Source organism: Pseudarthrobacter linnaei (assembly GCF_055412825.1).
Genome location: NZ_JBVAYX010000008.1, coordinates 115,343 through 165,388, shown reverse-complemented (window position 1 = coordinate 165,388; position 50,046 = coordinate 115,343). Strand labels below are relative to the sequence as shown.

The following is a 50,046-nucleotide window of genomic DNA, read 5'->3' as shown; positions in this document are numbered from 1 at the left end:
AAAACCGGTCCGAGTGTCCACGATGACCTGAGACACACTGTCCACGATGTCTTGAGACAGAAATGTCCATTAAGTCATGAGACTCAACAGTCCCCAACCTTCAGGGTTGGCCGCCACAAGTGATAGGGCAACCCCGGGGGCGGCCCGCAGTACACTGGCACGACAGCCGTCCCTTGTTGTTTGTTAGGAAACCGTGCAGGCAATCAACGACTTCATCCTGGCCGCAGCGGGGCAACCCTGGGTCCTCATCCTTGTCTTCGTGTGCTGTGTGATCGACGGCTTCTTCCCGCCCATCCCCAGCGAGTCAGTGGTCGTCGGGCTCGCCGCGGTCGCCGCCACCGCCGACATCCCCAACCCGGTGCTCCTGGCCGCGACCGCCGCCGCCGGGGCGTTCCTGGGCGACAACATCGCCTACCTGATCGGCCGCGGCACCGGAACCCGGCGCTGGGCCTGGATGCGCGGCCAACGCATGCAGCGGGCCTTCCGCTGGGCCGGCACCGAGCTGCGGAAACGGCCGGCCTCACTGATTCTCGTGGCGCGCTTCGTGCCGATCGGCCGGGTCGCGGTCAACCTGACCGCGGGCGCCACCCACTTCCCGCAGTCACGCTTTGTGGGGATGACGGTGCTCTCCGCGGTGCTGTGGGGGGCGTACTCCGTGGCGATCGGCCTTTTCTTTGGCCAGTGGTTCGAAGAGAACCACCTGCTCGGCGTCATCGTCGCCGTCATCTGCGCGATCGGCCTGGGCATCCTGGTGGACCTCGCCATCAGCAGGCTGCGCGGCCGGCTCCCCGAGGACGCCGAACACCCGGTCCCGCCCCCGGAGCACTCCTGAAGCCGGGCGCCCTTGGATACAGCAGATTTATTTGGATGGAACGTAGCGCATCCTTGCCGGCCATGGGACACTAAAGAGCGCTTTTCGTCACTTTCCTAGGAGCAAAGCCCGCGTGGAATTCATCAATGAGGCTATTCTCCATGCCGCGGGACAATGGTGGATTTACCCGATCCTCACGATCTTCTGTTTCATCGACGGTTTCGTTCCGATTCTGCCCAGTGAAACCCTGATCGTGGCCTTGGGTGCACTGTCTGTCACGTCCGGCCAGCCGAACATGTGGTTCGTCATGGCCGCCGCCGCCGTCGGGGCAATTGCCGGTGACAACATGGCCTACCTGCTGGGCCGCCACATCGGCGTCGAGCGCTTCCGTTGGATGCGCAAACCCAAGGTCCACCGTGCCCTGACCTGGGCGCGCTATGAGCTCGACAAACGCGGTGCCATGCTGATATTCACGGCCCGGTACATTCCGGTGGGACGCGTGGCCGTCAACTGGATTGCCGGCACCACCGCGTACCCGCGGCGCCGCTTCGTCATCCTCGACATCTTCGCCTCCATCACCTGGGTCGCGTATTCGGCCGGCGTCGGCATCATCGCCGGCAACTGGGTTCACGAACACCCGCTTCTCGGGGTCGGCATCGCCATCGCGTTCGCCATCGTGCTCGGCATCGTGATCGACCACCTGCTGACCTGGCTGCACCGCTGGCGCGACACCAAGGGCGCCGCAGCGGCAGCCAGCCGGGCCGCCACCATGTCGGCCGAAGCGAAGGCCGCGCACACCACGACCGCGCAGTCCCAGTCAGCCGCCGGGCCCGCGCAGTCCCAGTCCGCCGCCAGTTCCGCCGCGCCCGCGCCCCGTCAGGCCTCCGGCACGTCGCCGGTGCCCGCACAGGTGGCGGCACCGGCCGACGTCGAGGCCTGATTCCGCCGTCCGGAGCGGCCGCCGGCTGACCGGCTGGTGTTGCCGGGCCTCCAACCCTAAGGTTGGAACGTGACTGAGATAATTCTTGACGCTGCCCCTGACCTCGACTTCGACCTGAAGGGCCTCCCCAAGGTTTCCCTTCACGACCACCTGGACGGCGGACTCCGTCCGGCCACCATCATTGAACTTGCCGAGGCCGCGGGACACACCCTGCCTTCCACCGACCCCGTCGCCCTGGGGGAGTGGTTCCGTGAATCCGCTGACTCCGGCTCGCTGGTCCGCTACCTCGAGACCTTCGACCACACGATCGCCGTGATGCAGACCAAGGAAGGCCTCTTCCGCGTGGCCAGGGAGTTCGTCGAAGACCTGGCCGACGACGGCGTGGTCTACGGCGAAGTGCGCTGGGCGCCCGAACAGCACCTCCAGCAGGGCCTGAGCCTGGACGAAGCCGTCGAGGCCGTGCAGGCGGGCCTCGAGGCCGGCGTCGACGCCGTCGCCGAGACGGGCCGCGATATCCAGGTCGGCCAGCTGATCACGGCCATGCGGCACGCCGACCGCGGCCAGGAAATCGCCGAACTGGCCGTCCGCCACCGCGACAACGGCGCCGTCGGCTTCGACATTGCCGGTGCCGAAGACGGCTTCCTGCCGTCCCGGTTCAGGGACGCCTTCACCTACCTGGCCCAGCACAACTTCCCGGCCACGGTCCACGCCGGGGAAGCTGCCGGACTCGAAAGCATCCAGTCCGCCCTGGTCGACGGACGCGCCCTGCGCCTAGGCCACGGCGTCCGGATCGCCGAGGACATCACGGTGGAATTCGATGCGGACGAAGACGCCGACAGCGATGAGGCCACCGACAACATCGGCATGGTCACCCTGGGCGAGCTCGCCAGCTGGGTCCGCGACCGCGGCATCGCCCTGGAAATCTGCCCCTCCTCCAACCTGCAGACCGGCGCCGTCTCCGGCTTCGGTGAAGGCATCGAGAGCCACCCGCTGGACATGCTCTACCAGCTGGGCTTCAACGTCACCATCAACACCGACAACCGGCTGATGAGCGGCGTGACCCTCACGGACGAGTTCGAACTGCTGGTCGAGACATTCGACTACGACCTCGACGACCTGCTGGAGCTGACGCTGAACGCTGCCGAGGCCGCCTTCCTGCCGCTGGAGGAGAAGGAAGCCCTCGTCGAATACATCAACGAGGCCTACGCCGACCTTGGCTAACCAGGACCCCCAGGCGGTGGGCGCGCTGGACGGGGGGCCCGCGGCAGCCGGGGTCCCCGGCCGGGCTTGCGAGGTCGGGGAGCTGGTGGGGACGATAGCCGAGCTGCGCACCCACTGCCCATGGATGGGGGCCCTCACCCATGAGTCCCTCGTGGAGTACCTCCTCGAGGAGGCCTTTGAGGTGGCGGAGACCATCGAGACGGCCGGCAGCGACGCCGAGCTGAAGGCCGAGCTCGGCGACGTCCTGCTCCAGGTGGTCCTGCACGCCCGGCTCGCCCAGGAGCGCGGCGCCTTCGACCTCCACGACGTCGCGCGCGGCCTGAGGGCCAAAATGATCCGGCGCAACCCGCATGTGTTCCGCCCTGACGGTTCACTGCAGGAGTCCTTCCCGGCGACGGTGGAGGAAATCGTCCAGACGTGGGACGCCGTCAAACGCTCCGAGCAGGTCCTGCATTCCGGGCCCGCTGACTCCGGCTCCGAACCCTCCCGCGCTGATTCTTCCCGGCTGGGGGCCCTCGGGGGCGTCCCCGCCGCCCTTCCGGCGCTGGCCCGGGCCCAAAAGCTCCTCGACCGCGCCGAACGGGCTGGCCTCCCGGCCGTCACCGGGCCGGTCGACGTCCCCTCCTCGGAAGAGGACCTCGGGGAGCTGCTCTTCGCCATCGCCGCCGCTGCCCGGGACCGGGGGCTCGACGCCGAGCGGGCGCTCCGCGGCGCGAACCGCCGCTTCCAGGAAGGCCCGACCGCGCCGTCGACCCCGTAATCCGCCACAATGACGTCCGGGGACTGGATAGGTTTCTGTAACTTATCCCACTCTCGACTAGGCTGGGTAGCGACGAGGACGTCGGTCTTTCAGCTTGATTCCCAGCTTGATTTCCCATCAGATTCCCAGCAGACCGCTTCACCCAAAGGAGCCTATCCATGGCGCTTATCGATGCCATCCACGCCCGCGAGATCCTCGATTCCCGTGGCAACCCCACCGTAGAAGTTGAAGTCCTGCTCTCGGACGGCCAGATCGGCCGCGCAGCAGTTCCCTCCGGAGCCTCCACCGGCGAGCACGAAGCCGTTGAACTCCGCGACGGCGACAAGGGCCGTTACCTCGGCAAGGGCGTCCAGAAGGCCGTCGACGCGGTCATCGACCAGATCGCCCCGGCCCTGGTCGGTTTCGACGCCACCGACCAGCGCAGCATCGACCAGTCGATGATCGACCTGGACGGCACCGCCAACAAGAGCAAGCTCGGCGCCAACGCCATCCTGGGTGTGTCCCTGGCCGTCGCCAACGCCGCCGCGGCCTCCGCCGACCTGCCGCTTTACAAGTACCTCGGCGGACCAAACGCCCACGTGCTGCCCGTGCCGCTGATGAACATCCTCAACGGCGGATCTCACGCCGACTCCGACGTCGACATCCAGGAATTCATGGTTGTCCCGCTGGGAGCCGAGACGTTCTCCGAAGGCCTGCGCTGGGGCGTCGAGGTCTACCATGCGCTCAAGGCGGTCCTGCAGGCCAAGGGCCTGTCCACCGGCCTGGGCGACGAAGGCGGCTTCGCGCCGAACCTTCCGTCCAACCGTGCGGCACTGGACCTTATCCAGGAAGCCATCCGGAACGCCGGCTACACCCCGGGCCAGGACATCGCCCTCGCCCTGGACGTTGCCTCCTCCGAGTTCTTCAAGGACGGCGCCTACCAGTTCGAAGGCAAGTCCCTCAGCTCCACCGAGATGAGCGCTTACTACGCCGAGCTCGTGGCCGACTACCCGCTGGTGTCCATCGAGGACCCGCTGGACGAGAACGACTGGGAGGGCTGGAAGACCCTCACCGACGCCATCGGCGACAAGGTCCAGATCGTCGGCGACGATCTCTTCGTCACGAACCCGGAGCGGCTGCAGACCGGCATCGATTCGCAGACCGCCAACTCGCTGCTGGTAAAGGTCAACCAGATCGGTTCCCTGACCGAGACCCTGGATGCCGTCTCCCTCGCCCAGCGCGCCGGTTACACCACCATCACCTCGCACCGCTCCGGCGAAACCGAGGACACCACGATCGCTGACATCGCCGTTGCCACCAACGCCGGCCAGATCAAGACCGGTGCCCCGGCCCGTTCCGAGCGCGTCGCCAAGTACAACCAGTTGCTGCGCATCGAAGAGGAGCTCGACGACGCCGCACGCTACGCCGGCCGGAGCGCCTTCCCGCGTTTCAAGGGCTAGTAACCGCACGAACTGCGAACCGGTGGCTATGGTTGAAAGACCATGGCCACCGGTCCCTTTATGGCCCGTCTTTGTTGGCACCGTTAGTGGCGCCGCGCAGCCGGGCCCAGGTCGGTGCCCGGTCCAGGCCACGGGATCAGCACTGAACGCCGCAAGCCAGCCGGGGGAGAACCTGGCATTACAGGAGTGACATGGCTACCCGCCGCCCCAAGGTTCCCCGGGCCACGCCGGCGGCCCCGAAGTCTCCGGACACCGGCGACGGCGGCGACGTCATCCAGGCTGATTTCGGCGGTTCCCGCGGCGCCCAGACCCACCCTGCCGGCAACGCCGCCCCCGGCCCGCGGACTCCCGGCAGGGCAGTAGGCCAGCACAGCGGCAAGGCCGGCTCCGCCCGGCCGGGCGGATCTGCGTCCGCAGCCGCTCCCAAGAACGCCTCATTAGGCTCCGGCTCCGCCCGGCCGGCCGGATCTGCGTCCGCTCCGAAGAACGCAGAATCAGGCGCCGGCACGCACGGCACGGCCAAGCACGGCACGGCCAAACCCTCCAAGGCCGGCACCGCACCAACGGCAGAGAACCTCGACCCGGTCCCCGCCAAGGCCTTCTCCGGCCGCATGCTGGCGCTGTTCGTCGTCATGATTGCCATCACCATCATGCTGGCGCCCACGGTCAAGATTTTCTTCGAAAAACGGGCCGAAATCGCCGCGCTCCAGGCGGACATTTCCAACAAACAGGCCCAGCAGGACGAGCTGAGGCGCCAGGTCTCCCGGTGGCAGGATCCGAACTACGTGAAACAACAGGCCCGGGACCGCATTAACATGGTTATGCCCGGCGAGACGGGCTACTGGGTCTTCGGCAGCGATCTTCCTGCCGGTTCCACCAGTGGCGCGGCCGGTGCAGGATCAGCACAAGACCCGGCCGAGCTGCCCTGGGTTGACTCCCTTTGGGACTCCATCCGGCGCTCGGCAACAGACTAGCAGCGGCGCCCGCCGCAGGATTGTCCGCCGGACAAGCCAGACAGGGCAGGAAGGTGCCCCCACCGTGGACCAGAACCGAGTGGACGAGACCCCCGCGGCAGTGAACCCGAGCGCAGACAAACCGAAGACCCCGGAACCGGCCCGCTCCCTGGCGGAATCCCGCCGGCCCTCGCCGCACGACCTGGATGTCCTGAGCCGGCAACTGGGGCGGCCGGTGCGTGACGTCGTGGAAATCCCGGCCCGCTGCGTCTGCGGCAACCCGCTGGTGGCGGCCACCTCGCCGCGGCTGAGCAACGGCACACCCTTCCCCACCACCTTTTACCTCACGCACCCCGTCATCACCTCCGCGGTGTCCCGGCTCGAGGCGGCCGGCCTGATGAACGAGATGAACTTGCGGCTCGGCGGGGACGAGGCCCTGGCAGCGGACTACCGCGGCGCCCATGATGCCTACCTGGCGTCCCGCGCGGAGATCGGGGCCAGGTCCGGGATCGGCGCCGTGCCGGAAATCGACGGCATCTCGGCCGGCGGAATGCCCACCCGCGTCAAGTGCCTGCACGTCCTGGTGGGGCATTCACTCGCCGCCGGACCGGGTGTGAACCCGCTCGGCGACGAAGCCCTCGCAGCCATCAGCGAATGGTGGACCACAGACCGCTGTTACTGCGACGGCGCCTGGGACACCGGCGGCGAGACCCCCTCGCAGGACCTCAGCAGGCACGGGCCGCAGGGGCTTCCGGAGATTGTTGGCCGGCCGGCCCCGGTCCGGAAGCCGCACGCCGGCACCACCGGCACCACCTCCGCCGGCACCACTGGCACCGGCGCCACCGGCACCGCCTCCGCCGGCACCACCAGTTCTGCCGAAACCACAGGCTCCGACGGCACCAGCGGGGCCGGCCAGTGACCCGCGTGGCCGCCGTGGACTGCGGCACCAACTCGATCCGCCTGCTCATCGCTGACCTGGACACGGACGGCGCGGCGCCCGGGTTGAAAGACGTGGTGCGCGAGATGCGCGTCGTCCGGCTCGGCCAGGGCGTGGACGCCACCGGCGAGCTCGCCCCGGAGGCCCTGGACCGGACCTTCGCCGCCACGGCGGACTACGCCCGGCAGATCCAGGGCCACGGGGCCACCAAGGTGCGATTCGTCGCGACCTCCGCCACCCGCGACGCCAACAACCGGCAGATCTTCGTGGACGGGATCCGCGAACTCCTCGGCGTCGAACCCGAGGTCATCACCGGGGACGAGGAAGCCGCCCTGTCCTTCGCCGGCGCCAGCAGCGTCCTTCCCTCCCGTGGCGCGGACCCCGTGCTCGTGGTGGACCTTGGCGGAGGCAGCACGGAGTTCGTGCTCGGCAACGCCGAGGGCGTCATCGCCGCCAAATCCGTCGACATGGGCTGTGTCCGAATGACCGAACGCCACCTGCGCAGCGACCCGCCCACGGCGGAGCAGATTGCCGCTGCGGAGGCCGACGTCGACGCTGCCCTTGAGGTGGCGGCCCGGACGGTCCCGCTGGACCGCAGCGCCGCCGTCGTCGGGGTGGCCGGTTCCATCACCACCATCACGGCCCACGCGCTGGCGCTGCCGGAGTACTCCGCTGCGGCAATCCACGGCACTGAACTGCCGCTCGACGCGGTGCGCCGCGCCTGCACGGAACTGCTGGAGATGACCCACGCCGAACGTGCCGCCCTGCCCTACATGCACCCGGGCCGGGTGGACGTGATCGGAGCGGGCGCCCTCGTCTGGCGGCGCGTCCTGGAACGGCTGGCCGGGGCCACCGAGGGCAGGGTCGCGTCGGCCGTCACCAGCGAACACGATATTCTTGACGGAATTGCCTTGAGCATCCGCTAAGCCGCGGGCCGGCTGGGCGGGGTGTCCGCCGGACGCCCCGCCGGCCGGCGCCCGATCCGCACATCCCCGCACACGTCCCTCCCGGCGTTCCCCCAGCGCCACCACAGCCCCAGCGACACCGAAGCCACAGCGCCACCAGCTGTCCCGCCGATAGGACCCTAATGACCAGAGCAACAGCCCGGCGCCGCCGGACCGCCTCCGCGTTGGTGGCCTTGGCCCTGGCGGGCAGCACTCTGACGGCCGCCCTGACCGCGGCCCCCGCCGCGCACGCCGACGCATGGCGCGACAAGGAATACTGGCTCGCCGAATCCGGCATCACCAAGGCCTGGGAGGTCTCCAGGGGCGCCAACGTCAAGGTCGCCGTGATCGACAGCGGCGTGGACGGCAAGCACCCTGACCTGGCCGGCGTGCTGGCCGGCGGCGTCGACGTCTCCGGGGCCGGAAGCCCGGACGGGCAAAAGAGCATCGGCGCGAAGCCCGAGCACGGGACCCTGGTCGCCACCATGCTGGCAGGCCGCGGCCACCAGCCCGCTGATTCCACGGCCACGGCCAGCCCCAGTGCAGGCCCGTCCGCCGCGCCGGATGGAGTCCCGCCGGATGGAATCGTCGGGGTGGCCCCCGAAGCGCAGTTGCTGTCCGTCTCCACCTGGCTCGGCTCCGCGAACCCCGGCGGTAAGAGCGACCAGGACCAGATACCCCAGGCCGTCCGCTGGGCTGTCGACAACGGGGCCCGTGTCATCAACATCTCGCTGGGCAGCACCGCGCCGGAATGGCCGCAAAGCTGGGACGCCGCCTTCCTGTACGCCGAGCAGAAGGACGTCGTGATCGTCGCCGCCGCGGGCAACCGCGGGGGAGGCAACGTCCAGGTCGGGGCCCCGGCCACCATCCCCGGCGTGCTGACCGTCGCCGGGCTGGACCGTAAGGGAACCGCCAGCATCGATTCCTCATCCCAGGGCATTAGCATCGGCGTCGCAGCCCCGGCGGAGAACCTGATCGGCGGCCTGCCCGGCGGCGGCTACGCGGAATGGGCCGGCACCTCGGGCGCCACGCCCGTCGTGGCCGGCGTAGCGGCCCTGATCCGCTCCAAATGGCCGGAAATGTCGGCCAACCAGGTCATCAACCGGATCGTCAGCACCGCGAAGGACGCCGGCGCCAAGGGGAAGGACCCGCTGTACGGGTTCGGGATTCTCGACGCCGAGGCGGCACTGAAGGCCGACGTCCCGGAAACCCGGGTCAATCCGCTGGGCTCGATCTCCGACTGGATCCGGGTCCACCGGCGGGGCAACCTGGCCACCGCGCCGGCGGCGTCCACGGCGGTCCCGTCCAGCGCGGCCCCCACCCTTCCGGAGGCCACCGTCCCGGTCGCGGAGCCCCCGTCCGAGCTGGACAGCGCCGTGCCGGCCCTGGTGGTACTGGGCTTCGGCGGGCTGTTCCTATGCATCGTGGCCGCCGCCGTCTTCCAGCTCCGGCGCGCCGTACGGCCGGCCCCACCGGCCGGCCCTGGGGGCCCCGGGAGCCCGGCAGGGTCGGACACCGGAGCGCTGGATTCTGCGGATTCCAGCGGGAAACCGTAGTTAGTGAAGTTTTTCACAAACTACGGTATTCTTGGGGGATGGCATCCTCCCCTCATCTCCAGGACCGTCCCAGGGTACTCGTCGTCGGCGGCGGCTACGTCGGCCTGTACGTAGCCCTCAAACTGCAGAAGAAGATCGCGAAGGCCGGTGGCATCGTCACCGTCGTTGATCCTCTGCCCTACATGACCTACCAGCCCTTCCTCCCCGAAGTTGCCGGCGGCAACATCGAGGCACGCCACGCCGTCGTCTCGCACCGCCAGCACCTCAAGCAGACCGAGCTCATCCAGGGCCGCGTCACCTCGATCGACCACGCCAACCGCACCGCCGTGGTGGCCCCGGCCGACGGCGGCGAGAACTTCGAGGTCCCGTACTTCGACGTCGTCGTGGCCGCAGGCGCCATCACCCGCACCTTCCCGATCAAGGGCCTCGCGGACAAGGGCATCGGACTCAAGACCATCGAGGAAGCCGTTGCCCTGCGCAACAAGGTCCTCGACCGGATCGAAGCCGGCTCGCTCATGACGGATCCGGCCGAACGCGCCCGCGCCCTGACCTTCGTTGTTGTCGGCGGCGGCTTCGCCGGCATCGAGTGCATCACCGAAATGGAAGATCTCGCCCGCGCCGCTGTCAAGAACAACCCCCGCATCAAGCAGGAGGAAGTCCGCTTTGTCCTGGTAGAGGCCATGGGACGCATCATGCCCGAGGTGACCGCCAGCCAGGCTGAGTGGGTCGTCGAGCACCTGCGCAGCCGCGGCATCGAGGTCCTGCTCAACACCTCGCTGGACAGCGCCGAAGGCTCCCTGAAGCTCATCAACCTCCCGGACAAGACCGCGGCCCAGGAATTCCAGGCCGACACCCTGGTCTGGACTGCCGGCGTGCAGGCGAACCCGATGGTCCGCTCCACCGATTTCCCGCTTGAGCCGCGCGGCCGCGTCCGTGTCCTCGCGGACCTGCGCATCGCCGGCGACGAAGGCATCATCGACAACGCCTGGTCTGCCGGCGACGTTGCGGCGGTCCCGGACCTCACGGGCAGCGGCCTCCCGGACGGCACCTGCGTCCCGAACGCCCAGCACGCGCTGCGCCAGGCCAAGCTCCTCGCCAAGAACCTGTGGGCCTCCCGCTGGGACAAGCCGCTCAAGGACTACAAGCACAAAAACCTGGGCGCCGTGGCCGGCTTCGGCGAGTGGAAGGGTGTAGCCAACATCAACCTGCTGGGCCGCATCGGCCTCAAGGGCCCGCTGGCCTGGCTGGCACACCGCGGCTACCACGGCCTGGCCATGCCGACCGTGGAACGTAAGATCCGGGTCATCTTCGGCTGGATCTTGGCCTTCTTTATGGGCCGCGACACCACCCAGCTGATCGACCTGGACAACCCGCGCGGCGCTTTCGTTGCTGCAGCAGCGCCGGCTCCCAGGCCGGCCGCGGCACCCGCCGCCCCCGCTGTGGAGAAGCCGACGACAGAAGCGCGCAAGACTGTAAACAAGGAAGCTGTTTCGGCCGACTCCAAGTAGCCTGCAGCAGCCTTCGGCGGCGGCCGTTCCCTTGCGGGGGAGCGGCCGCCGTCGTCGTTAACCCAAACGCCGTCCCCGGCAGCCTGCCGCGGCCTGGCCGGGCCCGCCCCTAGACTGGGCTCCATGACCGCTGAAAAGGACCTCCACACCCTGCTGGCCACCATGCACCCGGAAATCCGGGACGGCGAGTTCGTCTATGTTCTCTGGCCGCACGGCCGTCCCCTCGCCGGGGCGATTGCGGCCGCCGTGCGTGAAGCGGAAGGCCTGACGGTAGTCCTGCCGCGGGTCGAAGCCGACAGCCTAGGACTGTCCTACGACTACGTCGGCGCCTGGATCACCCTCCAAGTGCATTCCTCGCTCGAGGCCATTGGCCTCACAGCCGCGGTCAGCGCCGCCCTGGCCGAGGCCAAAATCAGCTGCAATGTGCTGGCCGGCTTCCACCACGACCATCTCCTGGTCCCGGTCGCGGACGCTGACCGGGCGCTGGAGGTGCTTCACGAACTGGTTGAGGCAAGCGGCGAGCAGGGGCCTGCTCCCGAGCTGGTGCTGCGCAGCGAACAGCCCGCGGACCGGCCCGCCATCCTTGCCCTCACCGCCGCTGCCTTTGCCGTCTCGCCGGTCACAGGCCTGCCCGTCGAGGGCGAGCCCGAAGAGGTGCAGCTCCTGTCGGCGCTCTTCGACTGCGAAGAGTACCTGCCGGAGTTCAGCGTCGTCGCGGAGCTCGACGGCGGGATCGTCGGCCATGTGATCAGCACCCGCGGCTGGGTGGGGGAGCTGGAGCTCCTGGGCCTGGGCCCGGTCGGCGTGGTCCCGCGGCTGCAGCGCCACGGCATCGGCACCAAGCTCATGGAGGAAACGATTCTCCGGGCCAACGCCGCGGGGGAGCGGGGCATCGCGCTGCTGGGCGACCCGGCCTTCTACTCGCGCTTCGGCTTCGTGACGTCGACGTCCCTCGGAGTGGACGCCCCCGACCCGGCCTGGGGCGCGCATTTCCAGCTGCTGCCGCTAGCCGTCTGGCCGGGCGGCGTCAGCGGGACATTCCGCTTCGCCAAGCCGTTCGACATCGCATAGCCAGGGCCGGGACGGGATACCATGGACCGGGCGCCCCAGTAGCCCAATTGGCAGAGGCAGCGGACTTAAAATCCGCGTGTTGTGGGTTCGAGTCCCACCTGGGGCACGCGGGTGGCGCCCGCCGATTCGGCCGGCAGATTTCCTCTATGCAACGAGTGTTATAAGGATGTGACCGTAGTCACTTTGGATCGGGCCGGAATTGCACTAGCTTGAAGTTAAATCAGGAACACCTGATCTTTCGCATCAAAGGCCGTTCGCACCTTTAGATCGAGGAGATTGTAAATGACTTCACTCCCCCAGGTGGCGCCCCGCATCGCTAAGCTCACAGCGCTTAGCATCGGCGTCGCCCTTCTGGCCACGGCTTGTGGTGGCGCGTCCACCCCGACGTCGACCGGAACCGGATCCGCTTCCGCAAACGCCGCAGGCATCGCGTGCCCGGCCCCCAGCGCTGGAGCTGGAGCCGGCACCTCGGCCGCGACCAACACCGGCGCGGTCCCCGCTTCCAAGGGCACCACCGACACCGCCCTGAAGATCGGCTCGCTCCTGCCGACCACCGGGTCGCTGGCCTTCCTCGGCCCGCCCGAAATCGCGGGTGTCAACGTTGGCATCAAGGAAATCAACGATGCCGGCGGCGTCCTGGGCAAGCCTGTAGAGGTCATCCACCGCGACTCCGGCGACACCAAGACCGATATCGCTACGCAGTCCACCACGGCGTTGCTGGGCCAGGGCGTCGGGGCCATCATCGGTGCCGCCTCCTCCGGCGTTTCCAAGACCGTGATCAACCAGATCACCGGCGCAGGCGTCGTCCAGTTCTCCCCGGCCAACACCTCGCCGGACTTCACCGACTGGGACGACAAGGGCCTCTACTGGCGTACCGCCCCCTCGGACGTGCTTCAGGGCAAGGTCCTCGGCAACTACATGGCGACCTGTGGCGCCCAGACCGTTGGCATGATCGTCCTGAACGACGCTTATGGAACCGGCCTGGCCAAGAACGTGAAGTCCGCGTTCGAGGCAGCAGGCGGCAAGGTCGTTGCAGAGGAACTCTTCAACGAAGGCGATTCCCAGTTCAGCAGCCAGGTCGACAAGGTCATCGCCGCGAAGCCGGACGCGATCGCGCTGATCACCTTTGACCAGGCCAAGAGCATCGTTCCGCTGATGACGGGCAAGGGCATCAAGCCAACCCAGCTCTTCCTCGTTGACGGCAACATGTCCGACTACAGCAAGGACTTCCAGGCAGGCACCCTGAAGGGCGCCCAGGGCACCATCCCGGGCACCTTCGCCAAGGATGACTTCAAGAAGAAGCTCCTGGCCATCGATCCCGCGCTGAAGGATTACAGCTACGCAGGCGAGTCCTACGACGCCGTGAACCTGATCGCACTGGCCTCCGAAGCCGCCAAGAGCACCAAGGGCGTCGACATCGCGGCTCAGCTCAAGGCAGTCTCTGAGGTCGGCGAGAAGTGCAGCGACTTCCCGTCCTGCGTCACCCTGCTCCGCAACGGCAAGGACATCGACTACGACGGCCAGTCCGGCCCCGTAACGTTCTCCGCAGCCGGTGACCCGACGGAAGCCTACGTCGGCATCTACGAGTTCCAGGATGACAACACCTACAAGGCATCCAAGGAAGAGTTCGGCAAGCTGTAAGCTCGCCCTTCCCTAGCCACCAAGAAACCCCCGTCCCTCCGGACGGGGGTTTCTCGCGTGTGGGGGCGGCCGGGGCCCACGCGTCACGCGCGGCAGGCTTTTGGGCGGCGGCAAGGTGCCCGACGGCGGGAATCCGGCCCTGCGTCCCGGCGGCCCCGCCAAAACTGTGTGCTGTGTGACGCCGCTGCCGCCGGCTCGGAGAGTCGGCTGCCTGGCCGGCACCGGGCGCCGCGTGACGCCGCTGCCCGCCGGCGGGGAGAGTCGGCTGCCTGGCCGACACCGGGCGCCGCGTGGCGCCGTCGTCGGCCTGCGGGGGAGGGAGGTCCGCGGCCGGGGACCACGCGTCACGCACGGCAGGCTTTTGGGCGGCGGCAAGTTGCCCGACGGCGGGAATCCGGCCCTGCGTGCCGGCGGCCCCGCCAGAACCGTGCGCTGCGTGACGCCGTTGCTGGCCTGCTGAGGGCCCGGGCGTGGACTACCGGTATGGGAGGCACCGCAGGCGCGCAGAAAGGCCGCCACCGGCTGGTGACGGCCTTTCTGCTGTTGCGGTGTTGCCGGGGAACTATTCGACGGTGTCGGCGAGGGTGCCCAGGTACAGCTGGATGACCTTGGGATCCTTCATGAGCTCCCGGCCGGTGCCGGTGTACGCGTCCTTTCCCTGGTCCAGGACATAGCCGCGGTCACAGATCTGCAGGCAGCGACGGGCATTCTGCTCCACCATGATGACCGACACGCCTGCGCGGTTGATCTCGTGGACCCGGAGGAAGGTCTCGTCCTGCTTGACCGGGGAAAGGCCCGCGGAGGGCTCATCGAGCAGCAGCACGGCCGGGTCCATCATGAGGGCCCGCCCCATCGCCACCATCTGGCGTTCGCCGCCCGAGAGCGAGCCCGCGCGCTGGGCACGACGCTTGCCAAGTTCCGGGAACAGGCCCGTGACGAAGTCGAAGCGCTCGGCGAAGTCCTTGGGCCGTTGGAACATGCCCATCTGGAGGTTCTCCTCGATGGTCAGCGCCGCGAACACGTTGTTGTTCTGCGGCACAAAGCCGATGCCTTTGCTGACGAGCTTGTTCGCCTTAAGCCCAGTGATGTCCTGGCCCCGGACCACCACGGAACCCGAGTGGACCTTGACCAGACCGAACATCGCCTTCAGCAGCGTCGACTTGCCGGCGCCGTTGGGGCCGATGATGCCGATCAGTTCGCCCTTGCGGGCCTCGATGCTACAGCCGTTGAGGATGTTGACGCCGGGGATGTAGCCGGCCACCAGGTCGGTGACCTTGACGACCGAATCTTCATCGTGCACGGCTTTTGCGGCCGGAGCCGCGCTGGTGGCGCTCATTGTGTGTCCTTCGCTGTGCTGGGCGGCTGCTCGCCGCGGGTCGGCTCCTCGGCGCTGCGCCGGCCGTGCGTCGGACTGTCGCCGTCCGCGCCCGCCGGCTTATCCGTTTCGGAGGCGACGACGTCGAGGGAGATGATCCCGGCGTTTTCGGTGCCGACAATCGATTCCTCGTCGGCGACCAGTTCGGCGGCCAGCTCCTTGATGCCTTCCGAGTCACCGAGGTCCACGTCGTGGTGGGCGCCGAGGTAGGCGTCAATCACGGCAGGATTCTTCATGACCTCGGCGGGCGGGCCCTCGGCGACGATCTTGCCCTCGGCCATGACCACCACCCAGTCGGCGATGTGCCGGACCATGTGCATGTCGTGTTCGACGAACAGCACGGTCATGCCCTCGGCCTTGAGGTTTTTGATGTGGTCCAGCAGCGACTGCGTCAGGGCCGGGTTGACGCCGGCCATCGGCTCGTCGAGCATGACCAGCTTGGGCTGGACCATGAGCGAGCGGGCCATTTCGAGCAGTTTCCGCTGGCCGCCCGAGAGGGACGCCGCGTAGTCGTCCTTCTTGGCGTCCAGCTTGAACTTCGCCAGCAGGACGTTGGCTTCCTCGGTGATCTTCTTTTCCTGGCCGCCCCAGATGCCCTTGAAGAGGGCCTTGGAGAGCCGCTCGCCGGACTGCTGGGAGGCCCCGAGGCGCATGTTCTCCATCACGGTGAGCTTGCCCATGACCTTGGTCAGCTGGAAGGTGCGGACCATGCCCATCCGGGCCACCTTGTACGAGGACACCCCGGCCAAACTGTTGCCTTCGAACTGCCACTTGCCCGAGTTGGGCGTGTCAAAGCCCGTGAGCAGGTTGAACAGGGTGGTCTTGCCGGCGCCGTTGGGGCCGATCAGCGCGGTGATCTTGTGCCGCGGGATCTCAAGGTACTCGACGTCGACGGCGTTGATGCCGCCGAAGCTGCGGGTGACGTTTTCCGCCACCACGATCGGATCGCGCTTCTTGCAGCCGGGCGCAGTCTCCCCGGCAGCAATCGGACGCGTGTCCGTCATGTAGTCAATTTCTTCCGATGTACGGGGTTCTTCGCTCTGCATGCTCATGCGAACGCCAGCTCCTTCTTATTGCCGAGGACACCCTGGGGCCTGAAGATCATCAGCAGCATCAGCGCGACACCGACCAGGATGTAACGCAACTGGCCGGCCTGGACCGTGTTCAGCCAGGTGACGGCGCCGGATTCGATGAGGCCGTAGAGGATGCCCTGTGTGAGGGACAGCACGACCCAGAAGATCATGGCGCCGACGACCGGCCCCAGCACCGTGCCCAGACCGCCGAGCAGCAGGCAGGTGTAGAGGAAGAACGTCAGCTCGGTGCCGTAGTTCGCCGGCTGGACCGCGCCGCGGGGGAGAGTGAAGATCATGCCCGCTAGGGCGCCGAGCACACCACCGATGATCAGGGCCTGCATCTTGTAGGCGTACACGTTCTTGCCGAGTGAGCGGACGGCGTTTTCGTCCTCGCGGATGCCCTTGAGGACACGCCCCCACGGGCTGCGCATCAGCAGCCACACCAGGAGGCAGCAGACCGCGACCAGGGCCCAGGCGACGACGCGGATGAAGAAGTCGCGGTTGTTCATGCCCATGTAGGAGCCTTCGGGGAACGGGTTCATTGCGTAGAACCCGCCTTCGAAAGCCGCCAGGCCGTTGGCCGAACCGGTGACCGCGGTCAGCTGGTTGGTGGTAACGATGTAGCGCACGATTTCCGCCGCCGCGATCGTCACGATAGCCAGATAGTCGGCCCGCAACCGGAGGGTGGGGATGCCCAGCAGCAACGCAAAGATGGCCGAGCAGACCACGGCGATCAGCAGTCCGACGAAGAACGGAACGCCGAACGTCAGGGTGGAGATGGCGAAGCCGTAGGCCCCCACCGCCATGAAGCCGGCCTGGCCGAAGTTCAGTAGGCCGGCGTAGCCGAAGTGAACCGCAAGGCCGAGGGTGGCCAGGGCGTAGGCAGCCGTTGTGGGGCTGAACAGTTCACCGGCAGCGCTGGAAAATATGAATCCGAAGTCCATGTCTGTCTCCTAACCCACGCGCTCGCGCCGGCCCAAGATACCTTGGGGCCGGATCAGAAGGACAATAATCATGATGAACAGTGCTCCCACGTACTTGAGGTCTGCGGCGAGGCCGAACACGGTGGTCAGCTCCACGAAGATACCGACGATGATGGATCCGATCAGGGCGCCCCACACGGTGCCGAGGCCACCCAGGGTGACGCCGGCGAAGATGAGCAGCAGGATCTGCGAACCCATGTCGAACGTGACGCCCGGCCTGTAGTACGCCCACAGGATGCCGCCGAGGGAGGCAAGCATGCCGCCGGTGACCCAGACAATCCGGATCACGGAGTCGACGTCGATGCCCGAGGCCGCGGCCAGCGCCGGGTTATCGGCGACCGCGCGGGTGGCTTTGCCCAGACGGGTCTTGAGCAGGACGATCCCGAGGATGGCAATGACAACCGCGCTGATCACGAGGGACCAGAGGTTGTTGGGCGAAATGGAGATCAGGCCGAGCTGGATCTCCGCGCTCTGGGCGTACGGCAGCTGCTGGGTGGCGCCGCCGAAGAAGAACTGGATGACGTAGCGGACGGCCAGGGCGAGGCCGATGCTGACGATCATCATTGGCACCAGTCCGGTGCCGCGGCGCCGGAGCGGCTTCCAGAGGCCGGCGTCCTGGACGTAGCCGAAGAGACCGCCGCCGAGCAGGGCGAGCAGGATCGCCAGCCAGAAGGGGAGGTTCATGGCGTTGAAGGCGAAGACCAGGACGGCGCCGAGGGTGACCATCTCACCGTGGGCGAAGTTGGTCAGCCCGGTGGTGCCGAAGATCAGCGAGAGGCCCACGGATGCGAGGGCCAGCAGAAGACCGAAGCTGAGGCCCGCCACGAGGCGGTTGATCAGGTTCTGACCGAAATCCTGCTGCTGGACGACAATGCCCTCACCGAAGGCGAAGATCACCGAGAGGTTCGAGGTCTGGCTGAAGGTGACCTCACGGGGGTTTTCCTGGCCGTCGGCGAGTTTGATGCCCTCCGGAAGCGTGGATTCATCGAGCTCGACGACGTAAGTCCCCTGGGTGGGCACCCCGATGGTCCAGGAGCCGTTGGCGCTCGATGTGGCCGTTCCGGTGAAGTCGTCTTGCTTGGCCGTGATGGTGACGTCAGCGATCGGGGCGCGGTCGTCGCCGCGCAGGAAGCCGCTGATGCTGTTTTGGAACGTGGTTGCCGACGGGGATGGTGTCGGCGAGGGGCTCGTGGCCTGGGATGCTGGCGCGACGATGAGCAGTAGCGCGGCCACGGCGGCAAAAACAGCCCCCACAACTTTCAGCAGTCTGCCGCGCCGTCTCTGCGACAGGCCTCTCGGTGTGCTTCTCAAAATGAAACCTCCACATGGGGGTGGTGTGGGTTGCGCCGTTGCAACCGCTGCGAACAGTCAGGGTGACGGGGGTGGTGCCTGGTGCGATGCGGGTGGAGCGGTAGGGCTTGTGATATCCGTCACCCTATTCGGCCCATGTTACAGCCCGTTTGGGGCAATGAATGCCGTCGCGAGCAGGCTTAACGTCGCGATCGCGTAACAACCGTGAAGCCGGGGCAGCGGGGTGGTTTACCTGTACTTAAGTAAACTTTTGTTGATCCTGAGTATGCCTAAACAGTCGATATCCCCGGCGGGAAGCGTGGTTCCGGAACGAGGCGCAGAGGTCACGGTTGGGTTGCGGCAAGGGCCTCCCGGGAACTAACAGTGCCCGTCGGGTGTTGGAATTGGTAGCGTGTTGTAAGCAGGCACTCAAAGTTAACTACCGGACATCATCCACCCCCTTTATTTGGAGGACACCCGCAATGGCACTTGGCGGAAACCCAGTCTTCAACGGAAAGAACTTCCGTGGAGCAACCCAGGCACCGCCTGCCCCGCAGGCTTACGGACAGGGTCCCTACGGTCAGAACGCTTACGGCCAGACCCAGACGGGCTGGAACCCTGCCCAGCAGGGCATGACCCAGGACCAGCTCCAGGACATGTACAACCGGCCCGCCGCCGGCCCTGCCGATACCGGCCGCATGACCTATGACGACGTCATCATGAAGACCGCGGCCTGCCTCGGCGCCGTCCTCGCCGGCGCGGCCGTCACCCTCGTGGTGGCAGAGGGCCTTGCCTACCTGCTGATGATCGTGGGCGCGCTGGGCGGTTTTGTCCTGGCCCTCGTCAACACGTTCAAGAAGCAGCCCTCACCGGCGCTGATCCTCGCCTACGCTGCCCTCGAGGGTCTGTTCCTCGGCGGCCTGACGCGGATCCTCGACAACATCTACCCGGGTGTCGGCCTGCAGGCAGTGATCGGCACGCTTTCGGTGTTTGCTGTGACCCTCGTGCTCTTCAAGAACGGCAAGGTCCGGGCGACCCCCAAGGCCATGCGGTTCTTTATGATCGCAACCATCGGCTACGCCGTCTTTGCGCTCATTAACATGGTCATGATGTGGACCGGCGCCGTCAATTCCCCCTTCGGCCTGCGCACCTCGGTTGAGATCTTCGGCATCCCGCTCGGCGTGTTCATCGGCGTGCTGGCGATTGGCCTCGCGGCTTTCGCCCTGATTATGGACTTCACCAGCATCGAAGCCGGCGTCCGCAGCGGCGCCCCGCAGCGTTTCTCCTGGACCGCGGCCTTCGGCCTCACCGTGACGCTGGTGTGGCTCTACGTGGAGATCATCCGGCTCCTCGCGATCCTTCGCGGCGAGGACTAACAGCGCCGGCGTCATGCCGGTAACGCAAGACCAGGGAGGGAGCCTCGCCGGATGGCGGGGCTCCCTTTCTGCCCGCAGGCAGCCGCAGGCAGCCCGCACCGGGCCACGGCCTCCACGCACGCCGAGACAAGCGCGTGTCCCTCGCCGGCACTGATGGCGTGGAAGGCCATCCGGAGGGTCTGCAGGCTTGAGGCGCAGAAACGGTTGATGCTGGCCCCCGTGACGGTGTCCAGCCCGGCGAGGGCGGCGGCCACCATGGCGGCTGCGAGGTCGTCGGGCCGTTCGTCCTACAGCGAGCCTTTGAAGGCGCGTCCGGTCGGGCTCCTGGCAGTGGAGACTATGACCGCATCTGGCATGCGCCCAGCCTCCGCTCCGGCTAGGCCAGGCGGAGCGCCCCTGCCGCGGGCCGGACGCTGAAGATCTCCGGCGCCGCGTACCCGGCCCCGGCGAAGGCACGTCCGACGGCGGCACGCACCTGCTGCTCGGCCGCCACCGGCGTGAGCGCGATCGCGGAGCCGCCGAAGCCGCCCCCCGTCATCCGGGCACCGACCGCGCCGGCAGCACGGGCGGCCCCGACGGCGAGGTCCAGTTCGGGGCAGGAGATCTCGAAGTCGTCCCGCATGGAGGCGTGGGACGCATCCAGCAGCGGTCCGATCGCCGCGGGCCCGGCGCCGGCGAGAAGCTCGACCACCTGCAGGACCCGGTCATTCTCGGTGACCACGTGCCGCACGCGGCGGAACGTCTCCGGATCCAGCAGGCCGCTGGCTTCTTCCAGGTCGCCCTGCCCGACGTCGCGCAGGGCCTTGACTCCGAGCACCTCGGCGCCCAGCTCGCAGGAGGCCCGCCGGGAGGCGTAGCCGCCGCCGGCATGGGAGTGCGAGACCTTCGTGTCGATCACAAGCAGCACCAGTCCGGCGGTTTCGGCGTCGAACGGGACCAGCCGGAAGCTCTGGTCACGGCAGTCCAGGAACAGGGCGTGCCCGGCCGCCCCGCGCAGGGACGCGGACTGGTCCATGATGCCGGTGGGGGCGCCGACAAAGTCATTCTCGGCGCGCTGGGTGGCCAGGACCATGTCCCGGTCGTCCAGGCCCGCCGCGGTGAGCTCGTTGAGGGCGGTGATGACGGCGCACTCGATCGCGTGGGATGAGGACAGGCCGGCGCCGCGGGGAACATCGGAGTCCAGCAGCAGGTCCAGGCCGCGCACCGGGAGCCCGTGCTGCTGGAGCGCCCACACGACACCCAGCGGGTACTTGGTCCACCCCTTTGCCGTGCCGCGCTCCAGGGACCCGGCATCCGCCGTCGTCAGTCCCTGGTTGCCGAAGGTGGACAGCAGCCGGATCTCGGAGTCCGGACGCCGGCGGACCGCCACCCTCGCTGTCCTGTCGATCGCGAACGGCAGCACGAAGCCCTCGTTGTAGTCGGTATGCTCGCCGATCAGATTGACGCGGCCGGGCGCCTGCCACACCCCGTCGGGCGCCGTGCCGAAGACGGACGCGAACCGGGCCGCCAGTTGTTGGGCGTCAAGGGGGTGGGTCATGCGGTACTGCCGGCGGGGGCGGTCCTGGAAATGCGGGTCATGGATCCACGGTATACGCCGTGGCCCGCGGCTAGGTACGGTGGTGACCATGAACCTGCCGCGTCACGCCTCCCCGGATTTCCCTGCCAGCGAGCGTCCCGGCGACGGCCCGGACGCTTCCGCACGGCGCTATGCTTCGGGCCGGCAGTATGAGCTCAGGCGCGGGGACGCGCTTGCAGTCGTCACCGAACTGGCCGCCGGGCTGAGGCTGTACAGCCGCGGCGGCACGCAGCTGACGGAAAGCTATGGTGACGCGGAGATTTCGCCCGGCGCCGCCGGCATCACGCTGGCCCCGTGGGCGAACCGCGTGGAGGACGGTGTCTGGTACCTGAACGGGAAGAAGCAGCAGCTGGACATCACGGAGGTGTCCCGCAACAACGCCAGCCACGGGCTGTTGCGCAATGCCTCCTATGCGCTCGTCGACGAGTCCGAATTTTCGGTCACCCTGGAAGCGGCGGTGTTCCCGCAACACGGTTATCCCTTTCTGCTGCGCCACCGCGTGCGCTACGAACTCGCCGAGGACCTCGGGCTCGTGGTCCGGCAGCTGCTGATCAACGACTCCCAGCAGCCGGCACCGTTCGTCCTCGGCGCCCACCCCTACCTCCGGCTGGGGGAGGTGCCCAGTGAGGAGCTGACAGTCACTGTCCACGCCGGCACCAGGCTCGTGACGGACGAGCGGCAGATCCCGCGCGGCGCGGAACCGGTGGGCGGTGACTTCGACCTCCGCGCCGGGCGGCCCGTGGCCGCTCTGGACCTCGATTCGGCCTACACGGACCTGGAGTTCGACGCTGGCATCGCCCGCCACACGCTGAGCACACCGGACGGCCGGAGCGTGAGCCTCTGGCAGGACGAAAACTGCGGCTACGTCCATGTTTTTGTCACCACCAAGTTCCCGGGCCGCACCAAGGCGGTGGCGATCGAGCCGATGACGGGTCCGGCCAACGCCTTCAACAGCGGCGACGGCCTCCGCTGGCTGGATCCGGGGGAGCGGTTCGCCATGACGTGGGGGATCAGCGCGTCCCTTGAGCGCTGAAAAGGCGTATGGTTTCACATCCGGGCGGCGCTGGTGAATCATGGGGCTATGACCCCAGCTGACGATGCCGCCCGAGACCACACCGCTGCCGCACTGCCGGCCGCCCCGGGGAGGGCCGTCACGGACCGGGAACTCGATCAGGACATCCCCTACGGCGTGCGGATCGCCGCGTCATGGTCCTGGCGGCTAGGACTCATCATTCTGATGGCCGGCGCGCTCGTGTGGCTGCTCAGCAGGGTCAGCTTCCTGCTGATTCCCGTGATGGTCGCCGCGCTGCTGGCCGGACTGCTGTCACCGGTGAAGAACTGGCTCAGGAGGAACCGCGTCCCCAACGGGCTCGCCGTCGCCTTGACCGTCCTGGGCTTCATAGGCCTCGTCGGCGGGGCGCTGGCCCTCGTGGGCCGGCAGCTCGTTGCCGGCTTCTCCGAGCTGTGGAGCGAGGCGCTGACCGGAATCCAGAAAATCCAGGTCTGGCTCGCGGACGGCCCCCTGCACCTCACCGCGGCCCAGATCGACCAGTACCTGAAAGAGGGCACCGACGCGCTGCAGAACAACAGCAGCAGCATTCTCAGCGGTGCGCTTTCCTTCGGCAGCACCGCCGGGCACTTCGCCACCGGCATGATCCTGGCGCTGTTCATCCTCATTTTCTTCCTGCTGGAAGGCGGACGCATCTGGTCCTTCCTCGTCCGGCTGCTGCCCCGGAAGGCCCGCACCGCGGCGGACGGAGCCGGCCGGGTGGGCTGGTCCTCCATGGTGAGCTACGTCCGGGTCCAGATGCTCGTCGCCTTCGTGGACGCGGTCGGCATCGGGGTGGGGGCGGCGATCCTCGGCGTGCCCCTGGCGCTTCCGCTGGGGGTGCTGGTGTTCCTTGGATCATTCATCCCGATCGTCGGCGCCCTGGTGACCGGCGCTGTCGCGGTGCTGCTGGCCCTCGTCGCCAATGGCTGGGTGAACGCCCTGATCATGCTGGGGGTGGTGCTGGCGGTCCAGCAACTGGAAAGCCACATCCTCCAGCCGCTGATCATGGGCAAGGCGGTCAAGCTGCACCCGGTCGCCGTCATCCTGGCGGTCGCCGCCGGTTCCTTCCTCGCCGGAATTCCCGGAGCCCTGTTCTCCGTGCCCATCCTGGCCGTAGCAAACTCGTCGATTCGCTACATTGCCGGCAGAACGTGGGAACATGAAAGTGCGCTGGCGGCCGCGGGCCCGGACTTCAGGGCAACTGCGCCGGGTGCCGACAACTCCGGAACGGACGCCCGCCTGCCGGGCGCAACGTCCGGCCGCAGCGACGATGCCGCACCCACACCCTGATCCACACTGCACCGAAGAATGACCGGAAAAAGGAGACTAGTTCGTGAACACCCTTGAGAGCCTGCCCGTCACGCTGGACAATGTCCTGGAGGCGCAGAAGCTGCTCGACGGGGTTATCACGCGGACGCCGGTTGAATCCTCCCGTGCCCTGGGCAGCCTGGTCGGTGGCGAGGTCTTCCTCAAGTGCGAGAACCTGCAGCGGGCCGGTTCCTTCAAGGTCCGTGGCGCCTATGCCCGGATGGCCAAGCTGTCCCCCGATGAGAAGAAACGCGGCGTCGTGGCGGCCTCGGCCGGCAACCACGCCCAGGGTGTGGCCGTCGCGGCCAAGAGCCTGGGCATCAAAGCCCGGATCTACATGCCGCTGGGCGTGGCCCTGCCCAAACTCGCCGCCACCCGCAGCCACGGGGCCGAAGTGGTGCTGCACGGCCACAACGTCGACGAGGCCCTCGCCGAGGCGAAACGCTACGCCGACGAGACCGGAGCAGTCTTTGTCCACCCCTTCGACGACGTCGACGTCGTCGCCGGCCAGGGCACCGTCGGACTCGAAATCCTGGAACAGGTCCCCGACGTCGACACCATCCTGATGGGCGTTGGCGGCGGCGGACTTCTCGCCGGCGTCGCCGTGGCAGTGAAGGCCCGGGCGAAGGAACTCGGCCGGGAGATCCGGATCATCGGTGTCCAGGCCGAAAACGCGGCCGCCTACCCGCCCTCGCTCGCCGCGGATGCCCTCGTGCCGCTCAAACGCGTCTCCACCATGGCCGACGGCATCGCCGTGGGCCGTCCCGGGCAGCTGCCCTTCAGCATCATCCGGGAGCTGGTCGACGACGTCGTCACCGTCAGCGAGGACGCCCTGGCCCGGGCGCTGATCTTCCTGTTGGAACGCGCGAAGATGGTCGTCGAGCCTGCCGGCGCGGTCGGCGTCGCGGCGCTGCTGGAAGGCAAGATCGAAAACCCCGGCACCGTCGCGGTGGTGCTCTCCGGCGGCAACATTGATCCGATGCTGATGCTCAAGGTCATCCAGCGCGGCCTTTCCGCCGCCGGCCGGTACATGACCGTGCGGATGATGCTGGACGACCGTCCCGGCTCGCTGGCCACGATCGCCCGGATCATCGCCGAGAACGACGCCAACGTGACAGGACTGGACCACACCCGGGTGGGCGGATCGATCAGCATGGGCGATGTGTCCATCACCATAAACCTGGAAACCAAGGGCCACGAACACTGCGAGCAGGTCCTCGCGGCGCTCCGGGCCGAGGGCTTCCAGCCAATCGTGGTGCACTAGGGGACCGTGATGCTTGAATCCACCCGGAACGGCAGCCCGCGCGACGGCGACACTGCGGGGGCCCGCGCCCGCAAGGGACTGCTGGTGGTGGGATTGTTCGTGCTGGCGCTGTACGTCATCGAGCTCGTCAACACCCTCATGCTCCGTTCGCTCAACGGCACCTTCGGCCTGCGCCCGCGCAGCCCCGACGGGATCCTGGACATCCTGACGTTTCCGTTGCTGCACGCCAACCTGGCGCACCTGTTCTCCAACACCCTTCCGCTGATCATTTTCGGCTTCCTGGTGCTGCTGTCCGGGCGCCGCGTGTTCTTCACCGCCCTGGCCCTGAGTTGGCTCGTCTCCGGGGTGGTGGTGTGGCTGATCGGCGGCTTCAACGTCACGGTGGGGGCGTCCGGGCTGGTCTTTGGCCTCTTTGCGTTCCTGCTGGTGCGCGGCTTTTTCAACCACAACTGGTGGCAGATCCTGCTCTCCGTGGTGCTGTTCCTGACGTACGGGGGGATCCTGTTCGGCATCCTGCCCACGGTCGCAGGCTATGTGTCCTGGCAGGCGCACCTCGGCGGGGCCATCGGCGGATTGATCGCGGCCCTGCTGCTGAGCGCGCCGCGGTCCGGAACGCTGCGCAGCAGACAGTAACGCACCGCGGCGCCGGCAGGCGCCGTCAGGCAGCAAAAAAACGACGCCGGCCCTCCGGGGTGGGGAGGGCCGGCGTCGTTTTGTTACGTTTTTAGGCCCGGCCGGGTGTCAGCCGGCGTACGGCTTGGCGGACATGATCTCCACCGTGATGTCCTTGCCGTTCGGGGCGGTGTAGCTGAGCTGGTCGCCTGCCTTGTGGCCGACGATGGCAGCACCCAGCGGTGACTTCTCGCTGAAGACGTCCAGATCCGAGTCGCCGGCAATTTCCCGGGAACCGAGCAGGAAGGTTTCCTCATCGCCGGCGATCTTGGCGACGACGATCATGCCGGGCTCGACAATTCCGTCGTCGGCCGGGGACTCGCCCACGTGGGCGTCCCGGAGCAACGCGGTCAGCTGGCGGATGCGGGCCTCGATCTTGCCCTGCTCCTCCTTGGCCGCGTGGTAGCCGCCGTTCTCCTTGAGGTCGCCTTCCTGGCGCGCCGCCTCGATTTTCTGGACGATTTCCGCCCGGCCGGGGCCGGAGAGGTGGTCCAGCTCTGCCTTCAGGCGGTCAAAAGCTTCCTGGGTAAGCCAAGCTGCAGTTGCGCTGTTGGTGGTAGACACGGACTTCTCCTTTGTGGTCAAACAAGCAAAGACCCCGCCACGGTGGCCACTTTTGGGACTCAGCAACCAGCTCAGCGGGGGAAAGGTATTGATCCATTGTAGTCAATCCTGTGGATAAACCAAAGAAGGCTGCGGTGTGGATCACACCACGGCGCCGCGCCGCTGCGAACTGCCGGACAACTCCCGCCCAGCGCCTGCAGGCACACGGCCGGGGGCGTTATTTGCCGGCGTCGGGAATCCAGCAGCTGTCGACGACGCCGGACACGGCCAGGGACTCGGTGCGCACCGTCGCGCGGTGGGCAGTCGTGCGCCCGCCGTCAGAGCCGGCATCGGCGGCGTTGGGCGCGATGTCCACGACTTTCCAGCCGACGACGGCGAACTTGGAATCAAGCGCCTTGACCGAGCACTTGACGGCGGTACCCGGTTCCTTGGTGACCTGGAAATCGATCTCCGCCAGGGTGGCGTCCGGAGTGCTGTAGCCGATGTCCTTGAAGGTGACGCTCTCCGTCGCGTTCGAGGTCGAGATCCAGGCCATAAAGGCCATCCCGGCGACGAGGGCAAGGACGAGGATGGTGCGTTTGGCTTTGCCGCTGAGCGTCCGCTTTTGACCGCCGTAACGATTGGCTAGGCTGGGAGATGACGGCGCGGGCGCGGCCGGCTGATCCTTGGAAGTCACCAGTCCAGTTTAGTGTGGATCGGGACGGATATTTGCCGCGCCGCCGATCCGGCCGCTGCGCCCGCCAGAGTTCTGTACCTGAAGATGAAATCTGTACCTGTAGATGAAAGAGGAACCGACCCCACGATGACAGCGTCCACCAGCCCGTCAGCGCCGCTTCGGCTGTTGGCTGTCCATGCTCATCCCGACGATGAATCCAGCAAGGGCGCCGCCACGATGGCCATGTACGCCGCTTCCGGCGTCGACGTCCTGGTGGCCACCTGCACCGACGGATCCCGCGGGGACATCCAGAACCCCGCCGTGGAGGGCGAGCCGCACCCCAAGCGCGACATGGCCGGCGCGCGCCGGCTGGAGATGGAGCACGCCGCCAAGGTCCTGGGCGTCCGCCAGCGCTGGCTGGGCTTCGTCGATTCGGGGCTGCCCGAAGGCGAGCCGCTGCCGCCGCTGCCGGCAGGTTCCTTCGCCACGCTGCCGCTGGAGCGGGCCGCCGCGCCGCTGGTCCGGCTGGTCCGGGAGTTCAAGCCCCAGGTCATCCTGAGCTACGACGAAAACGGCGGGTATCCGCACCCGGACCACATCATGGCGCACCGCGTCGCCGTCGAGGCCTTCGAAGCTGCCGGGGACCCGGACCGCTACCCCGGAACCGGCGAGGCGTGGGCGCCGGGCAAGCTCTACTACGACCGCGCCTTCAGCCCCGAACGGTTCCGTGCCCTGCACCTCGCGCTGGAAGAATCGGGTCTCCGCTCGCCCTATGCCGAACGGCTTGCTGCCTGGCTGGAAGCCGATGCCGAAGGCCACACCCCGCCCGCGCCGACCCACCCGACCACCACGCAGATCGAGTGCGGGGACTTCTTCGAAGCACGCGATGACGCACTGCGGGCACACCGCACCCAGGTGGACCCGGAGGGCTTCTTCTTCGCCGTCTCCCCGGCGATGCAGCGCCGCGTCTGGCCCTGGGAGGACTACTCGCTGATCCAGGCCAGGGTCCCGGTCGAACTGCCCGAAAAGGACTTCTTCGCCGGGCTAAGATAGACCCAACAGGCCATTTCTATGACGTGTAGAAGACGTTGTGGATTCAGTTCAACGCAGCTCCGCGGCCAGCCCCGCCGGGCCGCCATTCAGCCCCATAGAAGGTTCCAAACCGTGCATTCCTTGCTCCTCGCCCTGGCAACCACTCCGGCGCCCACCCCCTCGCCGTCGCTGCGCCCCGGACTGTCCCAGGACCAGGTGACACCTGGCCTGCTGGGTTTCCTCCTGACCGCCTTCATCGTGGTGCTGACGGCGCTGCTGATTGTGGACATGGTCCGGCGCATCCGCCGCGTCCGCTACCGTGCCCAGGTGGAAGAGGAGCGCGCAGCTGCCGCCGAGGCAGCCTCCCTCAAGGGTGATCCCCGGACCACGGAGACGGGAGACCCGCGGCCCCAGGACCCCGCCGGCCAGCCAGCCACCCGCCCGGACGCCAACGGTGATGCCGGACCCGGAAGCCGCTGACCGCGGCACCCACCTGCCCTTCCCCGGGGCGGCCAACGCCCTGGGCGGAGAACCCTCTGCCTACCTCCGGCAGCACGCCGGAAACCCCGTGCACTGGCGGCCGTTCGGCGACGAGGCTTTTGCCTTCGCGGCTGCCCGCGACGTGCCGGTCTTCCTCTCGATCGGCTATGCGGCCTGCCACTGGTGCCACGTCATGGCCCGGGAATCGTTTGAGGCCCCGGACACCGCGGCTTTCCTGAACGCCAACTTCGTGGCCGTGAAGGTGGACCGTGAGGAGCGCCCCGACGTCGACTCCGTCTACATGGCCGCGACCCAGGCGATCAGCGGTGAAGGCGGCTGGCCCATGTCCGTCTTCCTGCTCCCCGACGGCCGGGCCTTTCATGCCGGCACCTACTATCCGCCCCGGCCGCTGCCCGGCAGGCCGTCCTTCCGCCAGGTGCTGGAGGCCGTGGCCGACGCCTGGCGGGAGCGCCGCGACGCCGTGGAACAGAACGCTGCCGCCCTGGCCCGCGGTCTTGCCGCCTCGCAGCTCAGCGCCGCCGTGCGGCTGGGCGGTGCGCCGGAGCCCCTCGATCCGACCGTGCCCGCGCAGGCCGTGCAGGCTCTGGCGGCCGACGAAGACCCGTCCGGCGGCGGTTTCGGCTCCGCGCCAAAGTTCCCGCCCTCGGCGGTCCTGGAATTCCTGATCCGGCACGCCGCCGTTCCCCCGCATACCGTCCCCTCACCTGTCGTCCGTTCACAGGACGCTGCCTCGCAGGGAGCAGCTTTGCAGGAAGCTGCCTTGCAGGAAGCAGCTTTGCAGGGAGCCGCTTTGCAGGGAGCCGGGGCCGACACCGCGGCGCAGGCCCGCGGCCTGGCGGGCCGGACGCTCGCCGCGATGTCCCGCTCGGCCCTGTTTGACCAGCTCGACGGCGGCTTCGCCCGCTACTCCGTGACACGCGACTGGTCCGTGCCGCACTTCGAAAAAATGCTCTACGACAACGCCCAGCTGCTGCGCGTGTACGTCCACTGGGTCCGGCTCGGTGGCACGCCCGAATACCCCGCCGCGGAAGCGGCCGACGTCGCCGGACGCACTGCCGGCTGGCTGCTGGCGTCCCTGGGGCTCGGCACGGACGGATCCGGCCACGCGCCGCCTCCCGGGGCGCTGCACGGGCAGCTTCCCGAGGCGCTGGCCTCGTCCCTCGACGCCGACACCGTCGTGGACGGCGTCCACGCCGAGGGCGCCAGCTACCTGTGGACCCCCGCCGCGCTGGACGCCGCCCTGGGACCGGGCGACGGCGCCGCCGTCGCCCGGCTCATGAACATCCGGGCCCGCGGCACTGTCTCCGCGGACGGATCCCCTCTGCACTCCGGCCGGGCGCCCGGCGCCGGCGAGGCGGAACTGTGGCAGCGGGTGAGGCCGGTGCTGCTCACCGAGCGTTCCCGCCGTCCCCAGCCGGCCCGGGACGACAAGGTCGTGGCCGGCTGGAACGGGCTGGCCGTAGCGGCCCTGGCCGAGGCCGGCGCGGTGCTCGAGCAGCCCCGGCTGGTGGCCGCAGCCGGGCGGATCGCAGCGTACCTGGAACGGGTGCACTGGCGGCCCGGTGCCGCCGGTGCACCCGGCACCCTCATCCGCGTTTCACATGCCGGCGTTGCGCGGGGGATCGGCGGGCTGCTGGAGGACTACGCCTTCTGCGTCGAGGGCCTGGTCGCGCTCTACGCCGTCACCGGCCGGACACGCTGGTACCGGCTGGCGGAGGGCATCCTCGCCGCAGCCTGTGCGCGGTTCACCACGGACGGCGCGCTCCGGGACGAAGCGGGGGAGTCGGACCAGGTCGCAAATGCCCAGGGCGGACGCGCGCCGCTGGAACTGTTCGACGCTGCCACGCCGAGCGGGGCGGCCGCCTTCGCCGGCGCGCTGCTGTCCTGCTCGGCGCTTTCCGGCTCCCCGGAACACCGCGCCCTCGCCGGCCACATCCTTTCGCTGCTGCCGCCGCTTGCCGCCCGTGCGCCGCGGGCCGCCGGCTGGCTGCTCGCCACGGCGCAGGCCGCCCTTGCCGGACCCGTGGAGGCCGCCGTCGTCGGGCCGGACACGCCGGAGCGGGCGGCCCTGCACCGCGAACTGCTGCTCTCGCCGAGCCCCGGGCTGGTGATCGCCCTGCAGGATGCCCCTGAAAGGGACAATGCTGCATGGGACAGGACTGCAAGGGACAGGACTGCAAGGAACCTAGCAGCTAGCGAAAGACCAGCCGGGGAAAATGCTGTCCGGGACCAGGACCGGGACCGGGACCAGGACCAGGACCAGGACCAGGACCAGGACCGGGACCAGGGCGCAGCGGTGCCCCTGCTGCGCGGGCGCGGGGCGGCCCCCGACGGGGCGCCCCTGGTCTATCTGTGCCGCGGCATGGTGTGCGGGCTACCGGCGCGTTCCCCCGGTCAGCTGCGGGAGCGCCTGGCCACCATGGCGGGATGACTTTTCACGGTTTCGAGCCCGTGGTTTCGACGGCTACGGCGTCTGAGGCGGGGGACATCAGCCCAGGACGGCGAGGGCTATCGCGATGTAGTGCGCTGCGAAGGCAAAGACCGTGAGCGCATGGAACAGCTCATGGAAACCGAAGTGTGAGTAGCTGATGTTCGGTTTCTTCAACGCGTAGAACACGGCGCCGGTGATGTAGAGGGCGCCTCCCACGCAGATCAGGACGGCGGAGGCGACATTGGCGGCAAAGAACTCCGGCAGATAGAACAGCGCGCCGCAGCCCAGCGCGATGTAGATCGGCACGTACAGCCAGCGCGGGGCGTCGGTCCACAGCAGCCGGAACAGCACGCCAAGGATGGCTCCGGACCAGATCACCCACAACAGCAGTTCGGCCTTGGGCCGGTCCAGGAGGGCCCAGGCCAGCGGCGTGTAGCTTCCGGCGATCACCAGCATGATGTTCGTATGGTCCAGCCGCTTCAGCACGATCTTCACTCCCGGGGACCAGTTGCCCCGGTGGTAGATGGCGCTGATGCCGAAGAGCAGGACCCCGGTGAAGGCGTATATGGCGCAGGCAATCTTCAGGTCCGGCGTCGGGGCCAGGATCACGAGCACCAGCCCGGCGGCCAGCGCCAGCGGGGCCGTCACGGTGTGGATCCAGCCGCGCCATTTCGGCTTGATCATCAGGAGTTCCGCCAGCCGGACCGCGGCGTCGTCCATCGGACCGGTCCTACGGTCCGCAGGCTGCTCCGGCCGGGGCTCGTGGGTGTTGCTTTCCATGCCGCCATAATATCCTACGGTCCAGTAAGTTACCCGCGAGTAACAGGGCTGGTGGGCCCAAAACGTCACGTCCCTGCGCCCGGCCCGCGCTCCGGCGGGTAGCCTAGGGTGTGCACTGCAGTCGTACAAGGAAGCCAGGTGAATCTCCGGATGGAAATGCCCGGGTTCCTCTATGGCTTCTACGAGCGCAAACTCCAGCGGTCCCTGGACCCGGAACGCATCCCCCGGCACATCGGCGTGATGGTGGACGGAAACCGCCGCTGGGCGCGGCAGTTCAACGCCCCGACCAGCCAGGGGCACCAGGCAGGCGCCGACAAAATCCACGAATTTCTCGGCTGGTGCCAGGAACTCGGCGTCAAGGTCGTCACCCTGTACATGCTCTCCACCGACAACATGAACCGCTCGGGCGAGGAACTCGACCTGCTCATGGGGATCATCGCCAACACGCTGGACAGGCTGGACGAGGACGCCGAAATCTCGGTCCATGCCATGGGCGCTCCGGAACTGCTGCCTGACTACCTCGCGGCCCGGCTCAACCGGCTCACGGCCCGCACTCCGGCGCGCGAGAAACTCCACGTCAACGTCGCCGTCGGCTATGGCGGACGCCGGGAAATCGTCGACGCCGTCCGCGAACTGCTGCACGACGCCGTCTCCCGCGGCACGGACATCGGGAAGCTGGCCGACGGGCTCAGCGTCGACGACATCTCGCGCTTCCTCTACACCCGCGGCCAGCCCGATCCGGATCTCGTGATCCGCACCTCCGGGGAGCAGCGGCTCTCCGGATTCCTGATGTGGCAAAGCGCCTACAGCGAGTTCTATTTCTGCGAAGCCCTGTGGCCGGCCTTCCGGAAGGTGGACTTCCTCCGGGCCCTCCGCGACTATGCCGGCAGGCAGCGCCGCTACGGCTCCTGACGCGACATCAGGTGTTCACCCGATGGCAACAGGAATCGCCGAAAAATTGACGCTGAAACGCCGCACCCCGGACGTACGTTAATCCCATCAGCAGGCAAACCGCCGGCTGATCGGGGAGGCCAGTACATGGAGCGGAAGTTCGCACCGGGTGTATGGGAGGCCGCGTCCGGCCTCACGGCCGAGCCGCCTCACCAATAACAATTCCGGGCATGCGCCCCGGGGCTGGAGTCGATGTGGCTATTTCTGAACAACTGCCCGACGTTGTGACCGACCAGGGACAGAAAGCTACCTCTCGCGCCAAGCGAGCCACCTCAACGACCGGTGCAGCGGAGATTGATGCTGCAGCCGGTCTTGCTGTTTCCGGGGAGGGGACAGCAAGCAAGGAACCGGCGCGGAGCTTCGTGATCGACACCTCGGTGCTGCTCTCGGACCCGCGGGCCCTGCTGCGCTTCGCAGAACACGAGGTGATCCTGCCGATCGTCGTCATCACCGAACTCGAAGGCAAACGCCACGATCCCGAGCTCGGCTATTTCGCCCGCAAGGCGCTCCGGCTCCTCGATGACCTGAGGGTCGAGCACAACGGGCTCGACCGCCCCATCCCGCTCGGCCACGATGGCGGCACCCTCATGGTGGAGCTGAACCACATCTCCGCCGAGGTGCTCCCCGCCGGGTTCCGCGGCGGGGACAACGACAGCCGCATCCTCGCCGTCGCCAAGAACCTCGCCAACGCGGGCCGCGACGTCACGGTCGTGTCCAAGGACCTGCCGATGCGCGTCAAGGCCTCGGCCATGGGGCTGCAGGCCGACGAGTACCGCAACGAACTCGTCAAGGACTCGGGCTGGACCGGCGTCGCGGAAATCGACGCGAGCGAAGAGGAAGTCTCAACCCTCTACGGCCACGAGCCGGTCTTCATCCCGGAGGCGGCCGAGATGCCGACCAACACCGGCCTGGTGCTCCTCTCCCAGCGCGGATCCGCCCTGGGCCGGGTGGGCGCGGACAAGCAGGTCCGGCTCGTCAAGGGTGACCGCGATGTGTTCGGGCTGCACGGGCGGTCGGCCGAACAGCGGCTGGCGATCGACCTGCTGATGGACCCCTCCGTGGGGATCGTGTCCCTCGGCGGGCGGGCCGGCACGGGCAAGTCTGCGCTGGCCCTGTGTGCCGGTCTCGAGGCCGTGCTGGAACGGCAGGAGCACCGCAAGGTGATCGTCTTCCGGCCGCTCTACGCGGTGGGCGGGCAGGAGCTCGGCTACCTGCCCGGTTCCGAGGCGGAGAAAATGAACCCGTGGGCGCAGGCCGTTTTCGACACGCTCGGCGCCTTGGTTAGCCAGGAGGTCGTGGAGGAAGTGATGGACCGCGGCATGCTCGAGGTGATGCCGCTGACGCATATCCGGGGGCGTTCACTGCATGACGCCTTCGTGATTGTGGACGAGGCCCAGTCGCTCGAGAAGAACGTGCTGCTCACCGTGATGAGCCGGATCGGGCAGAACTCCAAGATCGTCCTGACCCACGACGTCGCCCAGCGGGACAACCTCCGCGTCGGCCGGCACGACGGCGTGGCCGCCGTGGTTGAGACGCTCAAGGGACATCCGCTCTTTGGCCACATCACCCTCACCCGCTCGGAGCGCTCGCCGATCGCGGCGCTGGTGACGGAGCTGCTGGAGGGGGCGGAGATCTAGGAACGCCCGCCGTGGTCCGGTTCGGCGGGACTGGCTCCGCCGGGCCGCTGCCCTTCGCCGTCGCTTAGACACGGCGCAGCGGGCCCGCTACGGTCGCTGGGCGACCTTCGGGACCCGCTGCGCCGCAATGCGCTCCTTGGCGAAGGACCGCATCCCGGCGTGTGCTTCCGCCACCTTTTCGCACGGTCAGCTTCCGGGGGAGGGTGTTGCGCTTGGCGGATCGATGCCCAGGTACTTTGCGGTGGCTTCGTGGCCCGCCACGTTCAGTTGCCATTCGGGCCGGTTGAAGGTTGCGGGGGTGAGGCGGACTTTCTGGGCGTCGTGGAGTTTTCCGCCCCAGTTGACTCGGTTCACGCCGTTGAGTTCGTAGCCGAGGGACCGGGAGACGCCGAGGGACTGCCGGTTCCAGACGGCCGCCTCGGATTCCGCGACCTCCGCGCCGAGCCAGTCGAAGGCATAGAGGACGACGGCGGCGCGCATCTCCTTGCCGAGTCCCCGGCCATGCACGCTTTGCCTGAGCCAGGACCCCGTGCTGACCGTCCTGAGCGTGGCGAAGTCCTTGGCCTCGATGTCCTGGCAGCCAATGAACCTGCCCTCGTGCCAGATGCCCAGCAGCAGCGTCCATTCCTGCGGCGACATGGTCCCGCGGCACCGCCAGTACCACTGCGCCATGTTCGAACCGAGCTCCCCGGCCGGTGCCTCCGCCCACGGCTTGCTGAAAGGGCTGCGGCCGGGTTCGTGGATGCCGCTCAGGGCTGCCTCCGCCGCCGCAGCGATCTCTTCGTCACGGATCGGCCGCAGCACCAGGCGGGGCGTGGTCAGGGTGAGGCCAAAGGGCGGCCAGAGGCGGGCGAGCTGAGTCATCCGGGAAGCCTAGCGGCGCGGGCAGCGGTCAGCCAGTCACACGCGCAATCAGCCCGCCGGGAGTTCCCAGCTGATGTGCCGGCGGACGTCCGTGAGGTTCATGGACTCGGCGAGGAACAGGTCATCGAGCATGTACTCGTCCACGCCCAGGATCCGGAGCCAGTGCCCGTACACGTCCGGCCCATCCGCTTCCGGTCCGGACCCTTCCCCTGGGCCTGCGCGTCCATCCTCTTCCCGCCCATCGCTTTCCCGTGCGGGGACTGCCTGGCCACCCTCCAGCCAGCGGCTGGCGACGCAAACGCCCGTGCCGGCGTCGACCCTCACCAGCGTGCGGCCCGGGCGGCACAGCGGCGCACTGGGGTGGCTGGGGCGGTAGCCGGGGTTCGGTGTGACGGTGGCCTCCAGGGCGGGGCGGCCCTCGTGCATCACTTCCGTGATGCCGTCCAGCTCCACGGCGTTGGCGTTGGGGAATTCGAGCGGCACGGGGGCGTTGCCTGCCAGTTCCACCGGGTCCAGCGCGGCGGCGAAGCGGCCGTTGCCGAAACCGGGCTCGCCGTAGGCTGCTTCGGGACGGCGCCGGACCAGGCCGCGGTCGTCATAGACCGGGGTGACGAGGTGGGGCGGCAGCAGCCAGGTTTTCCTGGTGGAGCGGACATAAAACACGTCACGGGAATCATTGATGCCGGTCGTGCTTTGCAGGACCAGCCCGTCCGCTGTCTCCAGCCGCAGGGCGCCGGGGCGGCGCAGCCATGCTCGGACCAGATCCGGAGGCGGCGCTGATTCGGTAGGCTCCTGTTCGACGGCGAGGGGCCGGTCCAGGTATTCAAACCGCAGCGACTGCCACTTCCACGGCGAGGAACGGCACAGGTGCCGGAAGGCCGCCGCCTGTTCCGCCTGGCCCGCAGGCGTGCCCGGCCCGCGCGGGTTCGGGCGCGGATTCGAGGTGTCCCATGCGGCCATATCCACAGTTTACGCGCGGGCCCGGCTCTGGCCGCCGGAAATTCCAGTAGCATCCGAGGGTGATCCAACGACTCGGCGGACTGGGTGAAGTGACTCCGCTGGCCTACTGGCTGGTGCTTCTGGCGTGCGCCTACCTGGCAGCTGTGGCCGTCCGGCTCACGGTCATCGATGTCCGGCACCATCTGCTGCCGGACCGGATCGTCTTTCCGGCCTACGCCGTGGCCGGGGTGCTGCTGCTCGGTGCGGTGGCGGTCCACGCGGTGTCGGGAGCCCCGGCCACGGCGGCCGTGCCCGACGGCGGGGCCGGGCTCTTCGGGGTGCCCGGACTGCGTGTGGTGGCCGGGGGAGCGGCGCTGTGGCTCTTCTACTTCCTCCTGCGGGCGGTCTATCCGCCGGGAATGGGTTTTGGCGACGTCAAGCTAGCCGGCGTGCTCGGCATGTACCTGGGGTTCCTTGGCTGGCCGCATGTGTTCGCCGGGACCTTCGCGGCCTTCCTCTTTGGCGGATTGTGGAGCCTGGCCCTGCTGGTGTCGCGGCAGGGCACGCTGAAATCGAGCATCCCCTTTGGGCCGTTCATGCTGGCCGGCACGGCCGCGGCCATGGTGCTCCTGCCGGCCTGACGGGGCCTTGGGTGCCGTTGCTTGGAAGCCCCAACACGTGCGCCGACGCGGCTTCACGATTTTTGTCGGTGCCCCGCCGTAGCCTGCTCCTGTCCAGCCAGCCGCTGGGAAGGTTGGTCCGGGTGCGCCCGGACCGGAAATGGGGAAACATGACAGATTCAGCTCTGACGCACGTGTACGTCCTTCTGGACCGCTCCGGATCCATGAGTTCCATTGCCGATGACACGGTGGGCGGCTTTGCCGCGTTTGTGCGGGAGCAGCAGTTGGTTCCGGGCCGCTGCCGGCTATCCCTGGCGCAGTTCGACGACGTCTATGACCGGGTCTACGCCGCCGTGGACATCCGGGATGTGCCGCCGCTGGACCTGCAGCCGCGCGGCTCCACGGCCCTGCACGACGCCATGATCCGGCTGATCGGGGAGGCCGGGGAGGAACTGGCCGCCATCCCCGAAGAGCAGCGCCCGGGCACGGTGCTGGTGGCAGTGCTGACCGACGGGCACGAGAACGCCTCCAGGGAGGCGACGGGCCCCATGGTGAAAGCCCTTGTGGAGCAGCAGCAGAGCCAGTGGGGCTGGCAGTTCACGTACCTGGGCGCCAACCAGGACGCCGTGCTGACCGCGGAAGGGCTCGGCATCCGGGCCGAGGACGCGCTGACGTATGCGGCCGGCAATGTGGACGCGGCCTTTTCCGGGCAGTCGGCCAAGACCCGCAGACTGCGGGAGGCCCGCTTTGCCGGTGCCAGCATGGCGGACGCCGCCGCCGCCGCGGCCTACACCGCCGAGGAGCGGCGGGCCGCAGAGGGAGGCGCTCCGCCGCGCTAAACACATCCGGGCAGCAGACACAACGGCGGCCGGCGCCTTTCGCTGGAAAGGTGCCGGCCGCCGTCGGACGCTGCCGCGGCCCCGGGGCGCGGCAGCTGGGCCCGGGTGTCAGGCCTTGTGTGGCGGACGGGTCATGGACATAACGTCCAGGGCCGTGTCCAGCTGCTCTTCGGTCAGTTCACCGCGTTCCAGGAAGCCCATCGCCACCACGGTTTCGCGGATGGTGAGGCCCTCGGCCACGGCCTTCTTGGCGATTTTCGCGGCGTTCTCGTAGCCGATGAACTTGTTCAGCGGCGTGACGATCGACGGGGAGGCCTCGGCCAGGTAGCGGGCGCGCTCGACGTTCGCGGTGATGCCGTCGATCATCTTGTCGGCCATGACGCGGCTGGTGTTGGCCAGCAGGCGCACGGATTCGAGCAGGTTGGCGGCCATCACGGGGATGCCGACGTTGAGTTCGAAGGCGCCGTTGGTGCCGGACCAGGCGATGGCGGTGTCGTTGCCGATGACCTGGGCGCAGACCATGATGGACGCCTCACAGATCACCGGGTTGACCTTGCCGGGCATGATCGAGGAGCCAGGCTGCAGGTCCGGGATCGCGATTTCGCCGAGGCCGGTGTTGGGGCCGGAGCCCATCCAGCGCAGGTCGTTGTTGATCTTCATGAAGGAGATCGCGATGTTGCGGAGCTGGCTGGAGGCCTCGATCAGGCCGTCACGGTTGGCCTGGGCCTCGAAGTGGTCGCGGGCCTCGGTCAGCGGCAGACCGGTGTCGGCGGCGAGCAGTTCGATGACGCGCTCCGGGAAGCCGGCGGGGGTGTTGATGCCGGTGCCGACGGCGGTGCCGCCGAGCGGAACCTCAGCCACGCGGGGAAGGGAGGCGTTGATGCGCTCGACGCCGTAGCGGACCTGCGCGGCGTAGCCGCCGAACTCCTGGCCCAGCGTCACCGGGGTGGCATCCATGAGGTGGGTGCGGCCGGACTTCACAACGTCCTTGAACTCGACGGCCTTGCGCTCCAGGGACTCCGCGAGGTAGCCCAGCGCCGGGATCAGGTCGTTGATCAGCGCGGACGTGGCGGCCACATGGACCGAGGTGGGGAAAACGTCGTTGGAGGACTGCGAGGCGTTGACGTGGTCATTGGGGTGGACCACCTTGTCGCTGCCGGCGGCCTTGAGCGCGCGGGTCGCCAGTTCGGCAAGGACCTCGTTGGTGTTCATGTTCGATGAGGTGCCCGAGCCGGTCTGGAAGACGTCGATCGGGAAGTCGCCGTCGTACTTTCCGGTGGCGACCTCATCGGCAGCGTCCGCAATCGCCTGGGCCAGCTCGCCGTCGAGCACTCCCAGTTCTGCGTTGGCCTGCGCCGCGGCCTTCTTGACCCGGGCGAGGGCCTCGATGTGGGTGCGCTCCAGGGTCTTGCCGGAGATCGGGAAGTTTTCGACGGCACGCTGCGTCTGGGCACGGTACAGGGCGTTCACGGGAACCCGGACCTCGCCCATCGTGTCGTGTTCAATGCGGAACTCTTCGGTGTTCAACTCTTCTGTGGAAGTCATGGGGCTAGCTTATTGGGCGGAGGCGTCCCACCGAAAACCGTGAAGGCCCTGTTGCCCGGCAGCCGCAGGAACCTAGAGCTCGCCGATTCCGGAAACGAGGTCCGCCCTGCCGTCGGCGAGGCTGTAGGCGAGGCCGATCACCGCTGCCCGGCCGCCCCCGACTGCATCGGAAATCACCCGCGAGCTGTCCACGAGCCGCTGCGACGTCTGCTTGACGTTCTCCACCACCATGTCGTTGACCTCGTGCTGGTTGTTGCGCAGCGAGGTCAATACCGACGGCGTGATGCGTTCCACGAGGCTGCGCATGAAGCCCACGGGCATCTGTCCGGTCTCCATGGCGTCCTTGGTGGCCGTGACCGCCCCGCAGTTGTCGTGTCCCAGGACGACGATCAGTGGCACCGCGAGGACGCTGACGCTGTATTCGAGCGAGCCGAGCACGGCATCGTCGATCACGTGGCCCGCGGTGCGGACCACGAAGGCGTCGCCCAGGCCGAGATCGAAGATGATCTCAGCGGCCAGGCGCGAATCCGAGCAGCCGAAGATCACCGCGAAGGGGTGCTGGTTCTCCACCAGGGAGGAACGGCGGGACGCGTCCTGGTTGGGATGGGACGATTCGCCGGACACAAAGCGCTCGTTGCCTTCGCGGAGACGGCGCCAGGCAAGGGCGGGAGTGAGATAGGTGGCCACGGGAGTACCTTACGGCTAAGGGGCGGGGGATGGCGAAACTGTTGCGGCCGCGGTGCTCCCGGGTGACGCGGTGCCGGCCGTGCCGGACTTGCCCTCCAGGTCATTGACCACCGCTGCTGCCAGCACCGTGAATTCGTCCAGCTGGGCGGATCCGGTCAGGATCACGGTGGTGCCGCCGGCGTCGGCAAGCACCATGCTCTTCTCGCCCTTGCCGGTGTCGCGGAGCTCCCAGTCACGTCCGCCGGCGTTGCGGGTGCCGGTCACGGGCGCGCTCTTCACCTGCTGCAGCAGCCAGGTCGGATTGGACTGCCGCGTCTGGACCAGGGCGATGAAGGATTCCTTGGGGGTGAGGTAGCCGACCTCCCAGGTGGGGACGCCGCTGCCCGATCCGGATTCCCAGCGGGCGTAATTTGCGCGAAATGTGTCGTCGGTATCGGGGGCAGCCGGTGTGAATCCGGCCACATCGGCGGCGTTCTGCGCCACGGCGCTGACGTTGACGTCCGGCCGGTAGCCGCCGGTCTTGGGCGAGGGGTTCATCAGGACGATGGGTAGGAACGCGGCGATGCTCAGGGCCAGCGCAATGATCATGCCGATCACCGAGGCGTTCGCACGCTTCGCCGCACCGGCGCTCAGTACGGGCTTGACGGGCGGCTGGCCGGCGGCGGCGGGTGCTTCCCGGCCGACGGTGCCGGCGGGGGAAGCGGGGGCTGCGGGGGACGTTTCCTGCAATTCACTCACCCCTCTATAGTCGCCCATTCCGGGCTGATCTCACATTCGACTGTGCCGGGCGGGCCGGGGGCGGGCTGTTCACGGAAGGGTCAATCCAAGACGCAGCTTTCCACCGAGACTATGATCAGTATCAGACGAGATCACAAACTAAGAATCACCGGGACGGATCGATCCTGTCCGCACGGCTTCAATGATCGCCACTCGAAGAAGAGGTTCACGTGACACCACCGCCAATGACCCAGAAGTACTCCACGCTTTCGCCGTCCCTCGCCGTCGGCATCGACGAGCCGGACCGCAACCTTGCTCTGGAACTGGTCCGCGTCACCGAAGCCGCTGCCATCGCCGGCGGCGGCTGGGTCGGGTACGGGGACAAGAACAAGGCCGACGGCGCCGCTGTCGACGCCATGCGCTCCTTCCTCCAGACCGTCCACTTCAACGGTGTTGTTGTCATCGGCGAAGGCGAGAAGGATGAAGCCCCGATGCTCTACAACGGAGAGCACATCGGTGACGGCACCGGGCCCGAGTGCGACGTCGCCGTCGACCCGATCGACGGGACGCGGCTGACTGCCCTGGGCATCAACAACGCCCTGGCCGTCCTCGCCGTTGCCGAGCGCGGCTCCATGTTCGACCCCTCCGCGGTCTTCTACATGGAGAAGCTCGTCACCGGACCGGAAGCCGCCGACATGGTTGACCTGCGCCTGCCGGTCAAGCAGAACCTGCACCTCATCGCCAAGGCCAAGGGCGTCAAGGTCAACCAGCTCAACGTGATGATCCTGGACCGCGACCGGCACCGGGGGCTCGTGGAGGAAATCCGCGAGGCCGGTGCCCGGACGAAGTTCATCATGGACGGCGACGTCGCCGGCGCCATCGCCGCGGCCCGCTCGGGCACCGGAGTGGACGCCCTGATGGGCATCGGCGGAACACCGGAAGGCATCATCACGGCCTGCGCCATCAAGGCCCTCGGCGGCGTGATCCAGGGCCGCCTGTGGCCCACCAGCGACGACGAGAAGCAGAAGGCCATCGACGCCGGCCACGACCTGGACCGGGTCCTGTCGACCAACGACCTCGTCTCCAGCGACAACTGCTACTTCGCCGCCACGGGCATCACCGACGGCGACCTGCTCAAGGGCGTGCGTTACTCCAAGGACAAGGTCCTCACCCAGTCCATCGTGATGCGTTCCAAGTCCGGGACGATCCGCTTTGTCGATGGCGAGCACCAGGCCAGCAAGTGGGAAGGCTACGCCCGCAAGGGTTAAGCAGCTGCCCAAACCAGGACACCCGGATCCCGGGGCGCGATTCGCGCCCCGGGATCCGCCGTTTCCAGGCGGCCCGGGCGGGCACGGCATTGGGTAGGGTGGAACCATGACATGGCTAGTAACAGGTGGCGCAGGATATATCGGCTCTCACGTGGTTTCCGCTTTACGCGGGGCCGGGATGCAGGCGGTGGTGGTTGACTCGCTCTCCAGCGGGCACCGCGAGTTCGTCCCGGACGACGTGCCGTTTGTGCACGGCACCATCCTCGACGCGGAACTCGTGGCCCGCACCATGCTGGACCACGGCGTAACCGGCGTGATCCACCTCGCCGGCTTCAAATACGCCGGCGTTTCGGTCCAGGAGCCGCTGCTCACCTACGAGCAGAACGTCACCGGCACGGCAGAACTGCTCAAGGCCATGGAGCTCGCCGAGGTTGACAAGCTGGTCTTCTCCTCCTCCGCCGCGACGTACGGCACCCCCACCGGGGACATCGTCACGGAAAACACCCCGACGCTGCCGGAATCCCCGTACGGGGAGAGCAAGCTGATCGGCGAATGGCTGATCCGCGCCCAGGGCAGGGCGCGGGGACTGAAGCACACCTCGCTGCGCTACTTCAACGTGGTCGGCTCCGGCTCACCCGAACTCTACGACACGAGCCCGCACAACCTCTTCCCGATCGTGCTCCGCGCACTGACCGCAGGGAAGACCCCCCGCATCAACGGCACCGACTACAACACCGCCGACGGCACGTGCGTGCGCGACTACGTGCACGTGGCCGACCTGGCCACGTCCCACGTCGCAGCCGCCCAGGCCCTCGCCGCCGGCACGCCGCTGGAACGCGTCTACAACCTCGGGTCCGGCGACGGGCTCTCCGTCCGTCAGATTATGACGGCGATGGCCACCGTGACCGGCATCGACTTCGAGCCGGAAATCGGGCCACGCCGGGCGGGGGATCCGGACAGGATTGTGGCCGATGGTTCCCTGGCCGCACGCGACCTGGACTGGAAGATGCGCCATACCGTCGAGGACATGGTTGCCAGCGCGTACGAGGCACAGAAGAAAGCCGCCGACGCCGGACACTAGGCACCCCGCGGGGACATGCCCAGCGTTCATGCCCAGGACCGGACATAGTGGGTCTATGTCCACCCGCCGGGGCTGAGGCAGGACATGTCCAGGTCTGATACCCGGATTAGTACTGCTGACGCGGGGCATGTCCAGTGGTGGTGCCTGGGGTTGCGCTGCCACAGCGGGGCATGTCCAGTGCGCGGGCTCGGAAATGGACATGGTGGGTCTATGTCCACCCGCGGCGGCTGACGCGGGGCATGTCCAGTGGTGGTGCCTGGGGTTGCGCTGCCACAGCGGGGCATGTCCAGTGCGCGGGCCCGGAAATGGACATGGTGGGTCTATGTCCACCCGCGGCGGCTGACGCGGGGCATGTCCAGTGGTGGTGCCTGAGGTTGCGCTGCCACAGCGGGGCATGTCCAGTGCGCGGGCCCGGAAATGGACATGGTGGGTCTATGTCCACCCGCGGCGGCTGACGCGGGGCATGTCCAGTGGTGGTGCCTGGGGTTGCGCTGCCACAGCGGGGCATGTCCAGTGCGCGGGCCCGGTAATGGACATGGTGGGTCTATGTCCACCCGCGGCGGCTGACGCGGGGCATGCCCGGTGGGGGGGGAGGGCTAGCGGCGGAGTGCGCCGCGCAGCCGGACGGGCAGCCTTCGGGCCGCCGCGAGGCCGCGGCGGACCGCCTGCGCGCCCTTCCGGACCAGTTGGTATCCGTTGTAGCGCACCGTCCGTACCGGCAGGTCCCAGGTCCCGGGATACTCGACCTCGTGCCCGCCGAAGGACTTCTTGAAGGAAGTGAACCCCGCCCACTTGTGGTCGGGCTCGTCCGCGGGGGCCACGCCCCAGAGATCCACCTGCTTCAGGCCCTTGTCCCTGGCATCGGCCATCAGGGTGACCAGCAGCGGAATCCCGGCGCTGAGCTTCCGGTGCGCGTCATCCAGCGCGGCGTGGGCATAGGTGCGGGTGTCCGCGGAGTCGTAGGCGAGGGCGGCCGCAATCGGCTCGCCCGCGAGGTCGGCGATGAAGAGTGTCGCGGCACCGGAGGGCATCAGGGAGCGGGCGACCTGGGTGAGATAGTCGTCGCTCTGCGGCTTGAAACCGCTGCGCGACGCCGTCAGGTGCAGGAAACCCAGCAGGACCGAGATCTCCTCCGGGTCGTGGCTGGAACGGAACGTCACGCCCTTCTTGTGGATGTTCCGGTACAGGTTGCGGTTCACCGGCTTCATCTCCGCCAGAACGTCCTTGAAGTCCCTGTCCAGGTCCACGACCCAGGAGCGTTCCGGCTGCTGGTTCGCCGGGGCCGGCCGGAGGCCGCGCGCGCGCAGGACAGCGCCGGCGCCCGCGGCAGTGAAGCCGGCGTCGACCGGTTCGAGGCGGACAAACACGGCGCCGCAGCTGCGGGCCAGCTCCGCGAGTGCCTCCAGCGCGGCGTCGAACGCGGCCAGGGAAGCGGCCACCGGGCCGTAGGGGGCGTAGAGCAGTTTCCCCGCGGGGTTGCTTTCCTCGATGGCCAGGAAGCTCCAGCCGGCGCCCGAGCGCTCATGCACGGTCCGCCCCAGGGCGCGCTGGAAGTTTGCCCACGCGGGGCTCTGCAGGAAATGGTCCACGGTCTCAGGCTTTCAGGGCGGTGGTGACGGCAAAGGCCAGGGCGGTCCCGGTGGCGCCGGCGGCGGCATGGGCATTGACCGGCGCCTCGGCCGCGGGCAGGAAGGCGCTCGCGCCGCGCTTCAGCCGCAGTTCACCCTTGGGGGAGTCCAGGAGCACAGAACCGGAGACCACGATGATGACGGCGGCCCCCGACTGCGCCAGCGGGACGGGCCCCGCGCCGGGCTCGAGCTCGACGCGCTGCAGCTGGAACTCCCGGAACGGCGGCCGGAAGACCTCCTGTCCCAGCATGGTCGTCTCGGCGCTGAGCACCGGCACGCCGACGGCCTCGAAGGAGACGGTGCGGAGCAGTTCCGGCACGTCCACGAACTTCGGGGTCAGCCCGCCGCGCAGCACGTTGTCCGAGGAAGCCATGACCTCGACGCCGAGACCGTGCAGGTAGGCGTGGATATTGCCGGCCGGCAGGTAGACAGCCTCGCCCGGCGCCAGCGAGATCCGGTTGAGCAGCAGTGAAATCAGCACGCCCGGATCGCCCGGATACTGCGCATTGAGTGTGACGACGGTGGAAAGCTCGGCCTGGTAGGGCGCCGTCGGGGCGCCGGAGGTCAGCGCCGCCACAATCGCGGCCGTCGCCACCGCGACGTCCTCGCCGCCGGAGATCAGCCGGTTGAAGGCCGAGCGGAGGGCCGTGGGCTCATCGTGCTGCGCCAGATCCTCCAGCAGCACCGGTACGAGCGGCGGCAGCGCCAGGCCGGCCAGCTCAAAATCGGCCACCAGCACCTGGAAAACGGCACGGGACTCAGCCGCCGGCCGGAAGCCGCACAGCGCCTCGAACGGTGTCAGCGCGAGGATCATCTCCGGCTTGTGGAAGGCGTCCTTGTAGTTGCGTTCCGCTGCCGCGCGGTCAACGCCGGCGGCCTCCTCGCGGGCGAACCCTTCCCGGGCCTGCGCGAGCGTCGGGTGCACCTGGAGGGACAGGGGGCTGTCGGCGGCCAGGAGTTTGAGCAGGAAGGGAAGGCGGGGGCCGAATTCGGCCACGCTGGCGCTGCCCAGATGGTGCTCCGGATCCTCCGCGATCAGCGCATCCAGGGCCCGTCGTCCGCCGTCGTCCGGGACCGCGGCGTGCGCGCTGGTCGATCCGGCGCCGGCCGGACTGAGCGCCACCGAGGGGGAGTCCGGATGCGCGCCGATCCACAGCTCCGCCTCCGGCCCGCCGGACGCCACCCGGCCGAGGAGCCCGGCGATGGCTGTTGTGGAACCCCAGGCATAGGGCCGGAGGACATTCTCGAGTTCGTACACTGCCGGGTGTCCCTATCTGTGACGGAAGGCTGCTGGAAAACTGGTCGGAAGGGACTACAGCGGCGCGCACTGGCCGTTCGTAGCCACGAGGTTGCGGATCGACTGCTCGTCGCCGTTGCGCTTGAACTGGTTGAGCATCTCCTCGGTGATCGGCTCGCCGTCCGGCGTGGTCGTCACCGGAGTGAAGTCAGACGGCGACGACGGCGCGGGCTGGGTGCCGGGCTGTGCGCGGGGCAGCGCACCGGCAGCCGACAGCGGTCCGGGGGCCGCGTCCTGCGGACGGATGCCGTCGACGGCGGGGCGCGCCTCGGGGGCGGGGCCGAGGAGTTCGTCGACCCGTTGGTGGATCTGGTCGAAATCCGGGACCGTCGAGAAGGACGCGTCGAAGTCGGGCGGTCCGATGGTGAGCCGGCTCATGTCCTGGCCCTTGGCGTTCATCGCCAGATCCACGAAGCTGCCGAGCTGGCCGGCGGAGACGTTGGAGTCCACCACCTTGGTGCCCGCGCTGGCGATGTCCTCGAACTTGGCCAGCAGGGTGGCCGGATCCAGCTGCTTCAACATGGCCTGCTGGACACATTGCTGACGCTGGATGCGGGCGTAGTCATCAACGAACTCACGCGAACGGCCGTACCAGAGCGCGTGATAGCCGTCGAGGTGCTGCTCCCCGGCGGGGATCCAGCCGGTCGGCATGCCATGGATGCCGTTGGCCTCGTCGACCATGTCGCCGCTGAGCGGGACCCAGCCGCCGGCCTTGATCCGGATGCCGCCCATGGCATCAATGAGTTTGGCGAAGCCCTCCATGTCCACCAGCACGTAGGCCTGGACCTTGATGCCCAGCGTCCCGGAGACGGCTTCCATCGTGGCTTGAGCGCCCGGGTCCGCCACGCCGGGGTACAGGTCCTGGTGTTCGTTGGTGACCTCGGTGTTGATGGCGTTGATGAGGCACTCATTGCCGCAGTCGTACCCGTCAGGGTAAATCTTGCGCATCGGTGAGTCCTCGCTGAACTGCGCGTTCTGCAGGTTCCGGGGCACGGAGATGATGGCGGTCTTGCCGGTCTTGGCATCGACGCTGATGACCGAGAGGCTGTCCGGCCGGCGGCCGGTCCGGTCCGCCCCGGCATCGCCGCCCATCATGAGGAAGTTGTACCGGCCCTCCGAGGGCTCCATCGTCGGTCCGTTGGAGAAGATGTTGCCGATGGCGTCGCGGCTGACGTTGAGCAGGTACGCGGCGTAGCCCAGCGAGCCGCTGCTGAGAATCATGGCCAGCACCAGGGCGGCGACGACGGCAGGGCGCACGCCGGGCGCCAGCAGCACGGGACGGATCAGCCGCAGGGTGTTGATGAACAGGGCGGCCCAGCCGATGGCCAGCGCCGCCAGGCCGACGACCAGCAGCAGCGCTGTGACCGGATTCGTGATCAGGTTGATCAGCGTTGACCGGGATGCCAGCAGGAGCACGGCCGCGAGGACGGCCAGCACCCAGACGGTGAGGGTGACACGCAGCGCCACCCGCCCCAGCCGCCGGTTGCCAGCGACAATCTGGGCGCTGCCGGGTACCAGCAGGGTCATCAGGACCAGCAGGAAGGCACGCTTGGTCAGTACCGGTGCGGCTGCCCCCGACGGATGCCGGACGGGATCCGTGCTGGACGGTGCAGCTGTCCGCTTCTGCGGCGCCGGCTGCCGGGACGGGGCATAACTGTTGGTCATCTGGCGATCCTTAACGGCTGCCCCGGGTGACGACGTTCGCGTCCGCGAAGACTTCGCTCACCTTGTGCCGCAGGTTCGCGCCCTTCCGGGTGGCGACGTCGTTGAGTTCCTGGGCGAAGTTGAGCAGTTCGGTGCGGAGCTGGGCGGCCAGCGGGTCCGTGCCGGAGGCCAGCATGCGCACGGCCAGCAGACCGGCGTTCCGGGCCCCGCCGATGGATACGGTTGCGACCGGAACCCCGGCGGGCATCTGGACGATGGAGAGCAGGGAGTCCATGCCGTCGAGGGTCTTGAGCGGGACCGGGACGCCGATGACCGGAAGCGGTGTGACCGAGGCGAGCATGCCCGGCAGGTGCGCGGCGCCGCCGGCGCCGGCGATGAGGACACGCAGACCGCGTTCATGGGCCGTCTGGCCATAGCGGATCATTTCCAGTGGCATGCGGTGCGCTGAGACGACGTCGGCCTCAAAGGCGATGCCGAATTCGGCGAGGGCCTCGGCCGCGGCCTCCATCACGGGCCAGTCGGAGTCCGAGCCCATCACGAGCCCGACGATCGGGGCATCGGCCCCGGCGTCCGCTGCCGGGAACGGGGCGTCCGCGGGCGGGATGGTGCTGCCGTTGTTGCTGGTGGTGCTCATGCGTTCTCCTCGTGTGCTCCCGCTGCGGTGCGGGACGGGGCCCTGCCGTTACGGATGATGTTGGCGACCGTGGTGGCGCGTTCGCGCACCGAGTCGATGTCGGCCACGGAGCCGCCGACGAGGTTGACGTGGCCGATCTTGCGGCCCGGCCGGACGGCCTTGCCGTAACAGTGGACCTTCGCTGCGGGTTCGCTGGCGAGGGCTGCGGGATAGGCGGAGAACAGATTCTGGTTCTCGCCGCCCAGGAAGTTCTTCATCACGACCACTGGGCCCAACAGGTCCGTGGCGCCGAGCGGCAGATTGAGGATGGCGCGGAGGTGCTGTTCGAACTGGCTGGTCACGGAGCCGTCCTGGGTCCAGTGGCCGGTGTTGTGAGGACGCATGGCGAGCTCGTTGATCAGGAAGCCTGATCCGACGCCGGGGGTTTCGAACAGCTCGACGGCCATCACACCGGTGACGCCGAGTTCGCTGGCGATCCGGAGGGCAGCGTTTTCGGCCGCGGCCGCGACCTCGAGCGGGATGTCCAGGGCCGGGGCGATGACTTCGTCGCAGACGCCGTCGACTTGGATCGTGTGCACCACGGGCCAGGCCCGTGACTCACCGTCCGGTGTCCGTGCCACCAGGGCAGAGAGCTCGCGGCTGAATTCCACCTTCGCCTCCGCGAGCAGCGGTGACATCGCCCCGAACCAGTCAGCAGTATCCGCGGCGTCCGCCGCGGAGTCCACGATCCGCACGCCCTTGCCGTCGTAGCCGCCGCGCGGGGTTTTCAGGACCACCGGCCAGCCACTGTCCTCGCCGAACGCGACCAGCGCGGCGACGTCGTCGACCGCCGCCCAGCGCGGATTGGGCAGTTCCAGCCTGTCGATGGCCGCCCGCATCACGAGCTTGTCCTGGGCGTTGACCAGCGCGTCCGGTCCCGGATGGACGTTCACGCCGGCCCGCTGGAGGGAACGGAGGTGTTCGGTGGGGACGTGCTCGTGGTCGAATGTCAGCACGTCCAGGCCGCGGGAAAACTCAAGGAGATGGTCCAGGTCGGTGTAATCACCGACCGGGGCATAGGCCACGGCGGCAACGGCTGAGACGTCCTCACCTTCGGCAAGGACGCGGAGCTCGAAGCCCAGGGCGGTGGCCGCGGGGGCCATCATTCGGGCGAGTTGGCCGCCGCCAACCACACCGATCACAGGAAAAGTCACAAGTCCAAGCCTACCGAAAACCTCGCCATATCCCGGCTTTTGAACGTCCCGGTGCGGGATCCGGGCGGCCACGGGCCCCTTTTCGGCGGGGTTGTCGGGGGCGGCCCCCGGCATTTTGGCCGGCATTTTGACCGGCGTCCGGCCGGCTTCCGGGCTTCACAGTTGGGGCCGTGGGACGGGCCGACGGGGCGCGCCCCCGGCAATGGGCGCTAAAATGGGCCGTTGGCCCAATGGCCGACAGTTCAAAAAGGCCACGGAGGGTCATGATTACTACACTTAGCGAGCGCTTGCGCGGGCTCGCCTCGCTCTTCTGGCGCGAAGTGGCCAAGTTCGGTGCGGTGGGCGGAGTCGCGTTCATTATTGACAACGGACTCACGTACTACCTGATGCACGGCCCGATGACCGACAGCGAGGCCAAGGCCCGCTTTGTGGGCGCCAGCATCGCAACGATCTTCTCCTGGATTGCGAACCGCTTCTGGACCTTCCGCCACCGCCGCCAGGACAACGTGCTCCGCGAGTTCGGGATGTTCATCCTGATCAACGGCATCGGCATCGGCATCTCGACAGGATTCACCGCCCTTGCCAAGTACGGCTTCGGGGTCACGGACAAGAACATGCTCTTCGCCGCCGGCATCGTCGGCATCCTGGTCGCCACAGTCGTGCGCTTTTTCGCCTACCGCTTCCTGGTCTTCAACAAGGAACTCGACGAAGAGCCGGAGTTCTCGCACGACCACGAAATCATCGAACGGCACCCGCACACGCACCCCGC

At 68.1% G+C, this 50,046-nt stretch carries 45 protein-coding genes, 1 tRNA gene and 1 pseudogene (1 of these 47 running past the window's edge); 28 read left to right on the top strand and 19 right to left on the bottom strand.

What is annotated here, in order from left to right:
• Window positions 1-193: 193 nt before the first annotated feature.
• From ACZYZ3_RS10215 to ACZYZ3_RS10155, 13 genes are all read left to right on the top strand, one after another.
• Entirely contained in the window at window positions 194-832 is a 639-nt protein-coding gene (locus ACZYZ3_RS10215) for a DedA family protein (RefSeq protein WP_463963706.1), read from the top strand.
• Between the two features lie 112 nt (window positions 833-944).
• A complete protein-coding gene (locus ACZYZ3_RS10210; RefSeq protein WP_463963705.1) occupies window positions 945-1,751 on the top strand; it encodes a DedA family protein in 807 nt (268 codons plus the stop codon).
• A 69-nt stretch (window positions 1,752-1,820) separates the two neighbouring features.
• A complete protein-coding gene (locus ACZYZ3_RS10205; protein WP_463963704.1) occupies window positions 1,821-2,972 on the top strand; it encodes an adenosine deaminase in 1,152 nt (383 codons plus the stop codon).
• 124 nt (window positions 2,973-3,096) lie between these two features.
• Window positions 3,097-3,732 carry a MazG nucleotide pyrophosphohydrolase domain-containing protein gene (locus ACZYZ3_RS10200; protein WP_463963718.1) on the top strand — a complete coding sequence of 212 codons (636 nt, stop codon included), beginning with the start codon at window positions 3,097-3,099 and terminating at the stop codon, window positions 3,730-3,732.
• A gap of 158 nt (window positions 3,733-3,890) precedes the next feature.
• The gene (eno, locus tag ACZYZ3_RS10195) at window positions 3,891-5,171 is read left to right on the top strand and encodes a phosphopyruvate hydratase (RefSeq protein ID WP_463963703.1); all 1,281 of its coding nucleotides are present in this window, start codon (window positions 3,891-3,893) and stop codon (window positions 5,169-5,171) included.
• 191 nt (window positions 5,172-5,362) lie between these two features.
• Window positions 5,363-6,145 carry an FtsB family cell division protein gene (locus ACZYZ3_RS10190; RefSeq protein WP_463963702.1) on the top strand — a complete coding sequence of 261 codons (783 nt, stop codon included), beginning with the start codon at window positions 5,363-5,365 and terminating at the stop codon, window positions 6,143-6,145.
• A gap of 148 nt (window positions 6,146-6,293) precedes the next feature.
• Complete coding sequence (locus ACZYZ3_RS10185) at window positions 6,294-7,043, top strand: DUF501 domain-containing protein (RefSeq protein WP_463963717.1); 750 nt, start codon at window positions 6,294-6,296, stop codon at window positions 7,041-7,043.
• Entirely contained in the window at window positions 7,040-7,987 is a 948-nt protein-coding gene (locus ACZYZ3_RS10180) for a Ppx/GppA phosphatase family protein (protein ID WP_463963701.1), read from the top strand. Before ACZYZ3_RS10185 ends, ACZYZ3_RS10180 begins: the two co-directional genes overlap by 4 nt.
• Window positions 7,988-8,148: 161 nt before the next feature.
• The gene (locus tag ACZYZ3_RS10175) at window positions 8,149-9,561 is read left to right on the top strand and encodes a S8 family serine peptidase (RefSeq protein ID WP_463963700.1); all 1,413 of its coding nucleotides are present in this window, start codon (window positions 8,149-8,151) and stop codon (window positions 9,559-9,561) included.
• Window positions 9,562-9,599: 38 nt separating this feature from the next.
• Window positions 9,600-11,069 (top strand): NAD(P)/FAD-dependent oxidoreductase, encoded by a 1,470-nt coding sequence (locus ACZYZ3_RS10170; RefSeq protein ID WP_463963699.1) that lies wholly within the window; start codon window positions 9,600-9,602, stop codon window positions 11,067-11,069.
• A 123-nt stretch (window positions 11,070-11,192) separates the two neighbouring features.
• A complete protein-coding gene (locus ACZYZ3_RS10165; RefSeq protein WP_463963698.1) occupies window positions 11,193-12,140 on the top strand; it encodes an N-acetyltransferase in 948 nt (315 codons plus the stop codon).
• Between the two features lie 32 nt (window positions 12,141-12,172).
• Window positions 12,173-12,246: transfer RNA gene (locus ACZYZ3_RS10160), tRNA-Leu, on the top strand.
• Between the two features lie 176 nt (window positions 12,247-12,422).
• Entirely contained in the window at window positions 12,423-13,781 is a 1,359-nt protein-coding gene (locus ACZYZ3_RS10155) for an ABC transporter substrate-binding protein (RefSeq protein WP_463963697.1), read from the top strand.
• Between the two features lie 562 nt (window positions 13,782-14,343).
• Here ACZYZ3_RS10155 and ACZYZ3_RS10150 read toward each other — a convergent pair.
• From ACZYZ3_RS10150 to ACZYZ3_RS10135, 4 genes are read right to left on the bottom strand one after another with little or no spacing between them, the layout of a single operon-like run.
• The gene (locus tag ACZYZ3_RS10150; RefSeq protein ID WP_463963696.1) at window positions 14,344-15,117 is read right to left on the bottom strand and encodes an ABC transporter ATP-binding protein; all 774 of its coding nucleotides are present in this window, start codon (window positions 15,115-15,117) and stop codon (window positions 14,344-14,346) included.
• Window positions 15,114-16,208: an ABC transporter ATP-binding protein gene (locus ACZYZ3_RS10145; RefSeq protein WP_463963695.1), complete on the bottom strand. Its 1,095-nt coding sequence runs from the start codon at window positions 16,206-16,208 to the stop codon at window positions 15,114-15,116. The genes ACZYZ3_RS10150 and ACZYZ3_RS10145 overlap by 4 nt, the downstream gene beginning before the upstream one ends.
• Window positions 16,205-17,173, bottom strand: coding sequence for a branched-chain amino acid ABC transporter permease (locus ACZYZ3_RS10140; protein WP_463963694.1), 969 nt, complete (start codon window positions 17,171-17,173; stop codon window positions 16,205-16,207). Before ACZYZ3_RS10140 ends, ACZYZ3_RS10145 begins: the two co-directional genes overlap by 4 nt.
• A gap of 9 nt (window positions 17,174-17,182) precedes the next feature.
• On the bottom strand, window positions 17,183-18,466 hold the full coding sequence (locus ACZYZ3_RS10135; RefSeq protein ID WP_463963693.1) for a branched-chain amino acid ABC transporter permease: 1,284 nt from the start codon (window positions 18,464-18,466) through the stop codon (window positions 17,183-17,185).
• A 518-nt stretch (window positions 18,467-18,984) separates the two neighbouring features.
• On the opposite strand from ACZYZ3_RS10135, the gene ACZYZ3_RS10130 reads away from it, so the two are divergent.
• Window positions 18,985-19,878, top strand: coding sequence for a Bax inhibitor-1/YccA family protein (locus tag ACZYZ3_RS10130; RefSeq protein ID WP_463963692.1), 894 nt, complete (start codon window positions 18,985-18,987; stop codon window positions 19,876-19,878).
• A 98-nt stretch (window positions 19,879-19,976) separates the two neighbouring features.
• On the opposite strand, the pseudogene ACZYZ3_RS10125 reads toward ACZYZ3_RS10130, so the two are convergent.
• Window positions 19,977-20,234, bottom strand: a pseudogene (locus ACZYZ3_RS10125) (acetyl-CoA C-acyltransferase); the annotation flags it as partial.
• Between the two features lie 20 nt (window positions 20,235-20,254).
• Window positions 20,255-21,415 (bottom strand): galactokinase, encoded by a 1,161-nt coding sequence (gene galK, locus ACZYZ3_RS10120; RefSeq protein ID WP_463963691.1) that lies wholly within the window; start codon window positions 21,413-21,415, stop codon window positions 20,255-20,257.
• A gap of 88 nt (window positions 21,416-21,503) precedes the next feature.
• Here galK and ACZYZ3_RS10115 point away from each other — a divergent pair, with 88 nt between their 5' ends.
• From ACZYZ3_RS10115 to ACZYZ3_RS10100, 4 genes are read left to right on the top strand one after another with little or no spacing between them, the layout of a single operon-like run.
• Window positions 21,504-22,487, top strand: a complete 984-nt coding sequence (locus tag ACZYZ3_RS10115; RefSeq protein ID WP_463963690.1) for an aldose 1-epimerase family protein — start codon at window positions 21,504-21,506, stop codon at window positions 22,485-22,487.
• A 48-nt stretch (window positions 22,488-22,535) separates the two neighbouring features.
• Window positions 22,536-23,795, top strand: a complete 1,260-nt coding sequence (locus ACZYZ3_RS10110; protein WP_463963689.1) for an AI-2E family transporter — start codon at window positions 22,536-22,538, stop codon at window positions 23,793-23,795.
• Between the two features lie 43 nt (window positions 23,796-23,838).
• Window positions 23,839-25,077, top strand: a complete 1,239-nt coding sequence (ilvA, locus tag ACZYZ3_RS10105; RefSeq protein WP_463963688.1) for a threonine ammonia-lyase — start codon at window positions 23,839-23,841, stop codon at window positions 25,075-25,077.
• Window positions 25,078-25,086: 9 nt separating this feature from the next.
• Window positions 25,087-25,710, top strand: a complete 624-nt coding sequence (locus tag ACZYZ3_RS10100) for a rhomboid family intramembrane serine protease (protein ID WP_463963687.1) — start codon at window positions 25,087-25,089, stop codon at window positions 25,708-25,710.
• A gap of 108 nt (window positions 25,711-25,818) precedes the next feature.
• Here the strand turns inward: ACZYZ3_RS10100 and greA are convergent, their stop codons facing one another.
• A complete protein-coding gene (gene greA, locus ACZYZ3_RS10095; RefSeq protein ID WP_463963686.1) occupies window positions 25,819-26,313 on the bottom strand; it encodes a transcription elongation factor GreA in 495 nt (164 codons plus the stop codon).
• A gap of 217 nt (window positions 26,314-26,530) precedes the next feature.
• Window positions 26,531-26,989: a DUF4307 domain-containing protein gene (locus tag ACZYZ3_RS10090; protein ID WP_463963685.1), complete on the bottom strand. Its 459-nt coding sequence runs from the start codon at window positions 26,987-26,989 to the stop codon at window positions 26,531-26,533.
• Window positions 26,990-27,115: 126 nt separating this feature from the next.
• Between ACZYZ3_RS10090 and mca the strand changes: the two genes are divergently transcribed.
• From mca to ACZYZ3_RS10075, 3 genes are all read left to right on the top strand, one after another.
• Window positions 27,116-28,021 carry a mycothiol conjugate amidase Mca gene (gene mca / locus ACZYZ3_RS10085; protein WP_463963684.1) on the top strand — a complete coding sequence of 302 codons (906 nt, stop codon included), beginning with the start codon at window positions 27,116-27,118 and terminating at the stop codon, window positions 28,019-28,021.
• Window positions 28,022-28,132: 111 nt separating this feature from the next.
• Window positions 28,133-28,480, top strand: a complete 348-nt coding sequence (locus ACZYZ3_RS10080; RefSeq protein ID WP_463963683.1) for a hypothetical protein — start codon at window positions 28,133-28,135, stop codon at window positions 28,478-28,480.
• Entirely contained in the window at window positions 28,458-30,932 is a 2,475-nt protein-coding gene (locus ACZYZ3_RS10075; protein ID WP_463963682.1) for a thioredoxin domain-containing protein, read from the top strand. The genes ACZYZ3_RS10080 and ACZYZ3_RS10075 overlap by 23 nt, the downstream gene beginning before the upstream one ends.
• A 57-nt stretch (window positions 30,933-30,989) precedes the next feature.
• Here the strand turns inward: ACZYZ3_RS10075 and trhA are convergent, their stop codons facing one another.
• On the bottom strand, window positions 30,990-31,652 hold the full coding sequence (trhA, locus tag ACZYZ3_RS10070; RefSeq protein WP_463963716.1) for a PAQR family membrane homeostasis protein TrhA: 663 nt from the start codon (window positions 31,650-31,652) through the stop codon (window positions 30,990-30,992).
• A 210-nt stretch (window positions 31,653-31,862) separates the two neighbouring features.
• Here trhA and ACZYZ3_RS10065 point away from each other — a divergent pair, with 210 nt between their 5' ends.
• Together ACZYZ3_RS10065 and phoH2 are read left to right on the top strand one after the other, a co-directional pair.
• Window positions 31,863-32,624 carry an isoprenyl transferase gene (locus tag ACZYZ3_RS10065; protein ID WP_463963715.1) on the top strand — a complete coding sequence of 254 codons (762 nt, stop codon included), beginning with the start codon at window positions 31,863-31,865 and terminating at the stop codon, window positions 32,622-32,624.
• A 233-nt stretch (window positions 32,625-32,857) separates the two neighbouring features.
• Complete coding sequence (gene phoH2 / locus ACZYZ3_RS10060; RefSeq protein ID WP_463963681.1) at window positions 32,858-34,300, top strand: RNA 5'-3' helicase PhoH2; 1,443 nt, start codon at window positions 32,858-32,860, stop codon at window positions 34,298-34,300.
• Window positions 34,301-34,486: 186 nt separating this feature from the next.
• On the opposite strand, the gene ACZYZ3_RS10055 is transcribed toward phoH2, so the two are convergent.
• Both ACZYZ3_RS10055 and ACZYZ3_RS10050 read right to left on the bottom strand, forming a co-directional pair.
• Entirely contained in the window at window positions 34,487-35,164 is a 678-nt protein-coding gene (locus ACZYZ3_RS10055; RefSeq protein WP_463963680.1) for a GNAT family N-acetyltransferase, read from the bottom strand.
• A 48-nt stretch (window positions 35,165-35,212) separates the two neighbouring features.
• The gene (locus tag ACZYZ3_RS10050; RefSeq protein WP_463963679.1) at window positions 35,213-36,124 is read right to left on the bottom strand and encodes a hypothetical protein; all 912 of its coding nucleotides are present in this window, start codon (window positions 36,122-36,124) and stop codon (window positions 35,213-35,215) included.
• Window positions 36,125-36,183: 59 nt separating this feature from the next.
• On the opposite strand from ACZYZ3_RS10050, the gene ACZYZ3_RS10045 reads away from it, so the two are divergent.
• Window positions 36,184-36,744, top strand: coding sequence for a prepilin peptidase (locus ACZYZ3_RS10045; RefSeq protein ID WP_463963678.1), 561 nt, complete (start codon window positions 36,184-36,186; stop codon window positions 36,742-36,744).
• Window positions 36,745-36,893: 149 nt separating this feature from the next.
• Entirely contained in the window at window positions 36,894-37,562 is a 669-nt protein-coding gene (locus ACZYZ3_RS10040; RefSeq protein WP_463963677.1) for a VWA domain-containing protein, read from the top strand.
• A gap of 108 nt (window positions 37,563-37,670) precedes the next feature.
• On the opposite strand, the gene ACZYZ3_RS10035 is transcribed toward ACZYZ3_RS10040, so the two are convergent.
• From ACZYZ3_RS10035 to ACZYZ3_RS10025, 3 genes are all read right to left on the bottom strand, one after another.
• Window positions 37,671-39,107, bottom strand: a complete 1,437-nt coding sequence (locus tag ACZYZ3_RS10035; RefSeq protein ID WP_463963676.1) for a class II fumarate hydratase — start codon at window positions 39,105-39,107, stop codon at window positions 37,671-37,673.
• A 72-nt stretch (window positions 39,108-39,179) separates the two neighbouring features.
• Window positions 39,180-39,794: a carbonic anhydrase gene (locus ACZYZ3_RS10030; RefSeq protein WP_463963675.1), complete on the bottom strand. Its 615-nt coding sequence runs from the start codon at window positions 39,792-39,794 to the stop codon at window positions 39,180-39,182.
• Between the two features lie 15 nt (window positions 39,795-39,809).
• Entirely contained in the window at window positions 39,810-40,532 is a 723-nt protein-coding gene (locus ACZYZ3_RS10025; protein WP_463963674.1) for a DUF4245 domain-containing protein, read from the bottom strand.
• 224 nt (window positions 40,533-40,756) lie between these two features.
• Here ACZYZ3_RS10025 and glpX point away from each other — a divergent pair, with 224 nt between their 5' ends.
• Window positions 40,757-41,779, top strand: coding sequence for a class II fructose-bisphosphatase (gene glpX / locus ACZYZ3_RS10020; RefSeq protein ID WP_463963714.1), 1,023 nt, complete (start codon window positions 40,757-40,759; stop codon window positions 41,777-41,779).
• A 106-nt stretch (window positions 41,780-41,885) separates the two neighbouring features.
• On the top strand, window positions 41,886-42,860 hold the full coding sequence (galE, locus tag ACZYZ3_RS10015) for a UDP-glucose 4-epimerase GalE (protein ID WP_463963673.1): 975 nt from the start codon (window positions 41,886-41,888) through the stop codon (window positions 42,858-42,860).
• A 596-nt stretch (window positions 42,861-43,456) separates the two neighbouring features.
• On the opposite strand, the gene ACZYZ3_RS10010 is transcribed toward galE, so the two are convergent.
• The 5 genes from ACZYZ3_RS10010 to ACZYZ3_RS09990 all read right to left on the bottom strand — a co-directional run bounded on the left by ACZYZ3_RS10010 (window position 43,457) and on the right by ACZYZ3_RS09990 (window position 49,277).
• Window positions 43,457-44,449, bottom strand: coding sequence for a lipid II:glycine glycyltransferase FemX (locus ACZYZ3_RS10010; RefSeq protein WP_463963672.1), 993 nt, complete (start codon window positions 44,447-44,449; stop codon window positions 43,457-43,459).
• 4 nt (window positions 44,450-44,453) lie between these two features.
• Window positions 44,454-45,746 carry a mannose-6-phosphate isomerase, class I gene (gene manA, locus ACZYZ3_RS10005; protein WP_463963671.1) on the bottom strand — a complete coding sequence of 431 codons (1,293 nt, stop codon included), beginning with the start codon at window positions 45,744-45,746 and terminating at the stop codon, window positions 44,454-44,456.
• A gap of 54 nt (window positions 45,747-45,800) precedes the next feature.
• A complete protein-coding gene (locus tag ACZYZ3_RS10000) occupies window positions 45,801-47,450 on the bottom strand; it encodes an LCP family protein (RefSeq protein WP_463963670.1) in 1,650 nt (549 codons plus the stop codon).
• A gap of 10 nt (window positions 47,451-47,460) precedes the next feature.
• Entirely contained in the window at window positions 47,461-47,985 is a 525-nt protein-coding gene (purE, locus tag ACZYZ3_RS09995; protein ID WP_463963713.1) for a 5-(carboxyamino)imidazole ribonucleotide mutase, read from the bottom strand.
• A 95-nt stretch (window positions 47,986-48,080) separates the two neighbouring features.
• Entirely contained in the window at window positions 48,081-49,277 is a 1,197-nt protein-coding gene (locus ACZYZ3_RS09990) for a 5-(carboxyamino)imidazole ribonucleotide synthase (RefSeq protein WP_463963669.1), read from the bottom strand.
• 263 nt (window positions 49,278-49,540) lie between these two features.
• Here ACZYZ3_RS09990 and ACZYZ3_RS09985 point away from each other — a divergent pair, with 263 nt between their 5' ends.
• Window positions 49,541-50,046: the 5' portion of a GtrA family protein gene (locus tag ACZYZ3_RS09985; RefSeq protein ID WP_463963668.1), read on the top strand. 91 nt of this gene lie beyond the right edge of the window; the window shows 506 of its 597 coding nt (coding positions 1-506); it begins with the start codon at window positions 49,541-49,543; its stop codon lies beyond the right edge, outside the window.

Coding starts and splice junctions, on each gene's coding strand:
- ACZYZ3_RS10200 (WP_463963718.1), top strand. CDS start 3,097: ATGGGGGCCCTCACCCATGAGTCCCTCGTGGAGTACCTCCTCGAGGAG.
- eno (WP_463963703.1), top strand. CDS start 3,891: ATGGCGCTTATCGATGCCATCCACGCCCGCGAGATCCTCGATTCCCGT.
- ACZYZ3_RS10190 (WP_463963702.1), top strand. CDS start 5,363: ATGGCTACCCGCCGCCCCAAGGTTCCCCGGGCCACGCCGGCGGCCCCG.
- ACZYZ3_RS10175 (WP_463963700.1), top strand. CDS start 8,149: ATGACCAGAGCAACAGCCCGGCGCCGCCGGACCGCCTCCGCGTTGGTG.
- ACZYZ3_RS10170 (WP_463963699.1), top strand. CDS start 9,600: ATGGCATCCTCCCCTCATCTCCAGGACCGTCCCAGGGTACTCGTCGTC.
- ACZYZ3_RS10165 (WP_463963698.1), top strand. CDS start 11,193: ATGACCGCTGAAAAGGACCTCCACACCCTGCTGGCCACCATGCACCCG.
- ACZYZ3_RS10155 (WP_463963697.1), top strand. CDS start 12,423: ATGACTTCACTCCCCCAGGTGGCGCCCCGCATCGCTAAGCTCACAGCG.
- ACZYZ3_RS10150 (WP_463963696.1), bottom strand. CDS start 15,117: ATGAGCGCCACCAGCGCGGCTCCGGCCGCAAAAGCCGTGCACGATGAA.
- ACZYZ3_RS10145 (WP_463963695.1), bottom strand. CDS start 16,208: ATGAGCATGCAGAGCGAAGAACCCCGTACATCGGAAGAAATTGACTAC.
- ACZYZ3_RS10140 (WP_463963694.1), bottom strand. CDS start 17,173: ATGGACTTCGGATTCATATTTTCCAGCGCTGCCGGTGAACTGTTCAGC.
- ACZYZ3_RS10130 (WP_463963692.1), top strand. CDS start 18,985: ATGGCACTTGGCGGAAACCCAGTCTTCAACGGAAAGAACTTCCGTGGA.
- galK (WP_463963691.1), bottom strand. CDS start 21,415: ATGACCCACCCCCTTGACGCCCAACAACTGGCGGCCCGGTTCGCGTCC.
- ACZYZ3_RS10115 (WP_463963690.1), top strand. CDS start 21,504: ATGAACCTGCCGCGTCACGCCTCCCCGGATTTCCCTGCCAGCGAGCGT.
- ACZYZ3_RS10110 (WP_463963689.1), top strand. CDS start 22,536: ATGACCCCAGCTGACGATGCCGCCCGAGACCACACCGCTGCCGCACTG.
- ACZYZ3_RS10100 (WP_463963687.1), top strand. CDS start 25,087: ATGCTTGAATCCACCCGGAACGGCAGCCCGCGCGACGGCGACACTGCG.
- mca (WP_463963684.1), top strand. CDS start 27,116: ATGACAGCGTCCACCAGCCCGTCAGCGCCGCTTCGGCTGTTGGCTGTC.
- ACZYZ3_RS10075 (WP_463963682.1), top strand. CDS start 28,458: ATGCCGGACCCGGAAGCCGCTGACCGCGGCACCCACCTGCCCTTCCCC.
- trhA (WP_463963716.1), bottom strand. CDS start 31,652: ATGGACGACGCCGCGGTCCGGCTGGCGGAACTCCTGATGATCAAGCCG.
- ACZYZ3_RS10065 (WP_463963715.1), top strand. CDS start 31,863: ATGGAAATGCCCGGGTTCCTCTATGGCTTCTACGAGCGCAAACTCCAG.
- ACZYZ3_RS10055 (WP_463963680.1), bottom strand. CDS start 35,164: ATGACTCAGCTCGCCCGCCTCTGGCCGCCCTTTGGCCTCACCCTGACC.
- ACZYZ3_RS10050 (WP_463963679.1), bottom strand. CDS start 36,124: ATGGCCGCATGGGACACCTCGAATCCGCGCCCGAACCCGCGCGGGCCG.
- ACZYZ3_RS10040 (WP_463963677.1), top strand. CDS start 36,894: ATGACAGATTCAGCTCTGACGCACGTGTACGTCCTTCTGGACCGCTCC.
- ACZYZ3_RS10035 (WP_463963676.1), bottom strand. CDS start 39,107: ATGACTTCCACAGAAGAGTTGAACACCGAAGAGTTCCGCATTGAACAC.
- glpX (WP_463963714.1), top strand. CDS start 40,757: ATGACCCAGAAGTACTCCACGCTTTCGCCGTCCCTCGCCGTCGGCATC.
- galE (WP_463963673.1), top strand. CDS start 41,886: ATGACATGGCTAGTAACAGGTGGCGCAGGATATATCGGCTCTCACGTG.
- ACZYZ3_RS10000 (WP_463963670.1), bottom strand. CDS start 47,450: ATGACCAACAGTTATGCCCCGTCCCGGCAGCCGGCGCCGCAGAAGCGG.
- purE (WP_463963713.1), bottom strand. CDS start 47,985: ATGGGCTCGGACTCCGACTGGCCCGTGATGGAGGCCGCGGCCGAGGCC.